The 55294-nt window shown below is 58.0% G+C and carries 61 protein-coding genes and 1 pseudogene (2 of these 62 running past the window's edge); 30 read left to right on the plus strand and 32 right to left on the minus strand.

Annotation, left to right across the window (positions count from 1 at the left end; all coding sequences use genetic code 11):
• The 7 genes from PH558_RS21405 to PH558_RS21435 all read right to left on the minus strand — a co-directional run.
• Nucleotides 1–750 carry the 5' portion of an amidase gene (locus PH558_RS21405; protein ID WP_285206337.1) on the minus strand. Its footprint begins 681 nt before the window's first position, so 750 of the gene's 1431 nt are visible here — the first part of the coding sequence; it begins with the start codon at nt 748–750; the stop codon falls past the left edge of the window.
• A gap of 13 nt (nt 751–763) precedes the next feature.
• A complete protein-coding gene (locus PH558_RS21410; RefSeq protein ID WP_095438805.1) occupies nt 764–1546 on the minus strand; it encodes an aspartate/glutamate racemase family protein in 783 nt (260 codons plus the stop codon).
• Nucleotides 1543–2529 (minus strand): ABC transporter ATP-binding protein, encoded by a 987-nt coding sequence (locus tag PH558_RS21415; RefSeq protein ID WP_095438806.1) that lies wholly within the window; start codon nt 2527–2529, stop codon nt 1543–1545. The genes PH558_RS21410 and PH558_RS21415 overlap by 4 nt, the downstream gene beginning before the upstream one ends.
• A complete protein-coding gene (locus tag PH558_RS21420; RefSeq protein ID WP_285206338.1) occupies nt 2526–3488 on the minus strand; it encodes an ABC transporter ATP-binding protein in 963 nt (320 codons plus the stop codon). The genes PH558_RS21415 and PH558_RS21420 overlap by 4 nt, the downstream gene beginning before the upstream one ends.
• Nucleotides 3485–4360, minus strand: coding sequence for an ABC transporter permease (locus tag PH558_RS21425; RefSeq protein WP_285206339.1), 876 nt, complete (start codon nt 4358–4360; stop codon nt 3485–3487). The genes PH558_RS21420 and PH558_RS21425 overlap by 4 nt, the downstream gene beginning before the upstream one ends.
• Nucleotides 4353–5375 (minus strand): ABC transporter permease, encoded by a 1023-nt coding sequence (locus PH558_RS21430; protein WP_285206340.1) that lies wholly within the window; start codon nt 5373–5375, stop codon nt 4353–4355. The genes PH558_RS21425 and PH558_RS21430 overlap by 8 nt, the downstream gene beginning before the upstream one ends.
• A 93-nt stretch (nt 5376–5468) precedes the next feature.
• Nucleotides 5469–7109 carry an ABC transporter substrate-binding protein gene (locus PH558_RS21435; RefSeq protein WP_285206341.1) on the minus strand — a complete coding sequence of 547 codons (1641 nt, stop codon included), beginning with the start codon at nt 7107–7109 and terminating at the stop codon, nt 5469–5471.
• Between the two features lie 235 nt (nt 7110–7344).
• Between PH558_RS21435 and PH558_RS21440 the strand changes: the two genes are divergently transcribed.
• On the plus strand, nt 7345–8064 hold the full coding sequence (locus PH558_RS21440; protein ID WP_244575462.1) for a GntR family transcriptional regulator: 720 nt from the start codon (nt 7345–7347) through the stop codon (nt 8062–8064).
• Nucleotides 8065–8456: 392 nt separating this feature from the next.
• Here PH558_RS21440 and PH558_RS21445 read toward each other — a convergent pair whose 3' ends face one another.
• Nucleotides 8457–9356, minus strand: coding sequence for a LysR family transcriptional regulator (locus PH558_RS21445; RefSeq protein WP_095438812.1), 900 nt, complete (start codon nt 9354–9356; stop codon nt 8457–8459).
• Between the two features lie 111 nt (nt 9357–9467).
• Between PH558_RS21445 and PH558_RS21450 the strand changes: the two genes are divergently transcribed.
• From PH558_RS21450 to PH558_RS21465, 4 genes are all read left to right on the plus strand, one after another.
• Entirely contained in the window at nt 9468–10550 is a 1083-nt protein-coding gene (locus PH558_RS21450; RefSeq protein ID WP_285206541.1) for a 4-oxalomesaconate tautomerase, read from the plus strand.
• A 47-nt stretch (nt 10551–10597) separates the two neighbouring features.
• Complete coding sequence (locus tag PH558_RS21455; RefSeq protein WP_113406925.1) at nt 10598–11599, plus strand: ABC transporter substrate-binding protein; 1002 nt, start codon at nt 10598–10600, stop codon at nt 11597–11599.
• A 74-nt stretch (nt 11600–11673) separates the two neighbouring features.
• Nucleotides 11674–12444 carry an ABC transporter ATP-binding protein gene (locus tag PH558_RS21460; protein WP_174718665.1) on the plus strand — a complete coding sequence of 257 codons (771 nt, stop codon included), beginning with the start codon at nt 11674–11676 and terminating at the stop codon, nt 12442–12444.
• Nucleotides 12428–13201 carry an ABC transporter permease gene (locus PH558_RS21465; RefSeq protein ID WP_285206342.1) on the plus strand — a complete coding sequence of 258 codons (774 nt, stop codon included), beginning with the start codon at nt 12428–12430 and terminating at the stop codon, nt 13199–13201. Before PH558_RS21460 ends, PH558_RS21465 begins: the two co-directional genes overlap by 17 nt.
• A gap of 162 nt (nt 13202–13363) precedes the next feature.
• Here PH558_RS21465 and PH558_RS21470 read toward each other — a convergent pair whose 3' ends face one another.
• The 10 genes from PH558_RS21470 to speB all read right to left on the minus strand — a co-directional run bounded on the left by PH558_RS21470 (nt 13364) and on the right by speB (nt 23130).
• Nucleotides 13364–14605 carry a Zn-dependent hydrolase gene (locus PH558_RS21470; protein WP_285206343.1) on the minus strand — a complete coding sequence of 414 codons (1242 nt, stop codon included), beginning with the start codon at nt 14603–14605 and terminating at the stop codon, nt 13364–13366.
• A complete protein-coding gene (locus PH558_RS21475) occupies nt 14602–15432 on the minus strand; it encodes a BtpA family protein (protein ID WP_483314172.1) in 831 nt (276 codons plus the stop codon). The genes PH558_RS21470 and PH558_RS21475 overlap by 4 nt, the downstream gene beginning before the upstream one ends.
• 8 nt (nt 15433–15440) lie before the next feature.
• Complete coding sequence (locus PH558_RS21480; RefSeq protein ID WP_095438819.1) at nt 15441–16355, minus strand: PfkB family carbohydrate kinase; 915 nt, start codon at nt 16353–16355, stop codon at nt 15441–15443.
• 5 nt (nt 16356–16360) lie between these two features.
• A complete protein-coding gene (locus tag PH558_RS21485) occupies nt 16361–17131 on the minus strand; it encodes a glutamine amidotransferase (RefSeq protein WP_095438820.1) in 771 nt (256 codons plus the stop codon).
• 26 nt (nt 17132–17157) lie between these two features.
• Entirely contained in the window at nt 17158–18246 is a 1089-nt protein-coding gene (locus tag PH558_RS21490) for a phosphotriesterase family protein (protein WP_483314177.1), read from the minus strand.
• A gap of 5 nt (nt 18247–18251) precedes the next feature.
• Nucleotides 18252–19259, minus strand: coding sequence for an ABC transporter permease (locus tag PH558_RS21495; protein WP_285206551.1), 1008 nt, complete (start codon nt 19257–19259; stop codon nt 18252–18254).
• A 2-nt stretch (nt 19260–19261) separates the two neighbouring features.
• Nucleotides 19262–20059, minus strand: a complete 798-nt coding sequence (locus PH558_RS21500; protein WP_285206346.1) for an ATP-binding cassette domain-containing protein — start codon at nt 20057–20059, stop codon at nt 19262–19264.
• Between the two features lie 90 nt (nt 20060–20149).
• Entirely contained in the window at nt 20150–21091 is a 942-nt protein-coding gene (locus PH558_RS21505) for an ABC transporter substrate-binding protein (RefSeq protein ID WP_285206347.1), read from the minus strand.
• A gap of 121 nt (nt 21092–21212) precedes the next feature.
• Complete coding sequence (locus tag PH558_RS21510; protein ID WP_113233132.1) at nt 21213–21827, minus strand: cupin domain-containing protein; 615 nt, start codon at nt 21825–21827, stop codon at nt 21213–21215.
• A 247-nt stretch (nt 21828–22074) separates the two neighbouring features.
• Nucleotides 22075–23130 (minus strand): agmatinase, encoded by a 1056-nt coding sequence (gene speB, locus PH558_RS21515; RefSeq protein WP_285206350.1) that lies wholly within the window; start codon nt 23128–23130, stop codon nt 22075–22077.
• Between the two features lie 96 nt (nt 23131–23226).
• Between speB and PH558_RS21520 the strand changes: the two genes are divergently transcribed.
• Entirely contained in the window at nt 23227–24390 is a 1164-nt protein-coding gene (locus PH558_RS21520; protein WP_285206351.1) for an aminotransferase, read from the plus strand.
• Between the two features lie 71 nt (nt 24391–24461).
• Here the strand turns inward: PH558_RS21520 and PH558_RS21525 are convergent, their stop codons facing one another.
• The 4 genes from PH558_RS21525 to PH558_RS21540 form a co-directional block, all read right to left on the minus strand.
• Nucleotides 24462–25019 carry a flavin reductase family protein gene (locus PH558_RS21525; protein ID WP_285206352.1) on the minus strand — a complete coding sequence of 186 codons (558 nt, stop codon included), beginning with the start codon at nt 25017–25019 and terminating at the stop codon, nt 24462–24464.
• Between the two features lie 11 nt (nt 25020–25030).
• Nucleotides 25031–26371, minus strand: a complete 1341-nt coding sequence (locus PH558_RS21530) for an LLM class flavin-dependent oxidoreductase (protein WP_285206353.1) — start codon at nt 26369–26371, stop codon at nt 25031–25033.
• A 111-nt stretch (nt 26372–26482) separates the two neighbouring features.
• Nucleotides 26483–27424: a LysR family transcriptional regulator gene (locus tag PH558_RS21535; RefSeq protein ID WP_285206354.1), complete on the minus strand. Its 942-nt coding sequence runs from the start codon at nt 27422–27424 to the stop codon at nt 26483–26485.
• Complete coding sequence (locus tag PH558_RS21540; RefSeq protein ID WP_285206355.1) at nt 27421–28164, minus strand: histidine utilization transcriptional repressor HutC; 744 nt, start codon at nt 28162–28164, stop codon at nt 27421–27423. The genes PH558_RS21535 and PH558_RS21540 overlap by 4 nt, the downstream gene beginning before the upstream one ends.
• Before the next feature lie 232 nt (nt 28165–28396).
• Between PH558_RS21540 and PH558_RS21545 the strand changes: the two genes are divergently transcribed.
• The 5 genes from PH558_RS21545 to PH558_RS21565 all read left to right on the plus strand — a co-directional run bounded on the left by PH558_RS21545 (nt 28397) and on the right by PH558_RS21565 (nt 32572).
• Nucleotides 28397–29224, plus strand: a complete 828-nt coding sequence (locus PH558_RS21545; RefSeq protein WP_095438827.1) for a transporter substrate-binding domain-containing protein — start codon at nt 28397–28399, stop codon at nt 29222–29224.
• A gap of 97 nt (nt 29225–29321) precedes the next feature.
• Nucleotides 29322–29963 (plus strand): amino acid ABC transporter permease, encoded by a 642-nt coding sequence (locus PH558_RS21550; protein WP_285206356.1) that lies wholly within the window; start codon nt 29322–29324, stop codon nt 29961–29963.
• Nucleotides 29960–30628, plus strand: a complete 669-nt coding sequence (locus PH558_RS21555) for an amino acid ABC transporter permease (protein ID WP_285206357.1) — start codon at nt 29960–29962, stop codon at nt 30626–30628. Before PH558_RS21550 ends, PH558_RS21555 begins: the two co-directional genes overlap by 4 nt.
• A complete protein-coding gene (locus PH558_RS21560; protein ID WP_285206358.1) occupies nt 30625–31416 on the plus strand; it encodes an amino acid ABC transporter ATP-binding protein in 792 nt (263 codons plus the stop codon). Before PH558_RS21555 ends, PH558_RS21560 begins: the two co-directional genes overlap by 4 nt.
• A gap of 210 nt (nt 31417–31626) precedes the next feature.
• Nucleotides 31627–32572, plus strand: a protein-coding gene (locus tag PH558_RS21565; RefSeq protein WP_285206359.1) for an IS630 family transposase whose coding sequence is annotated in 2 segments (ribosomal slippage) — nt 31627–31965 and nt 31967–32572 — 945 coding nt in all. Because the reading frame shifts where the segments join, the coding sequence is not laid out codon by codon here.
• A 19-nt stretch (nt 32573–32591) separates the two neighbouring features.
• On the opposite strand, the gene PH558_RS21570 is transcribed toward PH558_RS21565, so the two are convergent.
• A complete protein-coding gene (locus PH558_RS21570) occupies nt 32592–32864 on the minus strand; it encodes an usg protein (RefSeq protein WP_095438831.1) in 273 nt (90 codons plus the stop codon).
• Nucleotides 32865–33142: 278 nt separating this feature from the next.
• Here PH558_RS21570 and groES point away from each other — a divergent pair, with 278 nt between their 5' ends.
• The 6 genes and pseudogenes from groES (at nt 33143) to PH558_RS21600 (ending at nt 39444) form a co-directional block, all read left to right on the plus strand.
• On the plus strand, nt 33143–33457 hold the full coding sequence (groES, locus tag PH558_RS21575) for a co-chaperone GroES (protein ID WP_095438832.1): 315 nt from the start codon (nt 33143–33145) through the stop codon (nt 33455–33457).
• A gap of 54 nt (nt 33458–33511) precedes the next feature.
• Nucleotides 33512–35040: pseudogene (gene groL / locus PH558_RS21580) on the plus strand (chaperonin GroEL).
• Nucleotides 35041–35094: 54 nt separating this feature from the next.
• The gene (locus PH558_RS21585) at nt 35095–35334 is read left to right on the plus strand and encodes a hypothetical protein (RefSeq protein ID WP_113406917.1); all 240 of its coding nucleotides are present in this window, start codon (nt 35095–35097) and stop codon (nt 35332–35334) included.
• Between the two features lie 292 nt (nt 35335–35626).
• Nucleotides 35627–36040, plus strand: a complete 414-nt coding sequence (locus PH558_RS21590) for a hypothetical protein (RefSeq protein WP_095438836.1) — start codon at nt 35627–35629, stop codon at nt 36038–36040.
• A gap of 85 nt (nt 36041–36125) precedes the next feature.
• Nucleotides 36126–37220 carry a glycosyltransferase family 4 protein gene (locus PH558_RS21595; RefSeq protein ID WP_113406916.1) on the plus strand — a complete coding sequence of 365 codons (1095 nt, stop codon included), beginning with the start codon at nt 36126–36128 and terminating at the stop codon, nt 37218–37220.
• Nucleotides 37221–37233: 13 nt separating this feature from the next.
• Nucleotides 37234–39444: an amylo-alpha-1,6-glucosidase gene (locus PH558_RS21600; protein WP_285206361.1), complete on the plus strand. Its 2211-nt coding sequence runs from the start codon at nt 37234–37236 to the stop codon at nt 39442–39444.
• A gap of 104 nt (nt 39445–39548) precedes the next feature.
• Here PH558_RS21600 and PH558_RS21605 read toward each other — a convergent pair whose 3' ends face one another.
• On the minus strand, nt 39549–39686 hold the full coding sequence (locus PH558_RS21605; RefSeq protein ID WP_285206362.1) for a hypothetical protein: 138 nt from the start codon (nt 39684–39686) through the stop codon (nt 39549–39551).
• A 216-nt stretch (nt 39687–39902) separates the two neighbouring features.
• Between PH558_RS21605 and PH558_RS21610 the strand changes: the two genes are divergently transcribed.
• Both PH558_RS21610 and PH558_RS21615 read left to right on the plus strand, forming a co-directional pair.
• Complete coding sequence (locus tag PH558_RS21610; protein ID WP_113406914.1) at nt 39903–40379, plus strand: Hsp20 family protein; 477 nt, start codon at nt 39903–39905, stop codon at nt 40377–40379.
• A 94-nt stretch (nt 40380–40473) separates the two neighbouring features.
• Nucleotides 40474–40983 (plus strand): Hsp20/alpha crystallin family protein, encoded by a 510-nt coding sequence (locus PH558_RS21615; protein ID WP_095438840.1) that lies wholly within the window; start codon nt 40474–40476, stop codon nt 40981–40983.
• A 209-nt stretch (nt 40984–41192) separates the two neighbouring features.
• On the opposite strand, the gene PH558_RS21620 is transcribed toward PH558_RS21615, so the two are convergent.
• The 4 genes from PH558_RS21620 to PH558_RS21635 form a co-directional block, all read right to left on the minus strand.
• Nucleotides 41193–41711: a sigma-70 family RNA polymerase sigma factor gene (locus tag PH558_RS21620; RefSeq protein ID WP_158225488.1), complete on the minus strand. Its 519-nt coding sequence runs from the start codon at nt 41709–41711 to the stop codon at nt 41193–41195.
• Nucleotides 41712–41855: 144 nt separating this feature from the next.
• The gene (locus PH558_RS21625) at nt 41856–42029 is read right to left on the minus strand and encodes a hypothetical protein (RefSeq protein ID WP_158225489.1); all 174 of its coding nucleotides are present in this window, start codon (nt 42027–42029) and stop codon (nt 41856–41858) included.
• 65 nt (nt 42030–42094) lie between these two features.
• Nucleotides 42095–42295, minus strand: coding sequence for a hypothetical protein (locus tag PH558_RS21630; protein WP_162751376.1), 201 nt, complete (start codon nt 42293–42295; stop codon nt 42095–42097).
• Nucleotides 42296–43319: 1024 nt separating this feature from the next.
• Nucleotides 43320–44225, minus strand: a complete 906-nt coding sequence (locus tag PH558_RS21635; RefSeq protein WP_285206363.1) for a hypothetical protein — start codon at nt 44223–44225, stop codon at nt 43320–43322.
• A 257-nt stretch (nt 44226–44482) separates the two neighbouring features.
• Here PH558_RS21635 and PH558_RS21640 point away from each other — a divergent pair, with 257 nt between their 5' ends.
• Complete coding sequence (locus PH558_RS21640; RefSeq protein WP_285206364.1) at nt 44483–45565, plus strand: DNA topoisomerase IB; 1083 nt, start codon at nt 44483–44485, stop codon at nt 45563–45565.
• Nucleotides 45566–45623: 58 nt separating this feature from the next.
• A complete protein-coding gene (locus PH558_RS21645) occupies nt 45624–46487 on the plus strand; it encodes an alpha/beta fold hydrolase (protein ID WP_095438846.1) in 864 nt (287 codons plus the stop codon).
• Nucleotides 46488–46522: 35 nt separating this feature from the next.
• Here the strand turns inward: PH558_RS21645 and PH558_RS21650 are convergent, their stop codons facing one another.
• Entirely contained in the window at nt 46523–46738 is a 216-nt protein-coding gene (locus PH558_RS21650; RefSeq protein ID WP_095439017.1) for a hypothetical protein, read from the minus strand.
• Between the two features lie 233 nt (nt 46739–46971).
• On the opposite strand from PH558_RS21650, the gene PH558_RS21655 reads away from it, so the two are divergent.
• The 6 genes from PH558_RS21655 (at nt 46972) to PH558_RS21680 (ending at nt 50547) form a co-directional block, all read left to right on the plus strand.
• Nucleotides 46972–48270, plus strand: coding sequence for an NRAMP family divalent metal transporter (locus PH558_RS21655; protein WP_244575463.1), 1299 nt, complete (start codon nt 46972–46974; stop codon nt 48268–48270).
• Between the two features lie 86 nt (nt 48271–48356).
• Nucleotides 48357–48539, plus strand: a complete 183-nt coding sequence (locus PH558_RS21660; RefSeq protein WP_095438847.1) for a hypothetical protein — start codon at nt 48357–48359, stop codon at nt 48537–48539.
• A gap of 65 nt (nt 48540–48604) precedes the next feature.
• Entirely contained in the window at nt 48605–49105 is a 501-nt protein-coding gene (locus PH558_RS21665) for a YciE/YciF ferroxidase family protein (RefSeq protein WP_095438848.1), read from the plus strand.
• A gap of 63 nt (nt 49106–49168) precedes the next feature.
• Nucleotides 49169–49423, plus strand: a complete 255-nt coding sequence (locus PH558_RS21670; protein WP_095438849.1) for a DUF6894 family protein — start codon at nt 49169–49171, stop codon at nt 49421–49423.
• A gap of 178 nt (nt 49424–49601) precedes the next feature.
• On the plus strand, nt 49602–49913 hold the full coding sequence (locus PH558_RS21675; RefSeq protein ID WP_095438850.1) for a hypothetical protein: 312 nt from the start codon (nt 49602–49604) through the stop codon (nt 49911–49913).
• A gap of 25 nt (nt 49914–49938) precedes the next feature.
• A complete protein-coding gene (locus tag PH558_RS21680) occupies nt 49939–50547 on the plus strand; it encodes a general stress protein (protein WP_113406908.1) in 609 nt (202 codons plus the stop codon).
• 127 nt (nt 50548–50674) lie between these two features.
• Here PH558_RS21680 and PH558_RS21685 read toward each other — a convergent pair whose 3' ends face one another.
• A complete protein-coding gene (locus PH558_RS21685; protein WP_113407049.1) occupies nt 50675–51784 on the minus strand; it encodes a PAS domain S-box protein in 1110 nt (369 codons plus the stop codon).
• 408 nt (nt 51785–52192) lie between these two features.
• Here PH558_RS21685 and PH558_RS21690 point away from each other — a divergent pair, with 408 nt between their 5' ends.
• Nucleotides 52193–52909, plus strand: coding sequence for a Crp/Fnr family transcriptional regulator (locus tag PH558_RS21690; protein ID WP_285206371.1), 717 nt, complete (start codon nt 52193–52195; stop codon nt 52907–52909).
• 59 nt (nt 52910–52968) lie between these two features.
• A complete protein-coding gene (locus PH558_RS21695; protein ID WP_095438854.1) occupies nt 52969–53211 on the plus strand; it encodes a DUF6894 family protein in 243 nt (80 codons plus the stop codon).
• Nucleotides 53212–53217: 6 nt separating this feature from the next.
• Here the strand turns inward: PH558_RS21695 and PH558_RS21700 are convergent, their stop codons facing one another.
• Nucleotides 53218–53910 (minus strand): Crp/Fnr family transcriptional regulator, encoded by a 693-nt coding sequence (locus PH558_RS21700; protein WP_244575464.1) that lies wholly within the window; start codon nt 53908–53910, stop codon nt 53218–53220.
• A 485-nt stretch (nt 53911–54395) separates the two neighbouring features.
• On the opposite strand from PH558_RS21700, the gene PH558_RS21705 reads away from it, so the two are divergent.
• Nucleotides 54396–54794, plus strand: coding sequence for a DUF1236 domain-containing protein (locus PH558_RS21705; protein WP_095438856.1), 399 nt, complete (start codon nt 54396–54398; stop codon nt 54792–54794).
• 109 nt (nt 54795–54903) lie between these two features.
• Here the strand turns inward: PH558_RS21705 and PH558_RS21710 are convergent, their stop codons facing one another.
• A protein-coding gene (locus tag PH558_RS21710) for a LysR family transcriptional regulator (RefSeq protein ID WP_095438857.1) crosses the window boundary here: on the minus strand, nt 54904–55294 show its 3' portion. 524 nt of this gene lie beyond the right edge of the window; 391 of the gene's 915 nt are visible here — the last part of the coding sequence; its start codon lies beyond the right edge, outside the window — the gene reads right to left on this strand; the stop codon is at nt 54904–54906.

Genomic DNA, 55294 nt, shown 5'->3' on the forward strand with positions numbered 1-55294 from the left:
CCAGCGGTCACGCGGATCGGGGCCGGCGATAACGGAGAGCATGAGCGCTGCGTCGGCAACGTCACGGGCGATGGGGCCGATATGCTCGATCGATTCCCAGCCCGAGACGCCTGGAAGCGAAATGTCGCGGCATCCCGGCCACAGGGGTACGCGGCCCATCGCCGCCTTTATGCCGACCAGGCCGGACAGGGCTGCCGGCAGACGCACGGAGCCTCCGCCATCGCTGCCGATGGCGATGGGGCAGACACCGGCCGCCACGGCTGCTGCCGAGCCTGCGCTGGAGCCGCCTGGAGATCGTTCGGTGTTCCATGGATTGCCGGTGGCCGGAAACAGCAGATTGTTGCCATGCGCGCCAAAGCCGAACTCGGAGACATTCGTCTTTCCGAGAATAATGGCATCGGCGGCCCTCAGCCGTTCGACGACGATGTCATCGGCATCGGGGACATAGTCGGCATAGAGGTTGGATCCGAAGGTGGTTCGTATGCCCTTCGTCAGAACCAGATCCTTGATTGCGACCGGAACACCGGCGAGAGGGCCAACCGGTTCGCCGCGGGCGATCCTGCCATCAAGCGCGTCGGCAGCCGCATAGGCTTCTTCGCGCGCAAGTGTCGCGAAGGCATGGATGATCGGCTCGACCTTGTCGAGAGCCTTGAATGCGGCGTCCAGTATCTCGCGGGTCGAAACCGCGCCGGAAGAGACGCGCTGCGCGATCGTGCGGGCTGACAGGGTCGGGTATTCTTCGATAGGCATGGGTATCCTCCTGCTATGAGAGTGTTTCGTGCCGGGGCGATGCCGAGCGTGCGCTTGCCAGCAGCGAACGTTCGAGCGCTGCCGAAAGGCCGATGGACGGTTTCGGGTCCGGTCGGCGAAAGCTGCCGGCGGATGCCTTTTTCGGATTGAGGGCGACGAGAAGCTCGGCCTGTTTGACGGCGGCGACGACGGATTCCACCACCGGCACTGGGATTCGGTCGCGGACGCGTGCCGCGAGGCCGGCGAGCGGCGCACCGGCAAGGATGATGGCGTCGGCGCCATCGTCTTCAATGGCCCTGCGCGCCAGCTCGACCAGCAGCTCTTCCTTCTCGTCTTGTACATTGGCCAGCGATGTGAATGGTCCGTCGAGAAGCCGGATGCTTGCCAGCCTGTCGAGCAGGCCGTGCATTGCCACGCATTCGCGAAACCACGGTCCGAGCGCGCGCGAAAAGGACACGATCGAGAAGCGCTGGCCGAGCATGCAGGCGCTGAGCATGGCGGCTTCGGCAAGGCCGATCACCGGGACCGGCATCAATTCCCGTGCGCCGCCGAGGCCCGGATCGCCGAACGCGGCGACGAGGGCGACATCAAAAGTACCTTCCCGTTCCGCCAGGACATCCAGAACAATGCTCGATGCGATCGCGGCTTCCGCCCGTGTTGCGATATAGGAAACGCCGCGGGGCGCGGTCACGGGAATGAGCGTCGATCCGACCGAAAGGAAGGGGCCCGCTGCCCGGACCAGAAGATCCGTTACGTCAGTCGACGTGTTGGGGTTGAGGAGCAGAATTCGGGTCATGATGGATCGCCTTCAGCCGCGCGATGACAGGCCACCAGATTGCCGTCGCCGCCTGGTGTCAGGGGCGGCATGGCCTGCGTGCAGACCGGGAGTTCCACCGGGCAGCGGCCAGCGAAGCGGCATGCGTTCGGGTTCGGATCGATCGGACTGGAGGCTGAACCTTCGAGTTTCGTGCGCGCGGAATTCTTCCGTTCTGGATCAGGAATGGCGTCGATCAGCGCCTGGGTGTAGGGATGGCGCGGATTGAAGTAGACGGACTTTGAGGGTCCGAATTCGACGATTCGTCCGAGATACATAACCGCGACCTTGTCGCAGAGAAGCCGGACGACGTTGAGATCATGAGACACGAAGAGATAGCTCATGTTTCGCTGCTTCTGCAGTTTCGACAGGAGATTGAGGATGAGCGACTGAACGGAGACATCGAGTGCAGATGTCGGTTCGTCGAGAACGAGAAGCTTCGGATTGACGGCGATTGCCCGCGCGATGCCGACGCGGGCTTTCTGGCCGCCCGACAGCTGGTGCGGATAGCGGCTGCCATATTCCCGCGGCAGCCCGACATCGTCCAGCGCTGCAAGCACCCGGTCGGCGATCTCCCTGCCGGGGCCACCAACGAGACGCTTCAGTGGATCGGCGATCGCCTGAAACACAGTGAAGCCCGGATTGAGGCTTTCCGTCGGATCCTGAAACACGACCTGGATGTCCCGTCGCAGAGGCGATCCGCCGAACGCCTTTGCCGGCATCTTTCCGACTTCGACGCCGGAGAGCCTTATCCCGCCTTCTGTCGGATCGATCAGGCGGGCGAGCACCCGGGCGAGCGTCGATTTTCCGCAACCGGATTCGCCGACGAGACCAATGCATTCACTCTCAGCTATTGTCAGGTCGACCTGGTCGACGGCGTGAAGCATTTTCCGGCGGAAGGTACCGACGGGATAGTGTTTCGACAGACCGTGGATTTCAACGAGTGGCGAGGAGGGAGCGCTCATAGCGGGTGCCTGCAGCGGACGGAGTGATCACCACCGATCGGGCGAAGCGGGGTCGGCGCGGTTTGGCAGTCCGGCTGTCGCCGGTCGCAGCGATACAGGAATCTGCATGGCGGAAGCTCGCCTCGCAGATCGGGCAGGCTGCCCGGGATAGAAGCCAGGTGCTCAAGCTCCGTCTCCGCCGTGGGCGTCGCGGCGAAAAGCCCTTTCGTATAGGGGTGTGCGAAATGCGATTGCAGTTCACCGGCCGGTGCGACTTCCACTATATGGCCGGCATGCATTACGACGATGCGGTCGCAATATTCCCCGGCAAGGGCGAGGTCATGGGTGATCAGGATGGCCGACATTCTGGTCTCCTGGACAAGGTCGCGGATCAGATCCATGACGACCGCCTGGGTCGTGACATCGAGTCCCGTCGTCGGCTCGTCGGCGATCAGCAATGACGGAGAGCAAGACAGCGCCATGGCGATCATCACGCGCTGGCACATTCCGCCTGAGAGCTCGAAGGGGTAGGCTGCATAGCATCGCTCTGGATCCGGGATGCGGACGCGCGCAAGGGCGGCAATGGCCGCGGCCTTGGCGTTTGCCCGGGAGACCGGGCCATGCCGCCGCAACACATCCTCGATCTGCCGCCCAACCCGCATGATCGGGTTGAGGGCGGTGCGCGGACTCTGGAAGATCATCGACAGCTCGCGACCGCGAATGGATGCGAGCGGCGAGGTCGGGCCGGCCAGATCGATTCCCCCGAATTCTACCCTGTCCGCCGTGATCGCGGCATTGTCGTCGAGCAGCCCCATCAGGGCATAGGAAAGCACGGACTTGCCCGATCCGCTTTCGCCGACGATCCCGAGGATCTCGCCCTTTGCAAGGGAGAAGCTGACATCATTGAGAACCTTCACAGTGCCCGATCGCGTCCGGAAATCGACGTTCAGGTTTTTTACGGAAAGCAGAGGTACGCTCATGTGCGCCTCCTTGGGTCGATAATGTCTCTGAGACCGTCGCCGATCAGGTTGAAGCAGAAAACTGTGATGACCAGTGCCGCGCCGGGAAAGACGAAGGTCCACCACTCGCCGGAGAAGATGTAGGAGGCGCCCTCCGAGACCATGATGCCCCATTCCGGCGTTGGAGGCCGCACGCCAAGGCCGATGAAGGAAAGACCGGCCGCGTTGAGGATCGCCCAGCCGAGATTAAGGGATCCCTGGACCATCATGGTCGGCAGGATATTCGGCACGATATGGAACGCCAGTAGCCGGAACGGTCGGTTGCCGCCCATTCTCGCCGCCTCGACGAAGGTCATGTTGCGGCGGACATTGACCTCGCTTCGAGCGAAACGGCTATAGAACGGCAGGTTGATGATGGCCGTCGCCAGCACGATGTTCTCGATGCTGTTGCCTAGGGCCGCAACGATGCCCATCGCCAGGACGAAGAGCGGGAACGCCATGATCGTATCCATGAAGCGGCCGATGATGGCATCCGTCCAGCCACCGAAATAGCCGGCGATTGCGCCGGTCGCCGTCCCGAAGACGAACGACAACACGACGGCGCCGATCGCCATGCCGATGTCGAGCCGCGTGGCGATGGCAACCCGACTGAGGATGTCGCGGCCTAGCGCATCGGTTCCGAAAGGATGCGCCAGGCTCGGCGCCTTCAGGGCCGCGGCCGGCTCCACCGCCAGCGGATCGTAGGGTACGAGCCACGGTGCCAATAGCGAAACGAGGACGAAGAGCAGCAGGATCAGAGCTGCGGCCAGCGTTAGCTTGTTTTCGCCAGCCATATGCCTGGCATCTCGCCAGAAGGTGCTGGCCTGCATGTTTGATGAGGTGGTTTCAGCCATCGTAGCGAACCCTCGGATCGATCGCGGCCGCGGCGAGGTCGACCATGAGGTTGAGGAGGATGTAGAGGATTGCCATCATCAGCACGAAACCCTGGACGGCGGCATAATCCGACGTGATGACGGCATTGACGGCATAGGCGCCGATCCCGGGCCAGGCGAAGACCTGCTCGACCAGTACATTGGCGCCGAGCAGGAAGGAAAAGACCATGCCGAGAATATTGATGACGGGCAGCATCGCGTTGCGCAGGCCGTATCCGTAGACGATCCTGGTTCGAGAGAGGCCCATGGCGCGCGCGGTGCGACAGAAATCGCTGGAAAGGGAAGCCAGCATGGAGGCGCGGGCGATGCGGGCGATCGGCGCTAGCGCGAAAAGCCCCAGCGAAATGGATGGAAGCACGAGCTGAGACAGGGAGGCCCAGAATGCCTGGATGTCGCCTGCCAACAGCGTGTCGACGAGATAGAGACCGGTAATCGTCGGTGGTATCGAAAAGTATGTGTCGTTCAGGCGACCGAGCGGTTCCGGCGCGATGCCAAGCCTGAAATAAAAGAAATAGACCAGTCCCAGGGCGACGAAGAAAGTAGGGAAGGCTGCTCCGACAGAGACGATGATGCGGCAGAGATGGTCGATCGCCTTTCCCGGGCGTGTCGCGGCCGCGATGCCGAGCGGCAGTCCGATCAGCATGGCGAACATAAGCGCGCAGAGCGTCAGTTCGATCGATGCCGGCAGTCGCGTGACAAGATCATGAAACACCGGCTGGCCGCTGGAGAGCGAAATGCCGAGATCTCCATGAAGAAGGCGCGAGGTATAGTCGCCGAATTGAAACCAGAGTGGTTTGTCGAGCCCGAGAGCCTTGCGGATCTGGGCAATGCTTTCGGGCGTTGCGGAGGATCCGGCATAATAGGCAGCCGCATCGCCGGGCAGCGCCCGCGCCAGCAGAAACGTGACGACGACAACGCCGATGATGCTGGGGATCGCCGTCGCGATCCGCTTTGCAAAACTCAGGGCTATCTTCATGAACTCAATCTCCGCGCATCACGTTTCTAAGCAATTGGCCGATACGGGTTAGATGCCGGGGAACTGCCGTCGAGGACGCCCCCGGCCTCCGTGCTATTCCTTCGAGATCGACTTCAGGTCGAGATGCGTGTGGAACCAGTAAACGTAGCCTTTGACGTTCTTCTGCATTGCGATGTCCGAATACAAATGGGCAACGGGCACGCGCGGCACCTCATCCATGGCAATAGTGTTCATCCTGGTGATGATCGCGTCGTAGGCCGCGGGATCGCTTTCGAAGCGGGCCTGTTCGATCAGCTTGTCCAGTTCCGGGTTCGAGTAGTTCGCCGTGTTGAACACGCTGTTGTTCTTGCCGTCATAGGTCCAGAAATAGAAGTATTCCGGATAGTCCAGCCAGCCGTAGAAATAGTTGATGTCCATCGGCATACTCTTCGAACCCATCTTGGCGAACCATTCGGAGCCGGGCACCTTGTGGATCTCGATGGTGATGCCGATCTTCTTCAGTTGTTCCTGGATCAGCAGCGCCATCGGCTCCTGAACCGTCGTCTGGCTCATGTCGATATAAAGGTCAGACTTGAAACCGTTGGCATAGCCGGCGTCCTTCAGAAGCGCCTTGGCCTTGTCAAGATCGGTATTGTACTTGGAAGCTACCGGCCACTTCGGTGCGAAGGGCGTTGCCGGATCGGCGCCGAAGAGAGGTTCGCCGCGCTCGTAGAGCGCCTGCTTCATGATGCTGTCATAGGGAAGGGCATAGGCGATCGCTTGGCGGACGTGCTTGTCGTCGAAAGGTTTCATCGTGACATTGAGGTCGACGTTGAACTGTTCGTTCTGCATCAGCGTGCCGATGACGTTGACCTTGCCGGCGGCTGCTAGCTCGGCATAGTCCTTCGGCGGCAATCCGACGGAGACGTCGACATCGCCCTTTTCCAGCAGGGCACGACGGGTTCCTGGCGAGGCGATCTCGCGAAGGACGACGCGCTTCAGCGCCGGCATGGCGCCGGATTTCCAGTTGTCGAAACGGTCGAAGACGATTCGGTCGCCGCTCTTCCAGCTGCCGATCTTGAACGGGCCGCCACCAGCATCGTTGAGCGAGGTCCATTTGAGCGCCCACGGGTCGTCGGCCGTTGCATGCTGGAGAGCAAGCTTCTTGTTGACGACATACGGGACCGGGACCGCAAGGTCTGGCAGTGTGAGCTTGTCGGCTACAGCGAGGGTGATCTTGAAGGTATGGGGATCGATAACGGAGAACTGCTTGGGATCGGTCAGCGAGCCGGCTGCCATCTGCACCGTCGGAAAGCCGCCGACAGAGACGGCGCGGTCGAATGACCATTTGACGTCCTCCGCGGTCACCGGCGAGCCATCGTGGAAGGTGGCGTCTTCTCGCAGATGGAAGATCAGAGTTTTGCCACCGTCCTGGATTTCCCAGCTCTTTGCCAGCTCGGGCTCGATCTTGGCCGCGTCATACATGACCTTGCCATCCGGCAGGGTCTTCGTTCCATGCGTTATCAGTCGATCGTAGAGTTGCCATGACGCCATCTGACTGAATTCGTTTGCAGCCGGCGCCATGGCATCGAGCGAGTTCGGGCCATGCTCTGCGACTTCGATCAGGACGTCTTTCGGCGTTTCTGCGTGGGCAGAGCTATAAAGCAGACCAAGCGACAAGGTCGCTGCGATCAGAAGGGATGTGTGGGAGCGATAGGCTTGCATGCGAGCGATCGCGGATTTGCTTTTGGCCATGTTGGCGAAACCTTCTGCTGGTGTGGCGGACAAACATGACCTGCAAGCAATATGCCAAATCATAAATAATTGAAAATATTATATATCTTTACAAAGTGCATTATTTATGTAATTATCTACATGCCCTCAATGTGGTCAAGGTGCTTTAATTTTAGTCATCAAACTGACTTGCTTAATTGCTGCTCGGTTGGATATCAGTGAGGCAGGCGCGACAATCATGCTCAAGGAAACGGCCATGGATGAAGACGACGATCCGGCGACGAAAGCACCATACGCGGTGGCCATAAAGCGCGCCTCCCTGCATCATCACGTGGTCGACAAGTTGCGTGAGATGGTCAGTCGTGGCGATCTGCCTGCCGGTGAGAGATTGAACGAAGTTGCTCTTGCTCAGGCGATTGGTGTTTCTCGAACTCCCATGCGCGAGGCCGTGAAATTGCTCGCGTCCGAGGGGCTGCTTGAACTTCTGCCGGGGCGCGGTGCCCGGGTCCGGCAGTATTCGGCCGAGGAGCTGATGGATGTGTTTGACGTCCTTGGCGCGCTCGAGCGACATGCCATCGAGATCGCGGTCTCCAGGATGACGCCAAAGGCGCTCGCGGAGATCGAGCGCTTGCATCATCAGATGGGCGAGGCCTATTCGAAGCGTAATCAGAAGGCGTACTTCAAGGCCAACCAGAAGCTCCATGCGCTGATTGTCGAACTGGCGGCCAACGCGGCACTGACAGCTACGCATATGACCCTGACCAAGCAATCGGTCCACAACAGACACCAAACGCTGATTTCGGAGCAGCGATGGAAGGAGTCCGTGGCCGAGCACCAGGCCATCTTCGATGCCATCGTAAGAGGAGACGTATCGCAGGCAGGGCTTTTGATGCTGGATCATAGCCGTAAAACCGGAGCTGCCGTCGTGGACGCCGCGCGCGCCGCAAATGAAATCAGGATAGGAAGTGGTCGATGAATGCGTTTGATCTCTTCATCAAGAACGGCAGGGTGGCAACGGCCTCTGAGCTATTCCTTGGGCAATTGGCCCCCAGCGACGTTATTGCAAAGGCGCTCACCAGTTGCTCGATATGTTTTACGAGGTTGCGCAAACCGTTGCGTGCGAAAAGCGCATCGCGATGCGGCTGATTTCGTCAGCGGATTCGTCGAGAGCTTGCTATCAAGTCGAGGTAGTCGCGGTTGATCGGTCATCGCGAATCGGCTCGTCTTCCTCCAACGAGGACAATCATCCTCGATGTGCTTGAAGGGGCGGGCCATCCCATAGTCAGCAGTCTGTCCATTGCTCGCCTTCGTCTGTGTCTTGTCTCCCCATTGCTTCCTGCATGGGCGCGTTCCGCCGCCCGGAATGGATTAAATCTGTCGCCACGCCCCGATCAGCATGCGCATGAAATGCTCTGCAGCCGGCGACAAGGTGCCTCCGCGGCGCCGCACGATGCCGATGGTGCGAGAGATTTCGGGGTTTCTGATGGGGCGCGTGATCAGGAAGGGATGTTCTCCCTGGGGGGTCGCCATTTTCGGCAGCACGGAAATCCCGAGCCCTGCCTCCACAAGGCCGAGGGATGTGGAAAGATGGGTCACTTCGTAAAACCAGTTGAGCTTGATGTTGGATCTAGCCAGAGCGGCATCGAGCAGCGTCCTGTTCGCGCTCGAGCGATGAACCGTGATCAGCGGATAGGGTTCAAGATCCTGCCATCGGACCTCTTTCTTTTCCGCTAGGGGATGATCGCGCTTGGCTGCCAGGACAAACGGATCCTCGGCCAGCCTTTCGAAGACCAGATCGCTGTCCGAGCTTCCCATGATGTTGATCCCGAATTCGACTTCGCCGCGCGCCACAGCCTGAAGTGCATCGGTCGCAGTCAGATCGAGGATCCGAAGCCGAATATTTGGATATTCCTGGTTGAACTGGCGAATGACAGACGGCAGGAAATAAAATGCTGCCGTCGGCAGGCATGCAATCGTTACCAGTCCCCCGCGCTTGGCTCCCAGTTCCCGCATCGAAAACAGCGAACCGTCGAATTCTTCGAGCATACGCTGCACCAGGGGCACGAGCTCGGTTCCAAGAGCCGTGGCGGCGACATGGCGGGTTGTTCTTTCCAGCAGCGGCGCGCCGATCGCCTGCTCCAGCTTTTGAATGCGGCGGCTGAGCGCCGGTTGTGACATGTTCAGCTGATCGGCCGCGCGATGAAAGCCCTGCAGCTCGACCACGGCAAGGAAGGCTCTAAGGTCAAGGATCTCACAATTGATGTTCATTTCGTATCAATACCCTCGATTTTAGCATTTCACATATCAATCATTAATTCCATAATAGCAATAACAAGGCGGATTAATACGTTAAACACATTATCTGGCGAGAAAAAACGCATGAATGATTTGCTCTCCATACCGTGTGTCCTGATGCGGGGCGGCACCTCCAAAGGCCCGTTCTTTCTGGCGTCGGACTTGCCACAGGACCCGGTCGAGCGGGATCAAGTGCTTTTGTCCGTGATGGGCTCGGGCCATCCGCTTCAGATCGATGGTATCGGAGGGGGAAACCCGGTCACCAGCAAAGTTGCCATCTGCGGACCGGGAACGGTGCCTGGCGCGGATGTAGACTATCTGTTCGCGCAGGTTCGCGTCGACAGGCAGATCGTCGATACCTCCCCCAATTGTGGGAACATGCTGGCGGCTGTCGGGCCGTTCGCAATAGAGGCGGGGCTTGTGCCGGTCGCCGGGGACACCACCCTCGTCAAGATCTTCAACGTCAACACCGGCAAGATGATCGAAGCCGAGGTTCCGACACCGAATGGTGCGGTAGCCTATCTCGGCGACGCAAGAATTGACGGCGTACCCGGCCAGGCCGCTCCGATCGCGCTCACATTCAAGGATGCGGCGGGTGCGCGAACGGGCCAGCTTTTTCCAAGCGGCAAATCGATAGAGACAATCGCCGGCATCGATGTGACCTGTATCGATTGCGCGATGCCGATGCTCCTGATCGAGGCGGCCTCGCTTGGTGTGACCGGATACGAGAGCGCTGCTGAACTGAACGGCAATCATTCGTTGATCGAGCGGCTGGAAAAACTTCGTATCCTTGCCGGCGAAAAAATGGGAATGGGGGATGTCCGCAGTCAAGTCACCCCGAAACCGGTCCTCATCTCTCCCGCCAGACAAGGTGGTGCATTGAACGTTCGCTACTTCATGCCGAATGAATGCCATCCATCGCTGGCGACGACCGGCGCTGTCGGGATCGCAACGGCCTGTGTGAGCGAAAACACTGTGGCATCCCGCCTTATCGGCGTTCAAACACCGCCCGTCGTGCTTTCCATCGAACATCCCAGCGGTCATCTGGACGTGAAGTTGCAGTTGAGGGATGGAAAGCTCGTTGCCGGAATTCTTCGCACAGCACGCAGGCTGTTCGAGGGCCATGTCTTTGCAAAGCCTGCCAAAACGCTGGTTTGTGCGGCATAATCAATCAACCTATGGCGCCGGGAGGGTGCCAAAATGGAGGAGATCGAATGAAAAAGCTTATTCTCGCGCTCGCTGCGGCGGTCGTGCTGTCCGGAACGGCTTTCGCGGAACCTGTCCGCATTAGCGTTGGTTCCTACAACCTCAACAACCTGCCTTTCCCGGTCGCACAGGGGCTGGGTCTTTACGAGAAAGAAGGGCTGGAGGTTACCGTCGAAAACTTCGCGTCAGGCGGATCGAAGACCTTGCAGGCCCTGGTTGCTGGCTCGACGGACGTGGCTGTCGGCTTTTACGACCATACGATTCAGATGCAGTCGCAGAACAAGCACGTTGTTGCCTTCGTGGAGCTCGGACGCAATTCCGGGCTCGTTCTGGCCGGCGGCAAAGATGCGAAATTCGATCCGAAAAATCCGGAGTCCATCAAGGGCGCCAAGATCGGAATCACCGCTCCGGGTTCCTCCTCGGACTTCTTTATTCGCTACTATCTTCAACGGCATAAGCTTTCCGCGAACGACGTTTCGATCATCGGCGTCGGGTCGGGGGCTGCCGCCGTTGCAGCTCTTCAGCAGGGCAAGATCGATCTCCTCGTAAATTATGATCCCGCGGCGACGTTCGTGGTCGAGAAGGGCGTCGGAAAGATCTTGATCGATGCCCGCAACGACGATGGCGCCAAGGAAATCTATGGCGGCATCTATCCGACATCGGTGCTTTACGCTACGCAGGACTATATCTCCAAAAATCCGGAGACCGTTCAGAAGGTCACCAACGCAACGGTAAAGGCGCTTCAATGGATGAAGACGCACAGCGCCGCTGAGATCGTCGAAAAGCTTCCGCCGGAATTCATTTCGGGCGACAAGGAGACGTATATCAAGGCGGTTGAAAACGCGCGTCAGATTTTTTCCACGGACGGGCTGCTCGACGAAAAAGATATCAAGACGCCTCTCGATGTCCTGACGTCGTTCAACGACAAGGTCAAGGCTGCCAAGATCGACCTTTCCAAGACCTATACCAACGAATTTGTAGCTAAGGTGCCGGCGACGGCATCGAACTGAGGGAGGTTAAGATGTCCGTGACAGCCTTAAAGCCGGCAACACAGACACCTCATGCTGCGGCGTCATCCAAAGCGATGGTGGCAATCGAAAATGTCACTATGGCCTTTGGCTCCTTCGTCGCGGTCCAGGATGTAAATCTGACGGTGGCTGATGGCGAATTCGTCGCTATTGTGGGGCCGACGGGCTGTGGCAAAAGTACGATCCTGAATGCGATCGCAGGCCTTTTGAAGCCGGCAAAGGGCTCGGTCTCGATCGATGGCAGCGTGGTCTCCGGCGTCCAGAATAACATCGGCTATCTATTTCAGCAGGATGCCCTGCTTCCATGGAAGACCGCGATCGAAAATGTGGAACTGGGGCCGATGTTCCAAGGCGTCGGCGCTGGCGAGCGCCGGGAGCGAGCCCTCAAATGGCTGGCCAAGGTCGGTCTTAAAGGCTTCGAGGACCGCTATCCGCATCAGCTTTCCGGCGGGCAGCGTAAGCGTGTGCAAATGGCGCAGGCGCTGATAACGGGGCCGAAGGTGATCCTGATGGACGAGCCTTTCTCCGCGCTCGACATTCACACTCGGCATTTGATGCAGAATGAGCTGCTTCGCCTATGGCAGGAAGAGCAGCGGGCTGTGGTTCTGATTACCCATGATCTTGAGGAAGCGATTGCTCTGGGAGATCGTGTTGTGGTTCTGGCCTCAGGTCCCCGGTCGCGCGTCATCGACAGTTTCCCTGTCGATCTGGAGCGTCCTCGCGATGTCGCGGAGATCAAGCTCGATCCCCGCTTTACTGAACTCTATCGCAATATCTGGGCTTCCCTGCGCGGTGAAGTGGAGAAAAGCTATGAACGCCATGACTGAGAGACTTACCCAACTGGCATTGCTGCTGGTCATTGTCGGCGGTTGGGAGGTCGGCGTGAACCTGGGCGTGATCGACGTCTTCTTCTTTCCTTCGCCTGTCGACATTCTGAAGCAGGTATTCACATGGGTCACCGATCCGGGCTTCTTCAAGCATGTGACCATCACCCTGACGGAAACGGTGCTCGGCTACGTCATTGGCACGGCTCTCGGCGTTGCCGCAGGGGTATGGCTCGGACTGTCGCGCTCGGCTGCCCGGATCCTCGATCCGTTCATCAAAGGCCTGAACGCCATTCCGCGTGTGGTCCTTGCCCCTATCTTTGTCCTTTGGCTCGGTTTGGGCTTGTGGTCCAAGGTGGCCCTTGCCGTCACGCTCGTGTTCTTCGTAACCTTTTTCAACGCGATGCAGGGTGTGCGTGAAGTCAATCCCGTCGTGCTGTCGAATGCCCGCATTCTCGGCGCGAAGAAGGCCGAATTGCTGCGTCACGTCTATTTCCCCGCTGCGGCGAGTTGGATTTTGTCTTCGCTTCGGACATCCGTGGGTTTTGCGGTCGTTGGCGCCATTATCGGTGAATATCTGGGTGCGTCGGCCGGTCTGGGATACCTCATCGCGCAGGCGGAAGGTAACTTCGACGCCGTCGGCGTCTTCGCGGGGATCTTCATCCTGGCGGTGTTCGTCCTGTTGATCGATCTCGTCCTGGATTTCGTCGAGGGCCGCCTGATCAAGTGGCGTCCGCGTGCGGCGGAACGTACCACCTGATTGCGCTTCGGTTGCCGAAAGCTCTCGTCGCAAGACAGGGCTTTCGCAACTCGCCAGCTTTTCGATTTCACAATCGTTCGGCGGCGAAAACCACGTCAATGCCCACGGCGCTGCCGGGTGTTCGTCTATCACCGATGCTGAACCACAGGCGTTGATCGTTGCTCATCGGGCCAAAGAAAGGACGGTCTCAAGCAGTACCTTTGCGCCTGTCTCGATGTTTTCCGAGGTGACAAATTCAGCCTCGTTATGACTGATGCCATCTCGGCACGGAACAAAGATCATCGCTGTCGGTGCAACACGGCTGATGAAAAGTGCATCATGGAAGGCGCCGGAAACCAATTTCATGTTTGGAACACCAAGCCTTTCGCAAGCCTTGCCGATCACATCGACGATTGACGTGTCGAATTGTCCGGGTGCCAAGTCGAAGCGTTTTTTGATGAGCACATCGACCATATGGCGTTTGGCCGACGCGCGGCATTCTGCATCGATCTGGGCTTCTATGGAGGAAAGCACGTCTTCCCGCGGATGGCGGATGTCGATGGTGAATGTGACCCTGCTTGGAATCACGTTGACGGAACTGGGTTCGACGTTCATTCGACCAACGGTCAGCCGCGCCATCGGGTCGGCCGGCATGACGACGAGCTGCAGTTGCGCAATCGCCGCCACAGCGGCCGCCATGGGATCTTTGCGGAATTCCAGCGGAGTCGTGCCAGCATGGGCCGCCTCGCCGCTGAAGGAAACCTCAAGCCACCTGGTTCCCTGTACGCCGGTGACGAGGCCGATCGGAATGCCCGCGTGCTCGAGCACGGGTCCCTGCTCGATATGCACCTCAACGAAGGCAGATACGGCATGGCCGACCGGCTGCATCTTGGCTTCCGGCAGCGCCTTCAATGTCGCCGCCAATTCATCGCCAAGCCTTGCTCCGTCGTTGCCACGCGTATCCTGCCACCCGGCCATGTCGCCCGCATCGACAAAGGCCATCGATCCCATGCAGCCGGGGGAGAAGCGGCTACCTTCCTCATTGGTCCACGACACGACCTCGATGGATCGCTCCGTGACGACGTCTGCATCCTCCAGGGCTTCCAGTACCTCGAAGGCAGACAGCGTCCCGAGAGCGCCATCGAACCTGCCTCCCGTGGGCTGACTGTCAAGATGGCTACCGATCAGGACTGGCGCAGCCGAGGGATTGCATCCTTCACGTCGGATGAAAAGGTTGGCTATCGCATCCTGGTGGACGCTGAATCCGCGGGCAATGGCCAGGTCAGCAAGCAGGCGCCGGGCCGCCCTATCCTCGATGCTCAACGCTTGACGGTTCACCCCACCCGCTGGCGTTGCTCCTATCGTTGCAAAATCGGCAATGCGCTGCCGCAGACGCTGCGCATTGATTTTTGGGTATGACGTCATCGGTGGATGCCCGTCACGAAGTCTTTTACCCGTTGCGGATCGACCGCGTTCCACCAGACCCCATCATACTTCAGTGAGCTTGCAATGATCACGCCATCGGCTACCGACAGAATGTCGTTACCATTTTCCGGCGTCACGCCGCTGCCGACGAGCGTCGGCAGACCGGCTGCCTGCTTGATCATTCTGATGTAGTCGAGATCGGCTGCATGGCCCGTCCTTTGGCCGGTGGCGATAACGGCATCCGCATCGAAGAAGACGAGATCCTTGACCTGTTCTTCGACCGGTCGGTCCGCAACGATGGCATGCGCTCCATGTTTGACATGGGCGTCGGCGAAGATGCGGATGCCATGGGCATTGAGCCTTGCGCGATAGCGCATTGCGCGGGCAGCTTCTCCCTCGATGAAGCCTTCATTGGCGACATAGGCGTTCGCCCATTGATTGACGCGCACGAAGCCCGCACCTGCCGCACTGGCGATTGCAAGCGCCGGAATGGCGGCGTTCGCAAGAACATTGATGCCGATTGGGCCGCCGAGTTCGCGGCGGATGCGATCGGAGATGACGGCCATATAGGCCGAGGTTTCAGGGCCGATATCATCGGGCTTGGAAAAGGGAATATCGCCGTGATTTTCGATGATCACGGCATCGCAGCCGCCTGCAAGATAGGCGCGAGCATCGTCAAGCCCACGCTGGTAGACGGTCTCAATCTCCTCGCCGGAGTAGCGCGGCGCACCGGGAAGCGGTGCCAGGTGAACGACGCCTATGATCGCCTTTTCGCGCCCGAAAAGATCGATGAGCGCGTTGCCAGCTATCTGCCCGATGGGTTTCATTGTCCCACTCATGTGTTTTCCAGTTCTGATCTCTTGATGATGTCCGAAATTTCCACCCGCGAGGGATAGGAGGCGAGCGTTCCAGGACGACCGACGGAGATGCCGGCGGCCTTGGTTGCCACTTTCGCAGCTGCAGTCAGGGTTTTTCCTTGTGCGAGCAGGCCGACGAGGACGCCCGCAAAGCAGTCACCGGCACCGCTGGTATCAACCACCGCACTCTTGGGCGCCGCGAGGATAACAGGCGCATGATCCGCCCGATCCCATATGAGGCTGCCTTGGCTTCCAAGCGTCACGACGACGCTTCTAGCTCCGTTGCCGAAAAGCACATTTGCCGCTGCCGTTGGGCTTTCCATGCCCGTCAGGGCCGCGGCTTCGCCTTGATTGACGATGACGAGATCCACATTGGCAATATCCTCGACCGTCACGTCCGACAACGGACTGGCATTGAGCACCGTCCTCAGACCTGACCTTCCGGCAAGTTCCAGACAGCTGGCGGTGATCTCCCTGGACAGGTTGCCTTGCATCAGAAGGATGTCGCCCTTGCTCCAGGTTCGCGTCAGGGCCGATTGCCGGATCGGATCGAAGGCTCGCGCGCAGGCGACGGCGCTGACGATGGCGTTTTCGCCGCCTTCTTCCAACAGGATCGTCGAACGGTCGGTGGAAAGAGGCAGGCGGATCATTCGATCGACCTCGAGGTCGCTCTTCAACGTCTCACTCACGCCATCCGCCATGTCGTCGTTGCCAAGCGCGCTCCAGAAGCACACCGCTGCCCCGCTTCGCGCCGCCGCCACCGCTTGATTGGCACCCTTGCCTCCTACGCCATCAACTGTCGAGGTCGCGTTGAGCGTTTCCCCCGGACGCGGCAGGCGCGGCAGGCGGAAGCTCGTATCGACGCAGACATTGCCGACGACATGGAGGCGCATGGGCGTCAGTCCTTGAGCGTTGCCCAGGCCAGCATCTGCTCGAAGAGCGTCTTGTAGCCGTTCCAGGCAATGAACTCCGGCGGCAGCCAGTGTGGACCGACATCCGAGGTCCAGACGAGTGTTCTGCCGGCGCCATAGGTGCCGGTTACCAAAAGTGGCTGCGAACCATATTCGCCTGAAACCGTCGCAAGCACGTCAGCTCCTGGCTTCACCTTCACCTCGTTGAAGCCGAGAAGATAGGGCCAATCTTTTCCGAGGCCCTTGAGAACCGGGTGGGTGTCATTGCCCGTCACAACGGGCGAAAACCCCTCGGGAACTTCAACGCGGTCATCGAAGGCAAGGCAGGTTACCGGCAGCACCTCCTCCACCGGTGTTTTATGATAGCGCGCGCCGCCATTGATGCCCTGGAAGCTGTAATAGCCGCCGAACATCAGCAGCGCGCCGCCATTTGTAACGTAATCGCGCAGCAGCTTCAGCCGGTTCGGGGTCCTCTTGGAATGAATCCAGGTATCAGGATGCAACAGCAGCGTGTTTGCGCCGATATCGGACAGAACGATCGCGTCATATTCCGCGAGTGCTTCGGTCGTCAGCGGAAAATCGCGCTGCGCCTCATGGGCCGGCATGAAGGTGACGTCAAATGCACTATCCTTCAATGCCTTCAGCAATTCGTCGGCACCGGTGTGATAGGTCACCGTCGGAAACTGATCGAAACCTTTGATGTGGGTAGCGGTTGAAACCCATGATTCACCCGCGAGAAGAACCTTTTTCTTGCTCATGTCTGCTCCTTGAATGCACTCGACCTTCAGGCCGAGGCGGAAAATACCGATTGGGGATTGGTGATCAGCATTTGGTCGATTGCCTGCTGGTCGACACCGTGACGCTTCAGTCGCGGCAGGAAATGCTTGAGAATATAGCCATAGCCGAAGCCGCCATAGCGGGTCAGCATGATCTTGAGAAAGACGTCCTGAGACAGAAGCAGCCGATCGGCAAAGCCCAGGTCTATGAGCGCCCTGATCGCCCTGGCGTTTTCCTCGTCCGATGGCGATTGAGCATCCTGATCGGCGTAATAATAATCCATGCCGATCATGTCATATTCCAGGAAGGCACCGCGTTCCGCGAGGCTCTTTTGATATTGAAGATCATTATGGCTGGGATTCATGTGGCAGAGCACAGTGTGACGCAGGTCCGCACCTTCGTCCTCGACCGCATCAAGGACGCGATGGGCAAGGCGCTCCCATCCCGGCAAATGGATGGATAGAGGCAGGCCAGTCAACCGCGCGGCTCGCGCCGATGCTCTCAAGGATTTTTGCTCCTCGGCCGTAAAGTCCTTGCTGACGCCGACCTCACCGATGATGCCTGCCATGATATCTGGCTGGGTTTCGCCACCGCCGACGTCGTTGACGATGAAGGCGGTAACTTCGTCCAGATCCATGCCCTTCAGCCACTCCGGATGCGTATGCTCTAGGTAGAAGCCGGTCCCCATGATGATCTTCAGACCCGACATGCGGGCGATGCGGGCCAATTGTTCGGCATCGCGCCCTATGCCAAAGTTGGTGGTTTCAACCACGGTGTGGCCGCCAAGCTTCTGGAAGCGGGAAAGTTCGGCTAGCGCCAGATCCCGATCATCCAGCGAGACGTTGTCGCGGTTCATATAGGGGTTCATCCGCAACTCGCCGATGATCTCTATTCCAACCGGCTGTTCGGCTATCGCCTTTTCGTCTGGATGGCAAGGGCACTTCCATGAGGTCGCTCCATCCAGGAAGATGTGCTCATGCATGAGCGTCACGCCCATGTCCGCGACCGGAATGGGACCGAGCACGGTCATTGCGCATCCGGTATGGACGCCAATGGCATGGTGCGTTCTGGCCCCCTCGGCAAAGAGATGATCCATCATGCTCAGCGGCCCCTTGCTGCGCCTTTGAAAAGGCGGAAGTTCAACCAGATTGCCACAAGGATGATGACCCCGGTGACGATCGGCGTGAAGAAGGGCGACATGTGCGAGAGGATCAGGCCGTTGGCGATAACGGCAACCGTCAGTGCTCCGAGCACCGTTCCGACGACCGAACCGCGTCCGCCGAACAGGCTCGTACCCCCCAGTACAACTGCGGCAATGACATCGAGCTCGAAGCCTTGCCCGGCATTTGAGGAGCCGGAACCGAGGCGCGCGGCAAGAATGATGCCGGCGACGGAGGCGGCTACACCCGATATTACATAGACGAACAAGGTGACGCGCCGCGTGTTGACGCCGGCGCGGCGCACCGCCTCGGCATTGGCACCGATGCCGGTGACATATCGCCCGAACGGTGTTTCGTTGAAGGCGATATAGGCCGCGATGAGGGCAACGATCGCGATCATCGCGGGGGCGGGGATGCCAAAGAACCAAGCCTGGCCAATCGCCGTGAACGGGCTTTGCGGATCGACGGGGATCGAGTAGCCGCCGGTGATGAGAAGTGCGAGACCCCTGATGACTGATAGCCCGGCCAGCGTGACGATGAAGGCCGGAATCCGTTCATAGGCGATGAAATATCCCTGGATTAATCCGGTCGCCGCGCCAAGAAGCATCATCAGAATGACAACCAGCGGCCATGCGATTCCTGCCTGCAGGCAGGCGGCCGAAAGCGTTGCGGCAAGGGCCAATACGGATCCAACCGAAAGATCGATACCGCCTGTCGTGATGACGAAGGTCATGGCCGCTGCCACGATCAACAGGGGTGCCGACTGTCTGACGACGTTCAGGAGATTGGGCGCAGTCAGGAAGACGTTTGTAAAGAGGGAGAAGAAAACGCAGACCGCGATGAAAAACAGGGCGATTGAAACGATGCCGCCATTGGCTATCGCCTTGTCATAGAGCCGTGCCTTGCGCAAACGGGATGAGGGGGCGGTTTGGGCGTGAGAGGATGTCATGGTCATACGGAAGCGCCTCGCTCGGTATGTTGGCCGGCCGAGCGTGCGGAGAACTTGCGACCGACGATCAGGTTGACGACTTCTTCGATATTCGTTTCGGCGATAAGGCGCTCGGCGACGTTCTGCCCCTCATACATCACCTGGATGCGATCGCAGACGAGGAAGAGATCCTGCAGCCGATGCGTAATCAGAATGACGCTGACGCCGCGGGCGCTGACCGTGCGGATGAGCTCCAGCACCGCCTCGACTTCGGCAACGGCTAGGGCCGCCGTCGGCTCGTCCATGATGAGGACCGAAGGATTGAATGACGCCGCACGTCCGATCGCGATGGACTGGCGTTGGCCGCCTGAGAGATTCTCGACCTTCAGATGCGTGTCCGGAATGACGATGCCGAGCCCTTCCAGCATATGGCGCGCCCGTTCATGCATGGTCTTCTTGTCGAGGATTGGAATGCCCGCAAGCTTCCATTTCGGTTCACGCCCGAGAAAGAGATTTCCTGCCACATCGACCGTGTCGCAAAGGGACAGATCTTGGTAGACCATCTCGACATGCGCAGCGCGTGCGTCAGCGGGCGAAGCAAAGGAAACTGGTTTGCCGTCGATCTCGATCATTCCCGAATCCGGGATCACCGCGCCTGAAAGAACCTTGCTCAAGGTCGATTTGCCGGCACCGTTATCGCCGACGAGACCGAGGACCTCGCCCGGCTTCAAGGTCAACGATACATTGTCCAACGACTGCATCGTGCCATAGCGTTTGGAAATACCGGTCATTCTGACGCGGTAGGTATCAGCGTTTGTCATATCAATGCTGCCTTGCGGAAATGGCCTCAGCCATGATGCCACAACGTCACGGCCGATGCGATCGGCCATGACGTGACGAGATGCGGGGAGCTATTTGAACATGCCCCGAAACTTGTCGACATTTTCCTTGGTGACGATGGTGACAGGCACATTGATGATCGGATCGATCTTCTCGCCCTTTTTCACCTTGACGAGCGCTTCGACAGCCGCCTTGCCTTCGCCGGCCGGATCCTGCTGGATAACGGCCGTTACCCAACCCTGATCGATGCCCTCGATTGCCTGCTTGGTCAGATCCCAGCCGAAGACCTTCACGTTACCTGTTTTGCCCTGGCTGGTGACGGCCGCAACGGCGCCGAGGAGTGCCGGTTCGCCGGTCGCATAGAGCGTTGTCATGTCGGGATTGGCGGTAATGAGATTTTCCGCCGCACTGAGGGCGACATCCTGAACGTTCTGACCGTCGACGGTATCGAGGAAATCGACCTTCTGGCCGCCAGCCTTTACCGCCGCCTTGAATCCATCAAGACGCTGATTCTGGATGAAGGAATTGAGTGCGCCAACAACGCCGACTTTGGCGCTGCCGCCCATCTTGTCCTTGACGTAATCGGAATAGAACTTGCCGATCTCCTCACCAGCCTTGGTATTGTCGACACCCACGAAGGCTATGTTGTCGCCGTTCGGAATCTGGGCATCGATAGCGATGACCGGGATGCCGGCCTTCTTGGCGGCGGTGATTGCCGGCTTCACTCCGTTTACGTCGATGGCGACCAATATGATGCCGTCGACCTTCTGGGTGATGTAGTTCTCGATGGCGTCATTTTGCGCGCTGGGCACGTTGTTGGCGTTGAATATGACGAGATCGGCGCCGGCTTTCTTCGCAGCCTCCCTGGCGCCGTCATTGATCTGGTTGAAGAAGAGAGCCTGCTGGTTGATCGTCACGAGAGCCAGCGTGTTCGCCATCGCGGCGCCGGCACTGCAGGCAAGTGCAACGGTTGCGCCAATCGCGCAACCAAACAGATATTTTTTAAGACGCATGATCGTTCCCCATGTTTTTGGATTGCAAGGGGAGTATTCAAGTAACTTGAATTCTTGTCAAGTCACTTGAATTGATGATTTTGAAGATGATCGTAAGTTCGTTCCAGGATAGCCGTTGGCGCTAAAAAGTCGCTGGCGTATTGACCCAGAAGATGCTTGCGCGCTCTGATCCCACATTGCGATACCAATGGGGCAGTTCGGAGTTGAAGACGAAGCTGTCGCCGACGGAAAGCCGGAATGTCCGTTCGCCGACCATGAGTTCGATCTCGCCGGCAAGAACGTATCCGACCTCCTCGCCGACATGCTGGATCGGCCCGGCACTTTGGCCGCCGGCCTCAATGTGGTGGATGTTGCATTGAAGCAGATGACCTTGCGAATAGGGGATTATCCGTTCGAGAGAGATGCCTTCTCCTCTGCGCAATGGGTCCAGTCCAATCAAAGGCCTTGTCCCCGAACGGAAGACAATGCCCTCTTCACCGTCGGCCTCCTCGAACATCCAGCCAATATTCGTACCCAAAACACCGACAAGTCTATGCAACATCGGTAACGAGGGCGAAGCCTTGCCGTTTTCAATTTTCGACAAAAGGCTTTCAGAGCAATCCGCGGCCAGGGCGAGAGCCTTGAGAGTCAAGCCCCGGGTTTGCCTGGCGAGCCTTAGACGGCCTCCGAGCCGCGCCGGATTGGTCAGTATCTTTTCCTCGTTGTCTTCTCCCGATTTCCCGGGGGATCCAATCATGTTCATGGTTCTGGTATCGCCGTTACAAAGCCGAAGCTTAACGCCAGGCGTCCGCATCTGTCTAGGTATCACGAATACCGGTGACATGCGCGTCGAGTTGCCGCTTTGCTAGGGCGACCTCTCCATCAGCGTTTGTTTCGTCGAGAACGCTGATTGTCGTCCTGGATTCCGTTGCTCGGTCCTCGCTTCAACCTACGGCGATGCTGCCGGAGTATTCGCAGACTTCGCGTTGATTGACCCGCAACGCTCAGCGTTTGCCGATCGATGGGCTGAACACCATGAGGCTCAATATCTCGAAGAGCACTTGAGCTCCTGCATGTGCGGTGTTGGTGGTCGCATCATATTGGGGAGCAACCTCGACGACATCACCACCCACCAGATTTATGCCTTTCAGCCCGCGTATCAGTTCAAGAACTTCGCGCGTCGTCAATCCGCCGATCTCGGGCGTGCCCGTACCGGGGGCAAAACTCGGATCGAGGCTGTCGATGTCGAAGGAGAGATAGGTCGGGCCGTCACCGACGATGGATTTGGCCTTGGCGATGACGGCTTCCATCCCCATTGCACTGATGTCTTCTGCGTGGATCACGCTCATTCCCGACTTATAGGAGAATTCCCATAGATATTCCGCCGAACCGCGGATGCCGATCTGGATCGTCCTCGTCGGATCGAGCACGCCATCTAGCACGGCGTTGCGAAACGGTCCGCCATGATGAAACTTCGTCTGATCGAAGGCACCGCTGGTGTCGCAGTGAGCATCGATATGAATAAGGCCCACCGGCTCCTTCCGGCCGACCGCCTTCAAGATCGGATGCGTGATGGAGTGGTCACCCCCGACCGAGAGCGGCACGACGCCGGCATCGACGATCTGGCCGATCCGCTTTTCGATGTCGTCGTGACTGAGCTCTAGCCGATATCGGCTCTGAAACGGCACGTCGCCAATGTCGGCGACGCGAAGATCGAAGACCGGCGCCGTTCCCAGAACGTGATTGTAAGGACCGATCCTCTCGATGGCGCGAAGTGCGCGTGGTCCGAAGCGGGAGCCGGGACGGTTGGTGACGCCGAGATCCATCGGTATCCCCGTGATCGCGACCTGGAGATTGCCGAAATCAGGCTCGTCGGCTGCGACCTGCATGTAGGGCGCGCTGAGGAAAGTCGGCACACCGGCATATGGCGCCAGTCTCGTGCCGCTCTTGGAGATGATCTTTTCCGCGATTTTGCGAAACTTCTCGTCGAATATCTCGCCGCCTTTGCTGTCTGCAAATTCCGCGCGCAGCTGTTCGAGCCGCATCTTGTCCCACACCATGTGCATGCGTCTCCACTTGAGGTCCGTCTCACTCAACAAAGAGGTTGAGAAAACAATTGGTATCGTTGTAGCAATCGGTATCAAAGAGAAATCGATATGACCGCTGCAAAATCCAATTCGCTCGTTGCCCGCCTCTCCCCTCCGCCCATCCCTTCCGTCGTTGCCTGGGGCCGCGAATACAAAGGGCAGAAGGGGCCGCTCATCGACTTGTCGCAGGCCGTGCCCGGTTATCCTGCGCATCCGGAAATGCTGCGTCTTCTCGGTGAGACGGCGGCGCAACAGGCGATGACGGGATATGGCCCGATCGAGGGCGAACCTTTGCTGCGGCAGGTCTATGCCGCACATGTCGCAGAAGTTTACGGCGCGGACATATCTGCCGGCAATATCCATATCACGGCCGGCTGCAATCAGGCGTTCATGTGCACGGCGATTGCGCTTGCTGGCGCCGGCGATACGGTCGCGCTCACCAATCCCTTCTATTTCAATCACGACACGACGCTGTCGATGCTAGGAATCGAGCGGCTGCTGGTCGACTGCGATCCTGTAGCCGGCTTTCTTCCCGATCTAGTCTCAGCCGAGGCCGCACTTGCAGCCGGCGCGAAGATGCTTGCCGTCGTTACGCCCAACAATCCTACCGGAGCAGTCTATCCGCCTGAGCTGCTTCACGCACTTTTCAGGCTCTGCCGGAAATATGGCGCCTGGCTGGTCGTTGACGAAACCTATCGTGACTTCCTGGCCGAAGGTTACGGCCGGCCGCACGCCCTGCTGTCTAAGCCGGGCTGGGAGGATACGCTCGTCCTTCTCTACAGTTTTTCGAAATCCTTCTGCATCCCGGGTCATCGCCTTGGCGCCATCACTGCAGGTCCCGGGCTCATTGACGAGATTGCGAAGGTCATGGACAATATGCAGATCTGCGCTCCGCGTTCGGCGCAGGTCGCCGTCGCATCAGCTTTGCCTGTCCTTGCCGACTGGCGGGCGGGCAACCGATTGGAGATCGCTCGCCGCGCCGATACCTTGAGACGGGCGTTTTCTGAGCTGGCGGGCTGGGAGATTGCAGCGATCGGCGCCTATTTCGCCTTTGTTCGCCATCCTTTCGAGGGCCGATCGTCGTCCGAGGTGGCCGAAGAACTTGCTAGGGAACGCGGCGTGATCTGCATCCCTGGGGCATATTTCGGGGAAGGGCAGGAGCGGTACCTTAGATTTGCCTTTGCCAATGTCGATGTTGCCTCGATCAGGTTATTGCCGGACCGGCTACGCTAGAGCGTGATGCCGAAAAGTGTGAGCGGTTTTCGGACGACATCACGCTCTACTTCTTTGATTCTAGAGCGGATTCAGATTTTAGGTCGAACAGACCTAAAATCATCCGGCTCTAGACAGCGCTCATCAATAGCGGCCGGAAGGTCATGATAGCCGCCTTGCCAGTAGAGCAGCGGCCCGATGTCTCGCCGGATTTCCATCGCGCAGATATGCCCGATCAGAATGGCATGGGAGTGATGATGGAATGTGGTTTCCAGCTTGCAGTCGAGGACCGTCAGGGCATTTTCAAGTGCGGCGGCACCTGTCCTGAGGCGATACCACCCGGCACCTTCATAGCGCTCGGCGCCCTTGCGTCTGCCGATGCCGGAAAAGGATTGCGCGACGTGCTGTTGGTCGGCCGCAAGCACGTTGACGCAGAAACAGCCATACCGCTGCAGCGCCGGCCAGGAGGAAGAGGTCCTGTTGATGCTGACGATAACGGAAGGCCGATCCGCCGAAAATGAGGAAACCGATGTTGCGGTGAAGCCGGTCCGGTCTTGGCCATCTCCGACCGTGATCACGCTGACCGCGCCGGCCAGATGACGCATCGATAGCCTGAATTCCGCGTCGCTGATCAGAGCCTCGTCACCCATTGGACAGGCCCTCAGCTTTTGGCAAAACGGTTCGCCGGCGTGGAAATGCCGAGATTTTCGCGCAGGGTCTTCCCCTCATATTCCTCGCGGAAAAGTCCACGGCGGCGCAGCTCCGGCAGGACGAGCCGCACGAAATCGTCGAGGCTGGACGGCAAGGTCGGAAACATCAGGATAAAGCCGTCGGCGGCGCGTGTCTCGAACCACTCTTCCATGTAGTCGGCGATCTGGGTCGGCGTGCCCGTTATGCCATTGCCGGTGTGCTTCTCGGCATAGTGCCGGATCAGTTCACCGACCGTGTGGCCGCTCTTGACGAAATCGACCAGTTCGTCGAACAGCGCGCGCGATCCTTTCGGGGCGGCCGGCAGACTGTCCATCGGGAAGGGCGCATCGAGAGCCACCCCACGCAGGTCGGCCTCCAGGAATTCGGAGAGCATCAGCCGCCCGACATCGGGATGCATCTTGTCGATCAGATAGTCCACCTTCGCCTTTGCCTCGGCTTCGGTTTCGCCGACGTTGATGACGATGCCCGGCATGATTTTCAGGTCGTCGCGATCACGCCCATAGGCAGCCATCCGGCCTTTGACATTGTCGTAGAAGGCCCGGTTTCGTTCGATGTTCGATGCGAGGCTGAAGACGATCTCGGCCGTGCGTGCCGCCATGTCCATACCGGGCTCGGAACCGCCCGCCTGGGCGATGACAGGACGGCCCTGAGGCGTTCGCGCAATGTTGAGAGGTCCGCGAACCTGGAAGTGCTTGCCCTTGTGGTTGAGCGTGTGGTGCTTGTCCTTGTCATAGTAGACGCCGGATTCGCGATCGAGAAGGAGCGCGCCCTCCTCGAAGCTGTCCCAAAGGCCGAAGACGACGTCGACGAACTCGTTGCCGCGCTCGTAGCGCAGCGCGTGTGGATCGAGCCCCTCGCGATTGAAGTTGTAGCCGGTTTCGTCATGGTCTGACGTGACGACATTCCAGCAGGCGCGGCCCTTGCTCAGATGGTCGATCGAGGAAAACAGACGGGCTACATTGTAAGGCTCATAATAGCTTGTCGAGACCGTTGCCACGAGACCGAGATCGTTGGTCGTAACCGCGAGTGCCGAGAGTAGCGACAAGGGCTCGAAGCGATTCATCTTTGTGGGAATGCGGGCGAGCGCATTCGGATCGCCGACGGCGGCTGCCGGAGAATCGGCCATGAACATGAAATCGAATTTGGCCGCCTCGGATCGTTTGGCGACATCGAGCAAATGCGCGAAGTCATTGGCGCCGTTGACGTCGCTTGCCGGATGCAGCCAGGAGGCCGGATGAAAGCCGAACGTATAGACGAAAGTTCCGAGTTTCATCTTGTCGGTTCGCGCCATCGAACCCTCCCCTTATGTCGGTCACGCCGTTCCGTTGACGGCGAATGCGCAAATTATCGCCAGGAGCAAAATTTCATCAATATCGCGCAGCTGAGTTCCGTTTTAGTTTTTCTAAAATGTTGATCTGGGTGCCGATATGAGGGCCTGCTGGCGGGAAATGGTGACGAGCCAATCGCGAAATTGGCGCCCGTAGGGTTTTTCCAGGGCCGCTCTGTCCCAGGCGAGAAAATAGCTTTCGCGCAAGGGAATGCGTATGTCGAGGGGAATGACGAGCGTCTGCGCCTCGAGTTCATCCGCAATCATCGACATCTGCGCGAGTACGACGCCGCGTTTGTTGACGGCAGCGTCAATTGCGCTGCTCGATAGGGTGAAGGAAAGGCCGGTGGCGGTTTCTTCGAGCGCCGCTCCCGTCTTCGCGGCGAATTCAAGCCAGCTGGGATAGGGCGTGAAATGCCGCTCCCATTCGACATGCAGGAGCGGATATTGAAGAAGTTGCGCCGCAGAAGGCGCCTTGCCCTTGATCAGGGCCGGCGAGCAGGCCGGAACCACCCAATCGTGGAACAGCTCGCTATAGTGTTCATGCTGCAGTACGTCCGATCCGTAGCTGATGCGGAAATCGATGTCGTCGAAGCCCATGCGCGGTTCCTTGTCGCGCCCGACGATCCGGATATGCGCGTTTGGATGAAGGGCCTGCCAGTCGAAGATCCGGCGCCCGATCCATTTGTTGACGACGGAAGATAGCGCGCTGAGAACAAGAGCATTCTCGTTGCGCGCCCGTTCCAAGACCTGTTCAGCAACCGCGAATTGCTCGAATCCCTTCGATATTTCCTGATGATAGAGCCGACCCCATTGGGTGAGTTCCACCGTGCGACCATTGCGCTCGAGCAAGGTGACGCCGAGAAAGCTCTCGATCTTACGGATCTGCTGACTGATCGCTCCGGGCGAAACCTTCAGTTCCAATGCTGCGGCGCTCACGCTGCCGCAACGGCCGACGGCTTCGAAGGCCTGCAAGCCCTTGAGCGGAACCGCCCTGCTGATCCGTTTCTCGTTCAAGAGGCGATTCCTTGCGGCAGTTGATCGATGGTCCTGCTTTCATTGGGATGGAAGTCACCGGCAAACTGGAAGCGGTCGCCGGGATGGATGAACTCGACATAGGTGACCGTACGGCTGCTCTGCCATGTCTGGCGGATGAGCGTCAGGCAGGCTTCGCCGCGCTCGGTCTCAAGCAGGCGTGCCGTCGTGGCATCGGCCGAGACGGCTCGAATGACATGCCGGGCCTTCGACCAGGGCACCATGTCCAGCAACCATTTGCCTGGTGGTACCGAAGCGAAACTCTCGGTTCTTGCTGCTGGCACCAGGTCCAGCATGATGATGCGCCGCTCCAGCGCATTCGCCTTGCCGTCGACCGCATGCAGGCAGTGGAGCCGCAGGATTTCCGCTCCCATGGTTTCGCCGAGCCGCATCGCGGTGGTGGCATCGAGCCTCTCGACTTTTCGCATCAGCATCGTGTGACTGTGTTGATGCCCTGCCAACTCCGCTTCCGTGGAAATGTCCTGGATGTCCATGACCGTGCGGTCGATCTGCCGCGAAGCGACGAAGGAACCGAGCTTGCGGCGACGTATGATCATGCCACGCTCGGCCAGTGTCGAAAGCGCCTTGTTCACGGTCATCCGAGAGCATTGATACTCTTTCAGCAGCTCGTGTTCGACGGGTATTCGGTGCCCCGGCGGCCAGATGCCGCTCACGATCCTACTTTCGATATCCTTCAGAATTTTCTGATGAATTGGGACCAATGCTCGCCTTGCTCCGGCAATGAATTCAGTGTCCGTAAAAACCGCGTCTGCCAGATTCATCGGGCATCATACGGCATAATTCTTGCGTTCGTTATGTTTTGTGTTTGACAGTGTAGGCGAGGCTGTATCTATTTGTATAGACAAAAAAGGTCATAGAAATCGGCCTGACGGGACAATGCTTTGGGGAACCTGAACCTTCCAAAAGGAAGGGTACAAAACTGGAGAGAAAGACATGACGAAAAATTCGCTTCTGAAGGGGTTGGTTGGCGCCGCACTTTTGTTTGGCGCAACGATCTCGGCCCATGCGGCTGATACGCTTGCCGCGGTCAAGGCTGCCGGCACCCTGAAGGTCGGCACCGAGACGGCTTTCGCCCCGTTCGATTTCATCGACGCCGGCAAGCATGTCGGCTTGAACGTCGATCTCTTCGACGAGATCGGCAAGGAGCTGGGCGTGAAGATCGAATGGGTCACCCTGCCATGGGATGGCGTTTTCCCGGCGCTTGAAGCTGGAAAGTTCGACGTTGTTGCCGGTCCGGCGACGATCACCAAGAAGCGCATGGAGCGCTATCGCTTTACCCCGCCCTTGGCCGAAGCAACCATCGCGATCCTGAAGAAGGCCGGTGACAAGACGATCAGCAAGCCGGAAGACATCGCCGGCAAGAAGATCGGCGTCGGCAAGGCGACCGCGCAGCTCGATCAGCTCAAGGAGTTTTCCGAAACCCTGCCGACTAAGGCCGATATCCGCGAATATCCGGCCTTTACGGAATCCTATGCCGACCTCGCGGCCGGCCGCATCGCCGGCGTTGCCAACTCGCTGCCGAATATTGCATTCGTTGCCAAACAGCGTGAAGGCACGTTCGAAGTCGTGCTGCCGCCCTTCGGCAAGAAGTCCTATTTCGGCTTCATCGGCTTGAAGGATGCCGACCACGCACCGTTGATGGATGCCATCGACGCTGCCATGCTGAAAATCAAGGCTGACGGCCGCATGGCGACGCTGCAGAAGAAGTGGTTCGGTGCAAGCTTTGACACACCTGACGCCGTCAAGGACCCGGCATTCTGATCAGTCCTCGGAAATCGGCCGTGCCCACTTTGTTGCCGGGCACGGCTGACTGCCGAGATCTCAGCTTCCTGGTCACCACGCGGGCGAACACTCAACAATGTCCATCGAGCTCTTTGGATTGCTTGTACAGGCATCCATCTACACGGTGACGATCAGCTTTGTGTCGATCTTTATCGGTTTTGCAATTGCGATCCTGATTTCGGGAATGTTGCTGACGGGGCGTAGCCTTTTCGTGCGACCTGCCCAGTTTTTCATCAGCTTTTTTCGCGGCGTGCCGCTGCTGGTGCAGTTGCTGCTGATCTACAATCTGCTTCCGGCCATTGGCCTGAACGTGCCGAGCATCGTTGCCGCCATCATCGGCCTGTCGCTCTGTACGGCTGCCTACCAGGCAGAGAACCTGCGTGGCGGCTTTGCCAGCGTGCCGCTGGGCCTTGTGGAGTCGGCGGAGATGGTTGGCCTGACACCGCGCCAGATTTTCCGCCGCATCAAGGTTCCGATCGCCCTGCGCCTGACCTTCCCGGCTCTCGTCAATGAGGCGATCCTCATTTTGAAGGCATCGTCACTGGTCTCCGTTGTCGGTATCGTCGAACTGACCCGCATGGCCCAGGATCTTGCCGGCAGCACCTTTCTGCCACTGCAGATCTTCGCCTCAGCCGGCCTTATCTATCTCGTGATCAACTGGGTGGTGGCGCTTGGCGGCGGCCTGATCGAAAGCAGATTGCCGGGGGTAGCGCGATGACCTTCGACATCAACGTTCTGATTGGGCAGTGGCCCGCCATCCTCAGCGGCGCCGGCGTCACGATCATGATCTGGATCCTCGGCACCATTGCTGCGGCCGTCATAGGCTTCCTGATGGCGGTCGCCCGGCAGTATGGCGGCATGGTTGTCGACAAGATACTGGGTGCCGTCGTGGCCGTATTGCGCGGCACGCCGTTTCTCATCCAGATCTTCCTCGTCTATTATGGCGGCCCTTTCGTTGGCCTCGAGCTCGATCCCGTGCCTGCCGGATTGATCGGCATTTCGATCTATGGTGCGGCCTATTTCAGCGAAATCTTCCGTTCCGGATTTCGGGCCGTGCCGAAAGGCCATATCGAAGCTGGCGAATGCGTCGGCTTGACGCGCGGGCAGATCATAAGGCGCATTCTCCTGCCGGAAATGACGATGCTGGTGCTGCCGCCCTGCGTGAATATGACCGTCATCCTGATGAAGGAGACGGCGGTTCTCTCCATCATCACCGTGCCGGAATTGACGGCAACGCTCAGCGCGATCGGATCGCAGCAATATGCCTTCGTCGAGGCGCTTTCTGCGCTGGCGCTCTTTTACTGGGTGCTCGTCGAAGTCACCGGCTGGCTTGGCAACCTTGCCGAAACGAAACTTTCCAGATTCAGGTTTTTCAACGCATGAGCGTCCCCGCTATAGAAGTCAGGAATCTCGTCAAGACGTTCGGAGAGACGACGGTCCTTCATGGCATCGATCTCGCCATCGAGCCGGGGCAGGTCTCCTGTCTCATCGGCCCATCCGGCTCCGGCAAGAGCACGCTTTTGCGATGCATGGCTTTTCTCGAAGAGGCGACGCGCGGGACGATCTCCATCAACGGCGAGGTTCTCGGCTTTGCCGAGGATTCTCAAGGGCGCCGTGAACGTATCTCGGCAGCGACAAATCGTTCGATCCGCGCCCAGATCGGCATGGTATTCCAGCAGTTCAATCTCTGGCCGCATATGACGGCGCTCGGCAATGTCAGCGAGGCCTTGAAGACGGTTCACAAGATGAGCCGCAAACAGGCCGAGGATGCAGCCATGGTGCAGCTCGTCAAGGTCGGGCTCGAAGCCAGAGCAGGCCATTATCCCTCGCAGCTTTCCGGCGGACAACAGCAACGCGTGGCTATCGCCCGCGCCCTGGCATTGAAGCCGAAGATCATGCTGTTCGATGAGCCCACCTCATCGCTCGATCCGGAACTGACCGGCGAAGTCCTGAACGTCATGCGCGACCTGGCGGCCGAGGGCATGACCATGGTGGTCGTTTCGCACGAAATCGGTTTCGCCGCGACCGTCGGCCAGCAGATCATCTTTCTCGATCACGGCAAGGTGCTGTTCAGCGGAGCGCCTCAGGAGGTCTTCAAGAAGCCGCGAAATCGTCGCCTTGAGCAATTCCTCGATACCTATCTCGATCGTGGTGCGTCGATGTTGCTCTGACATCACGTCAAACACGTCCACTGCAGCCAACGCGAGGCAATTGCGCGAGTGGACGTGTTTAATTTCCCCTCCATCTTGACCTCGATCACCGAAGACCTGGGAAGGAAAATTTCGGTTTAGAGTCGGTCAGCTTTAAGCTGAATCGCAACGGGATTCCCTTTTTGCTTCGGTTGTGATTCAACATCATTGCTGGTGGGGAGGCCAGCAACGATGGCGCGACCTCTTTCCGTGGATTTACGCAAGCGCATTGCCGACGCACTTGCCGAGGGCATGACAGTGCGGGCGGCCGCCTTGCGCTTTGGGGTATCGGCGGCGACGGCAGTTCGGATCGGTCAGCTTGACCGATCCGGGCGTGGTTTGGCGCCGGCCAAGATGGGTGGGCATGTCAAACCCATGCTGTGTGGCGCGGCGGCCGATGAGGTTCACCGCCGCCTTGCGGCCAAAGCCGATTGGACGGTGCGGGCGCTTGCCGTCGATCTGAAGGTGGCAGGCATCCATGTCTCTCATGACACGGTTTGGCGTTTCTTGCGCCGTGAAGGCAAGACATTTAAAAAAAACGCTGATCGCCAGCGAGCAGGACAGGCCGAAGGTGGCGCGGTTCCGGAGCCGCTGGAAGACCCATCAACATCGACTTGATCCGGACCGCCTAGTGTTCGTTGACGAAACCTGGGTCAAAACCAACATGACGCGCACCCGCGGCTGGTGTCAGCGTGGGCAGCCGCTGATCGCCGCAATACCGCATGGCCATTGGAAGACGCTGACCTTCCTCGCCGGGCTGCGCCACGACCGCATCGTCGCGCCTTTCGTGCTCGATGGCCCGATCAACGGCACCGCTTTCACCGCCTGGGTCGAGCAATGCCTGGCACCAACCCTCAATCGCGGCGATATCGTCATCCTCGACAATCTCGGCAGCCACAAGGGCAAGCCGGCGCGCAACGCCATCCGCAATGCCGGCGCCCACCTGTTCTTCTTGCCGCCCTACAGCCCTGATCTCAATCCGATCGAGATGATGTTCGCCAAACTCAAGACTCTGCTGCGCAAGGCCGACGAGCGTAGCGTCGAAGCGACATGGTGGCGCGTCGGTGAAGTCCTCAAAGCATTCAGCCCGCGCGAATGCGCCGCATATCTCAAGCATGCAGGATATGTTTCAACATAAACCTGACAGACTCTAGGTCTTAGTGGAGCTTGAACTCGCCTTCGACGCGACGCCATTCGTTTGGACCGATCAGGCGCTGATGGCTGTAGCGGACGGAATGTAGTGGCCCGTCGAGATTGGTTTGCCAGAAATCGAGGAACCTGTGCATTTCGGGAAAATCGGGCGCTAGATCGTAATCCTGCCAGACGTAGGTCTGCAGGACGGATTCGAAATCGGGAATGTGATAGAGGATATGCGCGGTGGTCAGCCCATAGCCGTTTAGTTGACCTTCCAGTTCCGACGAAAATCGCATGCTTCATCTCCGTTTCGTGACAGTCGGATGGTGGCGCACATTTTTGCGGCCATCAATGGATTTTCAACGCAGAATGCCATTTTCTTGTTCCTTTCCAGCGTGTTAGCAGCCACCTAAAATGAGTGCTAATTTTTTTGTCCATCCCTCTTGAAATCGAAAAATCCCAAAACCAGATCATTTCGCGCAAAAAGCTCGAACGAGGTTTTGCACCCGCCCGGACTGGTCATCCGGTCCGGTGAGGGGATCAACGTCATCTTTTTTGCTCAACGGAGGAAAACATGTCGTTCCGACCGCTTCATGATCGCATTCTTGTCCGCCGCGTCGATTCCGAGGAAAAGACCAAGGGCGGCATCATCATTCCCGACACCGCCAAGGAAAAGCCGCAGGAAGGCGAGGTTATCGCCGTCGGCCCGGGCGCGCGCAACGACGCCGGCCAGATCCAGGCCCTCGACGTCAAGGCTGGCGATCGCATCTTGTTCGGAAAATGGTCCGGCACAGAGATCAAGATCAACGGCGAAGACCTGCTCATCATGAAGGAAAGCGATGTCATGGGCATTATCGAAGCCCAGGCCGAGCAGAAACAGGCTGCCTGAGCCTCCACGCCATGAACCATCAGTCTGATAGCTGCCTATTGAGGAGTTAAAGAAATGGCTGCGAAAGAAGTCAAGTTTCACGCCGATGCCCGTGAACGCATGCTGCGAGGGGTCGATGTGCTCGCCAATGCGGTGAAGGTCACTCTCGGCCCGAAAGGGCGCAATGTCGTCATCGACAAGTCCTTCGGCGCTCCGCGCATCACCAAGGACGGTGTTACCGTCGCCAAGGAAATCGAACTGGAGGACAAGTTCGAAAACATGGGCGCCCAAATGCTGCGCGAAGTCGCCTCCAAGACCAACGATCTTGCCGGCGATGGCACCACGACAGCGACGGTTCTCGCTCAAGCGATTGTCAAGGAAGGCGCCAAGGCGGTCGCGTCCGGCATGAACCCGATGGATCTGAAGCGCGGCATAGACCTCGGCGTCGACGCTGTCGTGGCGGAACTGAAGACCAACGCCCGCAAGATTTCCAATAATGCCGAGATCGCCCAAGTCGGCACCATTTCGGCTAACGGCGATGCCGAGATCGGCCGTTATCTTGCTGAAGCCATGCAGAAGGTCGGCAATGAAGGCGTCATCACGGTTGAAGAAGCCAAGACCGCCGAAACCGAACTCGAAGTCGTCGAGGGCATGCAGTTCGACCGTGGCTACCTCAGCCCCTATTTCGTGACGAACGCGGACAAGATGCGGGTCGAATTCGAGGATCCCTATATCCTCATTCACGAGAAGAAGCTCTCTAACCTGCAATCCATGCTCCCGGTTCTCGAAGCCGTCGTTCAGACCGGCAAGCCGCTCCTCATCATCGCTGAAGACGTCGAAGGCGAAGCACTTGCGACCCTCGTCGTCAACAAGCTGCGCGGCGGTCTGAAGATCGCTGCCGTCAAGGCTCCGGGCTTCGGTGACCGCCGCAAGGCCATGCTGGAAGACATTGCCATCCTGACGGGCGGCACTGTCATCTCCGAAGACCTCGGCATCAAGCTCGAGTCTGTCACCCTCGACATGCTTGGCCGGGCGAAGAAGGTGGCGATCGAGAAGGAGAATACGACCATCATCGATGGCGTCGGCCCGAAATCGGACATCGAAGGCCGTGTTGCCCAGATCAAGGCTCAGATCGAAGAAACCACCTCCGACTACGACCGCGAAAAGCTGCAGGAACGTCTTGCCAAGCTCGCTTCGAGGAAGGCATCCTGCCGGGCGGCGGCGTTGCTCTGCTGAGAGCTGTCAAGGCGCTTGACAGTCTCAAGACGGAAAACGACGACCAGCGCGTCGGCGTCGATATTGTTCGCCGGGCAATCGAGGCTCCCGTTCGCCAAATAGCAGAGAATGCCGGCGCGGAAGGTTCGATCATCGTCGGCAAGCTGCGCGAGAAGACCGACTTCTCCTATGGCTGGAATGCCCAGACGAATGAATATGGCGATCTCTATGCTCAAGGCGTCATCGATCCGGCCAAGGTCGTGCGCACCGCACTTCAGGATGCAGCTTCGGTCGCGGGCTTGCTGGTGACGACGGAGGCCATGATTGCCGAAAAGCCGAAGAAGGAGGCACCTCCCGCATTGCCCGCTGGAGCAGGAATGGACTTCTAAGGGGCAAGCCCGCTCCACCCTCTAGTGGAGCGGGCTCCGCAATGGAGATCACGAATGGTTCAGACGATCATCAAGAGATCAGATGCGCCGCTCGATTCGCGCGACTTGGAGCTTTGCCAGCGCGTGTTCGATGAGATCCGCGCAGCAGCGGATATCCCGCGCAAATCGGAAGAAGGCGAGCGCATCGCCGCTATCCTCATGGAGTTATATCGTCAGGGTGTCAGGAATCCGGAGCAGTTGAAAATATTGGTTCAGGGTGCACGCGGCACTTTTCCGGAGGTGGCCGAAGGATGAACAGCCATCGTCCTCTTTCACGGGAAGATTTGCGGATGTGCGTGGACGTCGTCAAAGCGATCGCTCGCGATAGGGGAGTCTCACGAGACCCCACGGCCGTTGCTCGGATCATGGCGACGGTCGCGCGATATTATCGCAGAGGCATGCACGAGCCGTCAGCCTTGCGTGCCGCAGCCCTCTCCGAAATCGAAAGCAATTCTCTTGCTGGAGGGGCGCTCATGGAGGCAGGACACCGAGCTGAAGCTCCCTGACGTGGCAAGAGCTCAGCGACCAGACATCGATGGAGCCAGATATGAGAAAGGAAACCGACAATATCACAGTAACCGACCAATCCACCGCTGCAATCACCTCGGCGCATTTGTTGCATCCTGCCCGACATTTTGCTCATCCACACGACGTTTTGGCGGCAGAGCACATCGCTAGGGATCACAAGCGCGCCATTCTGGCGTCCTGGGCCTCGGACATATTTGCAATTGACTCGATGCCGGGCTTTCGGCGCGTTCCAGGCGCAGACCATATCGTCTCCTATGACGACATCATCGCGGCCTTGAAGTCCTTGGATGATAGCCAAGACATGATCTCGCTGCGCTCTACGGCAGCCGATAAACTCCATCGTCATGGCTCACGGCTGCGCCATTTTGCCAACCGTTTTGTTTCCAATAGCCTGCGAAAGGGAGGGCGCCGCCGCCAGCTATCAGAAGTCTAGACTTTCACCCCGTAAACGCGTGCCTGTTTAGGACGCTACCCGATTTTTGCCGTCCATTCTTTGCTCTTATGAGGAGGTTTTGCCGATGAAGATCGCCCAGATTGCGCCGCTTGCCGAAAGCGTTCCACCGAAGCTTTATGGGGGAACCGAGCGCATCGTTTCCTATCTTACCGAAGAACTTGTCGCTCAAGGTCACGACGTCACGCTGTTTGCCAGCGGGGACTCCATGACCGACGCTACCTTGGTGGCGTGCTCGGACCTCGCGCTCAGGCTTAATCCGTCCGTCAAGGACCATCTTCCGCATCAGGTCGTCCTGCTGGAGGAAGTCCGCCGGCGGGCGCATGAGTTCGATGTCATACATTTCCATATCGATCTCCTGCATTTCCCGCTGATCCGGGATTTTGCGGATCGTACGATCACGACGCTACACGGACGCCTCGACCTGCCGGATCTCAAGCCTTTCTACAAGGCTTTTCCAGATATCCCGCTCGTATCGATCTCCAATGACCAGCGTCGCCCGATGCCGCCGGTCAACTGGTCCGGGACGGTGTATCACGGTCTTCCGACCAATCTTCTTTCCTTCACGGCAAAGCCCAAAGGCAACTATCTTGCCTTCCTGGGACGAATCTCCCCCGAGAAACGTCCGGATCGCGCGATCCGCATCGCAGCCAAGGTTGGTATGCCGCTGAAGATCGCCGCCAAGATCGACAATGCGGACAAGGCCTATTGGGACACGGTGATCGCGCCGATGGTCAAGAGCCATCCGAACGTCGAGTTCATCGGTGAAATCAACGAGCACCAGAAGGCCGATTTCCTTGGTAACGCGGGCGCGTTGCTTTTCCCGATCGACTGGCCCGAACCGTTCGGGCTGGTGATGATCGAGGCAATGGCATGCGGCACCCCGGTGGTCGCGTTCGGATGCGGTTCGGTTCCGGAAGTGATTGATAACGGTATTTCGGGCGTCGTCGTCGATAGCGTTACAGAGGCGGCCGAGAATATCGAATGGGCGCTGCGAATGGATCGCCACAAGGTGCGCGCGACCTTCGAACGGCGTTTCAGCGCGGAACGGATGGCGCAAGACTATCTCGCTATCTATCGTAACCTGCCCGGCGTTCGCACGAAGGCGGCGTCACTGCGCCGCGCCAACGGCCAAGATCTGGATCTCCAGGTCGTGGCGTAGGAGACATAGAAGCATGTCGACCGCTTCTGTGGACAGCACGCCATCCGTCGTGTCGGCAGAGCCGGCCGCCCCGGGGGCGCAGTTCTTCATCCCGGCAACCGCATCCCTGCAGGAGCGGCGACCGCGTACCCTGAAGCACGGCGATACCTTCGCCGTCTTCGACCACAATGGCGATGCGCTTTCCGGGCCGGGTAGCCCGGAAGGCTTATTCCATCGTGATACGCGTTATCTCTCGCATTTCCATCTGACGATCAACGGCAAGCGGCCGATGCTGTTGTCGTCGACGCTGCGTGACGACAACGCGATGCTCACCTGCGATCTCACCAATCCCGATCTCTTCGACGAAAAAGGTAAGCTCACCCTCGGTCACGATCTCATTCATCTTCGCAGATCCCGATTCTTGTGGAATGGCGGTTGCTATGAGCGGCTGGCCATCCGGAATTATGACGATCGGCGGCAGCATGTTCGTATCGAAATCGTATTTGCGGCCGATTTCGCCGACCTGTTCGAGGTCCGCGGGACTGTGAGAGCACGCAAAGGTCGCCATCTTACCCCCGTTGTGGAGCAGGATTCGATCCTGCTTTCCTATATCGGGCTTGATGAACGAAAGCGGTCGACCCGCGTTTGGTTTGATCCAAGGCCGAAGCAAATTCGCAGCGATCATGTTGTTTATGACCTCCAACTTGAGCCGCATGAGACACGATCGCTCTTCGTCGAGATAGGCTGCGATCAAGTCCCTGACCACAGGCCGAGCCACCGTTCCTTTTTCCTTGCGCTCAGGGATGCACGCCGAGCACTGCGTTCGTCTTCCTCGCGCGCGGCATCGATCGTTACGTCCAACGAGATCTTCAATGAGGTGGTCCGCCGCAGCGTCTCCGATCTCTACATGCTGATGACCGACAAGCCGGAAGGACCTTATCCCTATGCGGGCATTCCCTGGTTCAGCACCGTCTTCGGCCGCGACGCCCTGATCACCGCGCTGGAAACGCTCTGGCTCGATCCGCAAATTGCCCGTGGGGTGCTCGGCCATCTGGCAGCCAACCAGGCGACGGAGATCGACCCCATCGCGGACGCGGAACCGGGCAAGATTTTGCACGAGGTTCGCTATGGAGAGATGGCCGAACTCGGCGAGGTGCCTTTCCGCCGCTATTATGGCAGTATCGACTCTACGCTCCTCTTCGTGCTGCTGGCTGGCGAATATCTCAAACGCACGGCTGATTTTGCCACGATCCAGTCGTTGCTCCCTGCTATCGAGGCGGCCCTTGCCTGGATCGACGAACACGGCGATCGAGACGGCGACGGTTTCGTCGAATATGGACGACGGACAGAAGAAGGCCTGATCAATCAGGCCTGGAAAGACAGCCACGATTCCATCTTCCACCTTGACGGCACGCTTGCGAGGGGACCGATCGCCATCGCCGAGGTTCAGGCCTATCTCTACGGCGCCTGGCAGGCGGCCGCCGAGATCTTTCGCCGGCTCGGCAAAGCGGAACGGGCCGCGAAATTCCTCGCGAGGAGTGAGGGCTTGCGCCGCGCTTTCGACACGAGCTTTTTCGATGAGGAACTCGGCACCTATGTACTTGCGTTGGACGGAGATAAACGCCCCTGCCGGGTTCGATCCTCCAATGCCGGACATGCCCTCTTCACCGGCATCGCCTATCCCGAAAGGGCACGCGTCGCTGCCCGGACGCTGATGGGTGCTTCGTCCTTCTGCGGCTGGGGTATCCGCACCATTGCCTCGACCGAGGCGCGTTACAATCCCATGAGCTATCACAACGGCTCGATCTGGCCGCACGACAATGCCCTGATTGCCGCCGGCCTTGCCCGCTACGGCCATCGCGCTGAAGCTGCGCGGATTTTCGAAGGCCTGTTTGCGGCATCGACCTATATCGACCTGCGCCGGCTTCCAGAGCTCTTCTGCGGGCTGCCGCGCCAGCAGGCGCAAGGGCCGACCTTCTATCCGGTCGCGTGCTCCCCACAGGCATGGGCGGCCGCCGCGCCGCTCTTCCTGCTGCAATCGTGCCTGGGGCTTGACTTTGACCCGAACGCGCAGCACTTCAGCTTCAACGAGCCACAGCTGCCTTCTTTCCTCGATGAGGTGCTCCTGCGACGTCTGCGGATCGGCGACGGTTCGGCTGACATCGCCATCCGCCGATCCGGCCGCCAATTCGTGGTCGACGTCGTCGATCGTCGAGGCGATGTTCGGGTGATCACGACGACTTGATGAATGGCGACCCTTCGGCCCGCCGGCTCCGTCGGGCTGATCTTCCTCGCCCGCGTCAGCAAATCATCACCTCCTATCTGCCGGCAGATGTCCACCTTCGCCTATCAACGCTTCATCATTGCCGGCTCACGCAAATTGCCTGGGCGAGCGCAGACCACGTCGCGTCGGCCGCGATCGCCTCTGCCCAGCACTTCACCGACAGGTCCAAGGACGACGACAGCGCCGTCAAAAGTCATGGTCACGGCCAATTGCTCCTCCATTTTCCTCAACAGGAGCTTGGCGGGAACAATAAGAGATCAAATTTTTAAGCCGGATGATTCACCTGTTCTTGAAACCGGCAAACCACGGAATTATATGAATATTGTTCGATTGCCCAATGGGAATCGACGAAGTCCAGGAGGCGCCATGTGCTCTTGGCGCCTCCTTGTATCCATGTTGCTTATAAGGAGGATATGGCTATGAGGACAAACCTCGATTTTTCTCCCCTGTTCCGGTCGAGCATCGGTTTCGACCGAATGTTGAATGCGCTCGAAGCTGCGAGCCGTGTCGATACGATCGACAACTGGCCGCCCTATGACATCGTCAAAACCGGTGAGGACGATTACCGCATTGCCATGGCGGTGGCGGGTTTCTCCGAGGACGAATTGACGATCACACAGGAGCAGAACCTTCTCGTCGTTTCAGGTCAGAAGGCAAACGGCGAAGACGTCCACTATCTGCATCGCGGCATCGCAAACCGCGCATTCCAGCGCCGGTTCGAGCTCGCCGATCATGTCAAGGTCGTGGGCGCCGGTCTCGTGAACGGTCTGCTGACCGTCGACCTCAAGCGCGAAATCCCCGAAGAGATGAAGCCGCGCCGAATCGAGATTTCGACGGATATGGCTCTGCCGAAAGCGGAGACGAAGCAGATCGGGACTGAAAAGCACGCGGCTTAGGCCTTCTACCAGTTCGACACGCGCAAAGGCGCCGGGCGAGGCTCGGCGCCAGCGAGCAAATTTTGCCAACAGACCAAGAGAAAGGAGAAATACGATGAGTGTTCGTGATCTCATTCCCTGGAGCCGCAACAACGGCAACCAGGTTCCAAGTCTCCTGCGCGATGACGATCGTGATCCTTTCCTGTCGCTGCATCGCGAGGTGAACCGCCTCTTCGACGATGTCTTCCGCGGCTTCGGCTCGGGCCTGCCGTCTTTCGGCAAGAGCTCCGCATTCAACGCCGGCTGGCCAAGCGTTGAGATTTCCGATACCGACAAGGAGATCAAGGTGACGGCAGAGGTGCCCGGCCTCGAGGAGAAGGACATCGAGGTCCTGCTCAATGACGGCGTCCTGACGCTGAAGGGCGAAAAGCGTTCCGAGAACGAGGACAAGGATCGCCAGTTCTCCGAGCGTTATTACGGCCACTTCGAGCGTCGCATCCCGCTCGGCGTCGAGGTCAAGGAAGACCAGGTCGATGCCCGCTTCAAGAATGGCGTGCTGACCGTGACCTTGCCGAAAAGCGAGAAGGCGCAGTCGCAAGTCAAGCGCATCGCCATCAAGAACTGATCGACCCAACCCAACTGGTGGCCGACGCTCAGACGGCCGCCAGTATCCTTCGCCGGTAGGGGGGATGAACGATGGAGACCGCCAAAGACACACACTAGGAAATCAAAACACCGGCTTCCGGTTCCTGGTTGCCCATACGTCAGCAAGGCGCCTGTCAAAGTCTTCAGAGGTGAACCCAAGCTCCATTCATGCGCAGGTCACAAAGGATCTTAGTGGATCGAGGCGGCACCACGTATCGAATTCTCTCCGAGGATTTTAACCAATGTCGCGCGTGCGCGTGATACGCGGCTTTTAATCGTTCCGATCTCACACCCCGAAAGTCTCGCCGCATCGTCATATGACAAACCATCGACAATCATAAGAAGTGCGTCTCGTTGATATGGGGGAAGGCGAGCTAAGGCAGAGCGGACGTCAGCCGTATAAATGCAGAGCTGCTGGCGGCCTACTACTGGAATTTCGAAAAGTCCATCATCATTCGAACGAAGCTGGACTCGTTTTTGGCGCTTGTATTCAGTCATATAAGTGTTTCGCATAATGGTGAATGCCCAGCTCCTGAGCCTGGTTCCCGGAGTGAAGCTGTCGAGATGGGCAAGCATTTTGCCGACGGTCTCCTGCGTGAGGTCGTCGACATCGGTCTCGCTAAAAACGAACCGTCGGGCAAAGTTGCGCAAAGCTGGCAGCAGGGCGACTACTTCGTCCTGCAATGTAGAACATGCGGTTATGAGCATTTGATTTATCCTCCTGGATAAATCTGGAATGCTTACTCGTCCAGCTTGTTCCCCTTTCATATTCTTCCGTACGCAAGCAGACAGAACTATGTTCGAATAGTTACAGATAGCTTGCCCTTCCCGATCACAACTCAGCATTTCTTCCTATCTAGGTTTGATATCAGTGCAGTGTTTCACAAAAGACATCACACCACTTTCTATAGTTGCAGCTAGAAAGACGATAGGAATCGCCGCAGCATCGATTTTTTCTTGGTGGTCAATCAGCATCATTTTGCTGACTTGAAAATATGGCAAAGCTGCTTTGCGAACTGTCTTCACGAGATATATTCGACTGTGGCTTTGGTCTTGTTTCGATCGCAATAGCCGGCCTCATAATTGTCGCTTCATCGACGAATGATCCGAAACTGAAATGAGACGATCGGTAATGTAGGCGGTAATCCGCTTAGCGGATATGCCTCGAAGCAGACCCAACGGCTGTCGCAACGAGCGGTCTTGCCGCTATCATCATCAAGCTGAGAGGTAGCCGTCGAAGGACGCGTCCGGTCATAAAGGCCGCCAGTGATGCTGCGGATAACTTCAGCCATGGATAGGCTCCAAGTTGGTCATGCGCAGAGGCATCAACCCATCGGATTCCACTCCAGGCGACATTCCTTGCTCGATATCTAATCGTCAGTAGTCGAATTTGCACGATTGCAATTTCAGTTCGTAGCTCCAGCAATCGCAGCTGGAGCTTCTCGCGAGGGCCGATCTCTGCCTGGTGATGGGTTTCCAGTTTAACTGCATCCTCGAGGCTGTCATTCTGGTTCATCTGGTACTCTCCTTGTGGCAAATCAGACTCTGCTACCGCAACAGTCCTTGCCCAATGTCGACGAATACCGCAGTGCCGGTGATAGGGGCGAGCAGATCGCTAATCAGCTTGGCGACAGTAATGGCACTTGCTTCTTCCAGCCAAACCCATTCACCTGAGGCACTTCAGTTATTGTGCGTCATCCTCAATCCGCCGGTGTCTCGGTGACGAGTTATTGATGATCGAATTGGCTAGCGTGTCATGCCACACGCAAACCCTATCACCGCGGCCGCAACTATTGTCGTAATCGGGCGCTCGCGAATCCTATGCTTGAATTCGCTCAGCAGGCCGGCGCCATCTGGCAAAGATACGGAAGCGTCATGCGCAGTTGGCGCCGGATCAGTTCGGCTCGCTTGGCGCGCTGCTCGGTAAAGCGCACGAACCTCGGTTCTGGCGGCACCTTTGTCGCTGACCCCGTCGCTTGTCGAGGCCTGCCTGTCTGAAGTGATAGGAAGTCTGTCTTCAAATGCATCAACATGATGCCGCGCCCTGCCTCTTTCGGGGGCTTCTGAGGAGGCATGCTTCGGTAAGACTGCTGTATGGGTCGCAGAAACGGGATCGGACGCCGGGAATGTATCCTCAAGGCCCCTTTCGAGTTCGTTTTTCGTTGCTTGGTTCTGCTGCTCCTCGCGTTCGTTCGAGAGGGATTGAACTGCAGGAGAATCGTTCCGTTTGGGCATCGTTGGCTCCATTCTTGGCAATCGCTTGTCTGTACCATAATGAACCTTGTTCACTAGGTACGTGTGAACTTACAGTTTACTTCAGAGACCCGGCCGGCGTGGCGCAACGACCAAGTCTTCTTCTTCGTCACGCTGCCGGCCGCCGAGGGCCGAAGCTGCGGACGCAATGAAAGCACCGACCAGGAGCGAAAGAGAACCGACCAGCGCGGTCGTCGCGCCCGCCTTCCTGGCCTTGTCAGCCGATTCTTTCGCAGCTGACGTCGCGTCATCGATCTGTTTGAGTACTGCATCGACGCGGTTGCGTGCATCGGCCTCAGAAAGGCCAGCACGTGCGGAGATAATTGCTGCCATATAGGACTTATCGCTATCGGGAATTTCTCCGCTGGCTGCCCCTCGCAGGAGGATGCGTGAGATTTCTGCCGCTGCTGCGCGATCATCGGATTGGGCACGATCTGAAACCTTTGCGGGCCGAAGCAGGGCGTCGGTAAAGTAAGCTGTCGCATCCGTCTTCGTCGCTGATGCGGCGGAGGCACTAACATCCGCTGCGGTCTGCGCGACCCTACCCGCGGCATCGACTGACGCGCCCGCCAGTGATGTTAGCGAAGACGCTAGAAATCCAGCCACGAACACTGTTGCCAGCGCCCAACTTAGAAATCCATGCGCCGTGTCACGGAAAAAGACCTCATCGGAGTGGACCTCCACCCATTTCGTACGCAGTCTGCCCGTGAGATAGCCGCCGATCGCGGACGATAGCCATTGAACCACCACGAGCCAGATGGCTGCAGTGATACCGACGGTGGTCGCCGAGCTGTTTTGGCCGGACCACGGTGACACCATCGTCAACCCGACCCCGGAGCCGAGGAGAAGAAGGATAAGAGCAATGCCGGTCGCGGCGAGCGCGCCGCCGATGATCGGCCCCCAGACAATGGCCGGCTTGGACGACTCGACCGGGACGGTCCCCGCGGGTACTTCTTCGACAGAGGACATCTGCGCCTCCTATCGCGTGAAGAGAACGAGAAGAATGACGATTGGCAGCGGGATGCCGAGAAGCCAGAGCAGAATACCTCGACCCATGTTGAATATCCTCCAGACGTGAAACTCACGCCTATTGCAACGGCGATCGACATTGTTTGTTCCAGATGATCGCTCACCCGTGTGGCGGATTTTCTCCGGGATCGATGCAGTTTCCCGTCACGACGTGAGGCGCTCTGGGAACCGCGACGCCGGATGGGAGTTATCGGCCCATGAACCAGATAGTCGCCAAAGTCGAAGCCGCTGCTGCGGCTGCCGAAGCAAAGCTTCATTCCGGACTGATCTACGTTGGCAATCTCGAAGACGGCATCCGCCGAAAGCCCGGAAGGAACGGATTTGTTTATTACCTTCCAAACGGAATAAGGATTAGGGATCGAGATGAGATCGCTCGCCTGAATGCCTTGGCTATTCCGCCCGCCTATACGGATGTCGTGATCTCAACCAATCCGCTGTCTCATCTTCAAGCCATCGGTTTCGACGCCCGGGGCCGCAAACAGTATCGCTATCATCCGGAATGGCAGTCCGAGCGTGCCCGCGCGAAGTTCGATCGTCTCGCCGATTTTGCCAACACCCTTCCCGAGATTCGCCAGCGCGTCGACGTCGATCTGCGCTCGCGCGGCTTGACGATGGAAAAGGCTTTGGCCACGGTGATCTGGATACTCGATAACCTCTATATTCGCGTCGGCAATACCGCCTATGCCCAAGAGAACCAATCCTATGGAGTGACGACGCTGAAGAGCCGTCATGTCCAGGTGGAGGGCGGAACGGTCAAATTCCGCTTCAAGGGGAAATCAGGGAAAGAGTGGAATCTGGCTCATAACGACCGGCGTATCGCCAATGTCGTGCGACGTTTGCAGGAACTGCCAGGTCAGCAACTTTTTCAGTATGTCTGCGATGACGGTGGTTGTCGTCAGATTTCGTCGCAAGATGTCAATACGTATATCAGAGAAACTATGGGAAGTGATTTCACCTCGCGCCAATTCAGGACGTGGGGAGCGACCTGTTTGGCAGTCTCGGCGCTGGCCCCTCTCAAGGTCGAATCGTCGGAAAGCGCGATCACGCGGCAGCTTAATCAGGTGGTCGATGCTGTCGCAGCAATGCTCGTCAATACGCGCGCCGTTTGTAAGACATCCTATATTCATCCCGCGGTCTTCGAGGATTTCAGGAATGAGCGCCTCGGTGATGTGCTTAAGATTCAAACACGCAGTGAGCGGCTTTTAAATTGGATGGACATGGAGGAGATCCGCGTATTGCGGTGGCTTCAAAGACGCGCGACGAGGGATGTCAACCTTTAAAAGGAGTCCGCATCCTCTTGGACGACGTGATCGGCGGACTGAGCATGGGAGGCGAGAATTGTTTGACGGCATGGTAGTCGAGACCATGAATGTCGGCCCGGGTAGTCTGCGGGTTCGGTATGGAGGCAATGGGCCGCCCCTGCTTCTACTCCACGGGCATCCGCGAACGCACATGACTTGGGGCCAGGTGGCGGACTTGCTGTCTCCGCATTTCACCATCGTCTGTCCCGACCTCCGCGGGTTCGGGAAATCCTTTCAACCACCTGACACAGACGATAGCCGGCACTCGGCAAAGCGGGCAAAGGCGCTCGATTGCGTCAGCTTGATGCAACTATTGGGCCATCGCAGCTTTGCCGTCGCGGGCCATGATCGTGGAAGCTACGTCGCTTTCAGGCTCGCCATGGATTATCCCGAGATCATCACGAAACTCGTCGTGATCGACAGTATTCCCATTATCGAACATCTCGAACGGATGGATTGGCGGTTCGCGCGCGATTGGTATCACTGGTTCTTCTTTGCCCAACCAGACAAACCGGAACAGGCGATCAATGCCGATCCAAGAGGCTGGTACAAGGCGATCACACCTGAATTCATGGGGGAGGAAGCCTATCAGGATCTCATGGCGGCGATCCATGATCCAGCGGTCGTCCATGGAATGATCGAAGATTATAGGGCTGGCTTGACAGTCGATCGCGAAGACGAATGGCAGGATCGCAAAGCTGGGAAGAAAATTGCATGTCCGCTGCTTTGCTTATGGTCAACACGTGACGATCTCGAGTATTTCTTCGGCGATCCGAGAAAAATCTGGCAATCGTGGGCAACCAACGTCTCGGGTCATGGCATCGAGAGCGGACACCATGTAGCGGAAGAGAACCCCCTCGATCTTGCACGCGCGCTGCTTCACTTCCTCAAGGCGTCCTGACGTAGGGTTTTCTGCCCGGCCCTTATCTCCCTTATCTATTGTTGCGGCATTTCTTTCGTTAACTCGTCAAAAGACGGCTTGCGCCCTTTTGCGGCCATCAGCAGATCGAGCTCGATTGAGGATGGACCGAAGCGGATGAAGAGATCTTCGGCGCTGCGGTCGTCGAGATTATACTTTTTCTGGAAATCGGTGAGCGTATATGCTGCGCCTCTTAACGGTCGACGTCGCTCGAAACGCCGTTGCTTCTCCATATGCGCGGTCTCCTTAATTGCATCGTAGATCAAATCGATCTGGATGCAGAAGGTTCCCACGCGGACAAGATATTGCGAAGAGCAAGCTGGAATTGATCGTGTCGTCCATTGCAAGCTTTTGAAATTGGATTGCTTTAGCGCGGGCTGCGTGTCCGGGAACAAATGACCAACAAGCACGGTTTGTTCGCACCGCGACCGACAAGATGTGCGGTCCGGTTCTGCAGGAGGCAGTCATGAGCGGCTATCAGATGGACGACAAAAGCTCAGTCGTCGAACCTTCAAAACCACGTCTGTTGGAAATTCTGGGACCAGGTCTGGTCACTGGCGCCTCGGACGACGACCCTAGCGGGATCGCGACTTACTCGCAGGCCGGTGCGCAGTTCGGCTACGTCGCGAGTTGGACGCTGGTGTTCACCTATCCGTTGATGGTGGCGGTGCAGATGATCAGTGCCCGCATCGGCCGAACCACGGGCCGAGGTTTGGCGGGCAGCATGGCGAAATGTTATCCGCGCTGGGTGGGCGTCAGTGTCACCGTTCCGCTCCTGATTGCCAATGTCATCAATCTCGGCGCCGATCTCGGCGCAATGGGGGATGCGGCACATTTGCTGTTGAATGGCAATTCGCTCATTTACGTCGCGGCTTTCGGCGTGATCTGTATCCTTCTGCAGGTCCTTCTGAAGTACAAGCGCTACGTCGCCGTCCTGAAATGGTTGAGCCTGGCGCTCTTGTCATACATTGCGACCCTCTTTGTGGTGCATGTCGACTGGTTGGCCTTCAGCCGCGGTCTCCTGTTCCCCACCATCAAGGCGGATGCGAATTACTGGTCAATGATCGTCGCGATCTTCGGAACCACCATCAGCCCCTATCTCTTCTTCTGGCAAGCATCTCAAGAAGCCGAAGACCTCAAGGAGAAGCCGCATGAAGAACCTCTCGTCGAGCATCCGCGGGAGGCGGAGAAGGCAAATACACGGATTACACTGGATACGTTCATTGGCATGGCCGCTTCCAATATCGTCGCGCTCGCGATCATCACGGCGACCGCCGCGACCCTTAACACAGCGGGCTCAACGAATATCGAAAGCTCTGTCGACGCGGCGAAAGCGATCGAACCGCTGGCTGGACCTTTTGCCAAGATCATCTTTGCAACAGGCATTATTGGAACCGGTCTTTTGGCCGTGCCCGTTCTTGCAGGTTCAGCTGCGTATGCGGTCGGCGAGGCGGCTCGTTGGAAGGTCGGCCTATCTCGCGAGCCGAGCGAGGCCAAGGCTTTCTATACGACCGTCGGTCTGGCGACTATCGTTGGCATGCTTTTGAACTTCACCCCCATCCCACCGATGAAGGCCTTGTTCTGGAGTGCTGTGATCAACGGCGTCGTCGCTGTTCCCGTTATGGTGATCCTCATGCTGATCGCCTCCGATCGCGATGTCATGAAACAGTTCGTCATCGGCAGGGGCCTGCGTGCTGTCGGCTGGGCTGCGTGTCTAGCGATGTTCGCTGCCGTTATAGGAATGGCGGTAACCGCGTTTTTTTGATCGCTGCCGGGAACCAACATGTCCCAAGCCTGTTTGAAGCTGCGAGACCAATGAAGGTCTCGCAATCAAACAAGAGGAGAAACATCATGGCTTCCCAAGGTGGGTCCCACGATCAGCACGTCAAAGCCGGCCAGCAGAGCCACAAGAACACCGACAAGGATACCAATACGAAGCAGGCTTCGTCTCGTAACGAGCAGTCGGGCGGCACCCGTGGCGGTAGCCACGAACAGCATGTGAAGGCCGGCCAGCAAAGCCACAAGAATTCCTGATTGAGCTCGCGACGGAGGTCCGCATGGCGGACTTCCTTTTAATCCTTATTCGATGGAGGACATCCATGGCATCCGAAAAGACACTCAACGACCTCTTTCTGGAAACGTTGAAAGACATCTATTACGCGGAAAAGCAGATCCTCAAAGCCTTGCCGAAGATGGCGCGCGCAGCACAGGCGCAGGAAGGCAAAGATGGCTTTCTCCACCATCGCGATGAGACCCAAGGTCACGTCGAACGCCTGGAACAGGTATTCGAGCTCCTTGGAAAGCCCGCTCGCGGCAAGACCTGCGAAGCGATTCAGGGTATCATCGCAGAGGCTGACGAAATCATCGAAGAGTTCAAGGGAACCCCGGCACTCGATGCAGGTCTGATCTCTTCGGCGCAGGCCGTCGAGCATTACGAGATCGCACGCTATGGCACTCTGATCGAATGGGCCAAGCAACTCGGCCTGAAGGACGCGGTACCTCTTCTCCAGCAGACGCTCGTGGAGGAAAAGGCGACGGATCAGAAGTTGACGAAGCTGGCGGAAACAGCGGCCAATGCAAAAGCCAAAAAGGCGGCATAGGACTGCAGCCGGCACTTCTTCTTCGGTGCGTTGCCCCCGGCAGCGCACCGCCAGAGGTCGAACATGACAAACTTTTATTTCGCAACGAAAGATCGCGAGACAGTGCTTGATGATGACGAGGGGCAAGATCTCCCGGATCTCATATCAGCCGTTGATGAGGGGAAGCGAATACTGGCGGAGATGGCCTTGGACGGTATCCCGAACAAGAACGGCGAATGTCTTGCTGTCGAAATCGCCAGGAGCGACAGGATTCCGGTGGTGCGGCTCACTCTGACGATGGAGATCACGTACCTGGCTCTCAAGAATGATGGAACCTGACTGTATCCCGGCGACCCGCCCCGTCGCCAGTCGTTGCAATCAGATTATTGCAGCTCCCTGGCGTGCATGGCGAGGAAGCATTGCTGCCGCTCTTCGCCTGAAATCCATCTTCTCCTGAATTTGTGGGAACAATCGGCCCTTCGCTTGGTTCGCATCGGCAGCAACGAAAGGTTTGAACATGAACCAGCTTATCAGCATCACGTTTGTCGCGATGGCTTTTGCGACGGGATCGTTTGCGCAAAGCGAGAAGCCAACCACATCGCAGACAACGCCCGCCGTCAACACTGAGCGCAACCCTGGAGCTCCGATCGCCGGCAAGAACAGCTTCAGTCAGAAGCAGGCGAAATCCCGCTTCGAGAACGCCGGATACAAGAATATTCGCGATCTGAAGCTCGACAGCCAGGGCGTCTGGCGTGCAAGCGCCGATAAGGATGGCAGGCCAGTCGGCGTCTCCCTGGATTTCCAGGGCAACGTGACAATGGCGAAATAATCGACAACAAAGCGAGGAGCATCCAATGCAAACGGTTACTGGACTTTACGACAGCTATGATAATGCCCGCACGGCTGTAAAGGCCCTTGAGGATGCCGGTGTCGCGTCTGACGAGATCAGCATCATCACCAACAAGGCCGATGGCGTCGATGCAGAAGGGCAAGGTAGTCATGGCGCGGAAGGTGCCGGTACCGGTGCGGGCATCGGTGCCGTTGCAGGTGGAGCCGGGGGCCTGCTCGCCGGCCTCGGCATGATCGCCATCCCCGGAGTGGGGCCGGTCGTTGCAGCCGGCTGGCTTGCTGCGACGGCCGCGGGTGCAGTAGCGGGCGCTGTGGCCGGGGGAGCGGTAGGGGGGATTATTGGCGCGATGATCAAGGAAGGAATTCCCGAAGAGGATGCGCATTTCTATGCAGAGGGTATTCGTCGCGGCGGATCGCTGGTCGCTGCTCATGTCGAAGACAGCCGCGTACCGGAGGCTCAATCGATCCTTGCCGCGTCTGGGTCGGTCGACATTGCACAACGGCGCGCGAGCTATGTGGAGCAAGGATGGACCCGCTTCGACGAAGCCGCACCTCCTTACACGTCGGAACAGATCCTGGCCGAGCGCGAGCGCAATCGCGCGCACCGCATCTAGAGCAATTCCAGGAAAAGTGTATAGCGGTTTTTCGTCTGGAATTACGTGAAAACAAAGAGATAGAGCGGTTCAAAGATTCCGCGAAAAGCTGAACCGCTCTAGGAAGCTGACCAACAGAATGGAAGGCTCATGCCTCTTCCGTCGGTCTCGTCCGGGGAAGAATATCGGCGGGAATTCGCAGCATAATCTTCAATCCCGCCGGGTCCCAATCACGATGGATCGAACCTTGAAGAGATCCAATCGTCGCCCGCTCGAGCTGGGAGCCGAAGCCTCCCGATCCCTCGGGCTGGGTAACCGATGGACCGCCTATTTCGGTCCAGGTCAACACAAAATCCGGATCGTAACGCACGTCGATCTCAATACGGCCCGCTGGCGTGGAGAGCGCGCCGTATTTCACTGCATTCGTCGAGAACTCATGGAGCAGAAGTGCGAGCGACGTCAGCGTCGTTCCGCGGACTGGCACGTCCTGGCCGCGAATGGAAGCCCGTTCGATGTCGGCGCCTTGGTGGGCGGCGAAAAGGGCTTTGACGAGTGTAAATAGCGACGTCTCGCGAAACTGAACGACGGTGAGGCCGATGTCTGGCAGCGTCAATTCATAGGCGATCGCCAAGGTGTTTATCCTTGCTCGGATGTCGCTCGTCAATTCCTTGACCGTCGTTGCCGTGCGTTCGCTTACTCCGATTACCGCGCTCATGATGGCGAAGATATTCTTGACGCGGTGGTTCATTTCCCGCAGCAACAGCATCTGGCGCTGCGCCGCATGCTTGCGCTCGGAAATGCCGCGCGCAATTTTCGAGGCACCGATAATAGCGCCGTTACTGTCGCGAACCGGCGAAACCGTTAAGGAAATGTCGAGCAGACTTCCATCCTTGTGGCGACGGACGGTTTCATAGTGCTCTATTCGCTTTCCCTCGCGGATGCTGGCGATGATCGTGTCTTCCTCATGCCGGCGATCTGCCGGAATGAGGATGGCGATATGCTGTCCGACTGCCTCTTCTGCGCTGAAGCCGAAAAGCCGTTCGGCGCCCTTATTCCAACTGGTAATGAAGCCGTCGAGAGATTTACTGATGATCGCGTCATCCGAACTTTCGACGATGGCAGCAAGCAGAGCTTGAGCTGAGGGGGTATCGCTGCCGCCCTGCGGGGTCGCAATATCGAGGACTGTCGACGCAGGTATTCTTGGTGTGACATAAGGGATATCTGTTGACGACGCGGACCGATTTGTCTTCCCAGGCATCTCCACCTCCCATTTTTCGGCAGACCAGGTCACATGTCTCTCCCGGTGCTCCTGTGACGCCTATGTAGAAGTATGCCAGCGAGATTTTATCTCGCAGATGATATTGCGCTCCGCATTCCTGAGCCGATATCATTTAAGTAACGCCTTCAGCTCCTCAGCAAAAGGGCGCCGCCGTCCTTCACGGGCGGTAATGGCTACCGGCTTGTAGACACCATGCATCCAGCGAACGCGTACAGGTAAAATAGGCGTAATTACGAGCTTTGCCACAAAATCCGCTCTTCCGTCTGCTAGCGTACATTCCTTGTGACGCAGCTCCAAGAGGAGTAGCTTCTTTCATATTGTCCGGCTGGAGCTCAGACGGCAAGGCGTGCATGCCATGTTCTTGCCTAACCAGGAGGAAGCGCTGTCATGCCAGCTCCCCACCAGTCCAATATGCAAAACAAACTGCTCTCCATTCTTCCGTCTGCGGATTATGAGCAGATCGGGCCAGAGCTTGAATATATGGCGCTTCCGCGCGGCACGCTCATCGGAAAAGCCGGCCAGTCCATCGACTATGTTTATTTTCTGACATCCGGCATCGGATCAATCGTCGCGGCGACGCCGGAAGGCCGCCGCGCCGAGGCTGGCGTGTTCGGCTTTGATGGCTATGTGCCGACATCGGCGGTTGCTGGCACCGAATTTAATGCTCACGATATTATCGTGCAGCTCGAGGCGGAGTCCTATCGGATGAACTATGGGTCGTTTCGTCATTTCATGGATAGAAATCGAAATTTCAACAAACTGATGGTCCGTTCCATCGAGGCCTTCTCCGTCCAATTGGCCTACACAGCTATTTCCAACGCTCTTCATGACGTGAACGAGAGGCTGGCGCGATGGCTGCTGATGTGCCACGACCGTGTATCCGGCAACGAGATCGCACTGACGCATGAATTCATATCCCTAATGCTTGCCGTACGCCGGCCAAGCGTGACCACCTCGCTGCATATTCTCGAAGGCAATCGCTTCATCACGGCGGAGCGCGGCAGCATCACCATTCGAAATCGAGCGGCTCTCGAGGAATTCGCCCATGATGCCTACGGCAAGCCGGAAGAGGAATATCGGCGTTTGATGAAGGATCTCTTTTGATAGCGGCGGCAATTGCGCCAGTGGTATACTGGCGGTGGATAAGGGCTGAAGGGGCCTGCATGACGCGCTACTTCTTTCATATTCGCCGAAATGGCGAAATCGTCCGCGATGGCGAAGGCGATGAATTTGCCACCATCGATGACGCGCGCTCGAGTGCGATAAGGGCCGTGCGGGAACTCGTTGCCGCGCGGATCAAGAATGGCCAGATGGTTCCCGATGAGCGTATCGAGGTTCACGACGAGGCAGATAAGCTGCAGTTCTCGATTTCATTTCACGCGGTCATTCGCGACCATTTGAAATAGCACTTGTCAGAAATCACCGATAAGGCGGCGATACTCCTCTTCCGGCTTGCCATAGGAGCCGCCAGTAAATTCCTCAAGTCCTCTTCTGTCGCGGATCGTAATGCGGCCGCGCTCGGCCCTGATGAGCTTCCTTCCCTCAAGAACGTGCAGCGCCGTCGTGATGCTCGGTCTTCTGACACTCAGCATCGCGGCGATGAAGTCATGCGTCAAGGCAATCTCGTCGCCATCCACCCGGTCATGACACATGAGCAGCCAACGGGCGAGCCGTTCGTCTACCTGATAGTTTGCATTGCAAAGGGCCGTATAGGAGATCTGTGTCGCAAAGGTCTGAATGAAACGGGCCAAAAGATTGGCGAAGACGGGGTTTTCCGGCAATGCGGCGAGGAGTGCATACAGCGGCATCCGTACACCCTGGCCATCCATTTGCATAAAGACCTCGTGGATGCTGATCGTCCCACCGACGCCGGCCGGCATCGGCAGAAAGCCTTCGCGTCCGACCATGCCGGCTTCGGCGCGCTGACCGCCGGGCGAAATGGTAACGACAGAGCTAATTCCGCTTGAAAGGAAATAGACATGGTCGATCAGGCAATCGGCTCCGGCAATGTTGAAGCCGCGCTCGAGATCGATCTGCTCCAACTGCTTGCCGATGTTGCGAAATTCATCTGCGGGCAGGCGAGCGAGAAGCCGGTTCGTTGTCATTAAACGTTCTAGGTCGAGCATGGCTCTCGCGAAAGATCGAGCATGGGAATTGGGTCCTCGCCGGCATGCCCTTAGCTTTGTGGGCGGATCGCGATTCTATAGCACCCCCGTGTTCGGGATGATTTTGTGTACGCTGGCGGACGCTCGTCGCGCACAAAGTCCTGCGGCTGTTTCCGAGCTGGCGTTACCGTGTCGTACGAAGCGACGGGAGGAGGACAAACCCTCGTATTGGATACTCCGTTTTGGATAATGTCCGCCAATGCTAACCTAATGCATGCGTTCGCTATAGCCAACATTCGGCGGCAGAAGACCATCGGCAGGAATCACGGCCCGCCAGGAGCATCTTTCGCGACCTTTTTCGCTCACGAAATTTGTCGCATGAGGTGAACTCGTGATGGCTGCAGATGGTAGCCAAAGAGGAACATTCTGAGGGCTGCGCAATTTTCCTTTCAGTTCATAAGAGCTAAAATGTAAAGGAGAATGCTATGAGAACGAGACTTATCGCTTCAGCGGTTGCTGCCTTTGGCCTTCTCGCTGGTTCAGCCTTGGCACAGTCTTCCACGGTCACCGGAGCCGCGGGCGGCGCCGCCACCGGAGCGGTTGTAGGTGGCCCCGTCGGTGCCGCAGTTGGCGGTGTTGCCGGAGCGATTGCCGGTACTGCGATCGATCCGCCGCCGCAAAAAGTAATTACCTATGTTCAAGAGCAGCCAATGCCTCCATCCGAGGCCGTCGTACAAGACGAGATTGTCGTCGGTCGAACTCTCCCAGAGACCGTTGTCATCACACCGGTTCCGGACAACCCGACATACGGTTATGCTGTCGTGAACCATGAACGCGTCATCGTCCAACCGAAGACGCGCAAGGTTGTTCGCATCATTGAATAATGCCGAGAGGGCCTCCGAGAGAGGCCCTTTTCGCTGCACCTTTCCGTCCGGAATTGCCTGAAAACAAAGAGATAGAACAGTTCAGAGATTCCGCAAAAACTGAACAGCTCTAGGCGAACTCTGAATATCGTTTGATGTTCTCTTCGAGAAGATTGAGCAGCAGGTCGCGGGTTGGATCCCTCACAGCCTTCACCCAGGCGACCGCCAGCGGCAGCTTCTCCAACCGCGTGCCTGCGTGATCTGCCAGCGGCACGAACGTTACGCCATGAACAGCCAATTTTGATGTCCACCGCGGGACGATCGCAGAACCAATTCCGGCGGCGACGAGGTTGATGATTGTCTGCTTTTCATCGGCGACTTGGGCAATGCGGGGGCGCATGTCGAATTCGGAAAAAAGTGTCATCGTCAGATCGTGGCTATGCGGTCGGGAACGTCGTTCGGGCACGATGAGTGGTTCGTCACTGAGATCGACTATTCGGATTTCGTCTTTTAAAGCCAGA

Origin of the sequence: Rhizobium pantanalense (assembly GCF_030182525.1) — a bacterium.
In the GTDB taxonomy this organism is placed as follows: Bacteria; Pseudomonadota; Alphaproteobacteria; order Rhizobiales; family Rhizobiaceae; genus Rhizobium.

What these genes read in the sequence shown, in the direction of transcription:
- PH558_RS21410 (WP_095438805.1), bottom strand. Translation starts at nt 1,546, where the DNA reads ATGACCCGAATTCTGCTCCTCAACCCCAACACGTCGACTGACGTAACG.
- PH558_RS21415 (WP_095438806.1), bottom strand. Translation starts at nt 2,529, where the DNA reads ATGAGCGCTCCCTCCTCGCCACTCGTTGAAATCCACGGTCTGTCGAAA.
- PH558_RS21420 (WP_285206338.1), bottom strand. Translation starts at nt 3,488, where the DNA reads ATGAGCGTACCTCTGCTTTCCGTAAAAAACCTGAACGTCGATTTCCGG.
- PH558_RS21425 (WP_285206339.1), bottom strand. Translation starts at nt 4,360, where the DNA reads ATGGCTGAAACCACCTCATCAAACATGCAGGCCAGCACCTTCTGGCGA.
- PH558_RS21430 (WP_285206340.1), bottom strand. Translation starts at nt 5,375, where the DNA reads ATGAAGATAGCCCTGAGTTTTGCAAAGCGGATCGCGACGGCGATCCCC.
- PH558_RS21435 (WP_285206341.1), bottom strand. Translation starts at nt 7,109, where the DNA reads ATGGCCAAAAGCAAATCCGCGATCGCTCGCATGCAAGCCTATCGCTCC.
- PH558_RS21440 (WP_244575462.1), top strand. Translation starts at nt 7,345, where the DNA reads ATGGATGAAGACGACGATCCGGCGACGAAAGCACCATACGCGGTGGCC.
- PH558_RS21445 (WP_095438812.1), bottom strand. Translation starts at nt 9,356, where the DNA reads ATGAACATCAATTGTGAGATCCTTGACCTTAGAGCCTTCCTTGCCGTG.
- PH558_RS21450 (WP_285206541.1), top strand. Translation starts at nt 9,468, where the DNA reads ATGAATGATTTGCTCTCCATACCGTGTGTCCTGATGCGGGGCGGCACC.
- PH558_RS21455 (WP_113406925.1), top strand. Translation starts at nt 10,598, where the DNA reads ATGAAAAAGCTTATTCTCGCGCTCGCTGCGGCGGTCGTGCTGTCCGGA.
- PH558_RS21460 (WP_174718665.1), top strand. Translation starts at nt 11,674, where the DNA reads ATGGTGGCAATCGAAAATGTCACTATGGCCTTTGGCTCCTTCGTCGCG.
- PH558_RS21465 (WP_285206342.1), top strand. Translation starts at nt 12,428, where the DNA reads ATGAACGCCATGACTGAGAGACTTACCCAACTGGCATTGCTGCTGGTC.
- PH558_RS21470 (WP_285206343.1), bottom strand. Translation starts at nt 14,605, where the DNA reads ATGACGTCATACCCAAAAATCAATGCGCAGCGTCTGCGGCAGCGCATT.
- PH558_RS21475 (WP_483314172.1), bottom strand. Translation starts at nt 15,432, where the DNA reads ATGAAACCCATCGGGCAGATAGCTGGCAACGCGCTCATCGATCTTTTC.
- PH558_RS21480 (WP_095438819.1), bottom strand. Translation starts at nt 16,355, where the DNA reads ATGCGCCTCCATGTCGTCGGCAATGTCTGCGTCGATACGAGCTTCCGC.
- PH558_RS21485 (WP_095438820.1), bottom strand. Translation starts at nt 17,131, where the DNA reads ATGAGCAAGAAAAAGGTTCTTCTCGCGGGTGAATCATGGGTTTCAACC.
- PH558_RS21490 (WP_483314177.1), bottom strand. Translation starts at nt 18,246, where the DNA reads ATGGATCATCTCTTTGCCGAGGGGGCCAGAACGCACCATGCCATTGGC.
- PH558_RS21495 (WP_285206551.1), bottom strand. Translation starts at nt 19,259, where the DNA reads ATGACATCCTCTCACGCCCAAACCGCCCCCTCATCCCGTTTGCGCAAG.
- PH558_RS21500 (WP_285206346.1), bottom strand. Translation starts at nt 20,059, where the DNA reads ATGACAAACGCTGATACCTACCGCGTCAGAATGACCGGTATTTCCAAA.
- PH558_RS21505 (WP_285206347.1), bottom strand. Translation starts at nt 21,091, where the DNA reads ATGCGTCTTAAAAAATATCTGTTTGGTTGCGCGATTGGCGCAACCGTT.
- PH558_RS21510 (WP_113233132.1), bottom strand. Translation starts at nt 21,827, where the DNA reads ATGATTGGATCCCCCGGGAAATCGGGAGAAGACAACGAGGAAAAGATA.
- speB (WP_285206350.1), bottom strand. Translation starts at nt 23,130, where the DNA reads ATGGTGTGGGACAAGATGCGGCTCGAACAGCTGCGCGCGGAATTTGCA.
- PH558_RS21520 (WP_285206351.1), top strand. Translation starts at nt 23,227, where the DNA reads ATGACCGCTGCAAAATCCAATTCGCTCGTTGCCCGCCTCTCCCCTCCG.
- PH558_RS21525 (WP_285206352.1), bottom strand. Translation starts at nt 25,019, where the DNA reads ATGGGTGACGAGGCTCTGATCAGCGACGCGGAATTCAGGCTATCGATG.
- PH558_RS21530 (WP_285206353.1), bottom strand. Translation starts at nt 26,371, where the DNA reads ATGGCGCGAACCGACAAGATGAAACTCGGAACTTTCGTCTATACGTTC.
- PH558_RS21545 (WP_095438827.1), top strand. Translation starts at nt 28,397, where the DNA reads ATGACGAAAAATTCGCTTCTGAAGGGGTTGGTTGGCGCCGCACTTTTG.
- PH558_RS21550 (WP_285206356.1), top strand. Translation starts at nt 29,322, where the DNA reads ATGTCCATCGAGCTCTTTGGATTGCTTGTACAGGCATCCATCTACACG.
- PH558_RS21555 (WP_285206357.1), top strand. Translation starts at nt 29,960, where the DNA reads ATGACCTTCGACATCAACGTTCTGATTGGGCAGTGGCCCGCCATCCTC.
- PH558_RS21560 (WP_285206358.1), top strand. Translation starts at nt 30,625, where the DNA reads ATGAGCGTCCCCGCTATAGAAGTCAGGAATCTCGTCAAGACGTTCGGA.
- PH558_RS21570 (WP_095438831.1), bottom strand. Translation starts at nt 32,864, where the DNA reads ATGCGATTTTCGTCGGAACTGGAAGGTCAACTAAACGGCTATGGGCTG.
- groES (WP_095438832.1), top strand. Translation starts at nt 33,143, where the DNA reads ATGTCGTTCCGACCGCTTCATGATCGCATTCTTGTCCGCCGCGTCGAT.
- PH558_RS21585 (WP_113406917.1), top strand. Translation starts at nt 35,095, where the DNA reads ATGGTTCAGACGATCATCAAGAGATCAGATGCGCCGCTCGATTCGCGC.
- PH558_RS21590 (WP_095438836.1), top strand. Translation starts at nt 35,627, where the DNA reads ATGAGAAAGGAAACCGACAATATCACAGTAACCGACCAATCCACCGCT.
- PH558_RS21595 (WP_113406916.1), top strand. Translation starts at nt 36,126, where the DNA reads ATGAAGATCGCCCAGATTGCGCCGCTTGCCGAAAGCGTTCCACCGAAG.
- PH558_RS21600 (WP_285206361.1), top strand. Translation starts at nt 37,234, where the DNA reads ATGTCGACCGCTTCTGTGGACAGCACGCCATCCGTCGTGTCGGCAGAG.
- PH558_RS21610 (WP_113406914.1), top strand. Translation starts at nt 39,903, where the DNA reads ATGAGGACAAACCTCGATTTTTCTCCCCTGTTCCGGTCGAGCATCGGT.
- PH558_RS21615 (WP_095438840.1), top strand. Translation starts at nt 40,474, where the DNA reads ATGAGTGTTCGTGATCTCATTCCCTGGAGCCGCAACAACGGCAACCAG.
- PH558_RS21620 (WP_158225488.1), bottom strand. Translation starts at nt 41,711, where the DNA reads ATGCTCATAACCGCATGTTCTACATTGCAGGACGAAGTAGTCGCCCTG.
- PH558_RS21630 (WP_162751376.1), bottom strand. Translation starts at nt 42,295, where the DNA reads ATGGCTGAAGTTATCCGCAGCATCACTGGCGGCCTTTATGACCGGACG.
- PH558_RS21635 (WP_285206363.1), bottom strand. Translation starts at nt 44,225, where the DNA reads ATGTCCTCTGTCGAAGAAGTACCCGCGGGGACCGTCCCGGTCGAGTCG.
- PH558_RS21640 (WP_285206364.1), top strand. Translation starts at nt 44,483, where the DNA reads ATGAACCAGATAGTCGCCAAAGTCGAAGCCGCTGCTGCGGCTGCCGAA.
- PH558_RS21650 (WP_095439017.1), bottom strand. Translation starts at nt 46,738, where the DNA reads ATGGAGAAGCAACGGCGTTTCGAGCGACGTCGACCGTTAAGAGGCGCA.
- PH558_RS21655 (WP_244575463.1), top strand. Translation starts at nt 46,972, where the DNA reads ATGAGCGGCTATCAGATGGACGACAAAAGCTCAGTCGTCGAACCTTCA.
- PH558_RS21660 (WP_095438847.1), top strand. Translation starts at nt 48,357, where the DNA reads ATGGCTTCCCAAGGTGGGTCCCACGATCAGCACGTCAAAGCCGGCCAG.
- PH558_RS21665 (WP_095438848.1), top strand. Translation starts at nt 48,605, where the DNA reads ATGGCATCCGAAAAGACACTCAACGACCTCTTTCTGGAAACGTTGAAA.
- PH558_RS21670 (WP_095438849.1), top strand. Translation starts at nt 49,169, where the DNA reads ATGACAAACTTTTATTTCGCAACGAAAGATCGCGAGACAGTGCTTGAT.
- PH558_RS21675 (WP_095438850.1), top strand. Translation starts at nt 49,602, where the DNA reads ATGAACCAGCTTATCAGCATCACGTTTGTCGCGATGGCTTTTGCGACG.
- PH558_RS21680 (WP_113406908.1), top strand. Translation starts at nt 49,939, where the DNA reads ATGCAAACGGTTACTGGACTTTACGACAGCTATGATAATGCCCGCACG.
- PH558_RS21685 (WP_113407049.1), bottom strand. Translation starts at nt 51,784, where the DNA reads ATGCCTGGGAAGACAAATCGGTCCGCGTCGTCAACAGATATCCCTTAT.
- PH558_RS21690 (WP_285206371.1), top strand. Translation starts at nt 52,193, where the DNA reads ATGCCAGCTCCCCACCAGTCCAATATGCAAAACAAACTGCTCTCCATT.
- PH558_RS21695 (WP_095438854.1), top strand. Translation starts at nt 52,969, where the DNA reads ATGACGCGCTACTTCTTTCATATTCGCCGAAATGGCGAAATCGTCCGC.
- PH558_RS21700 (WP_244575464.1), bottom strand. Translation starts at nt 53,910, where the DNA reads ATGACAACGAACCGGCTTCTCGCTCGCCTGCCCGCAGATGAATTTCGC.
- PH558_RS21705 (WP_095438856.1), top strand. Translation starts at nt 54,396, where the DNA reads ATGAGAACGAGACTTATCGCTTCAGCGGTTGCTGCCTTTGGCCTTCTC.